The sequence below is a fragment of the Saccharopolyspora sp. NPDC003752 genome, from assembly GCF_053605825.1.
Genome location: NZ_JBSGJZ010000041.1, coordinates 1 through 55928 on the forward strand (window position 1 = coordinate 1; position 55928 = coordinate 55928).

Below are 55928 nucleotides of genomic sequence, written 5' to 3' on the forward strand. Positions count from 1 at the left end.
AGCGAGCCGAAGTGCTCCACCAGCTGCCGCCGCACCGCCGTCGGCAGGCGCGGCATCATTGAAATCGAACCTTCGATTTCAATGGAAATTGCGGGACGTTCGCTGGCGGAAGGTGTCGGCTCGCAGGTCGTGAAGGCCGCCGGCAAGCTGAGGCCGGGCTTCGGACACGCCTCGGTGCCGCCTATCGTCTGGGCGGGAGCATCGTGTCGTGAGTGGTTTGGGTTGCTATGACGCCCCAAAACGCTCACGGGCCGGAGCCGTCGCAGCGAGGAGCTCGTAGGCAGTGTGCTCGGTGTCGAGGACTTCTCGGGTTCGGGTGTTCCGGTGCCAGGGTTCGCCTTCGGCGACCGCGTAGGCGTTGCGGAGCGCGAAGAGGGACCGCATCAGGCGGGAGCGGGCACCGTCCACAGTGGTCTCTTGGTCTGAAGCGGCGTTGAGGAGGGATTCCCGCGCCCGGCGGCATTCGACGAGAGCCGTGTCGAGGCGGCGGGTGGTCTGGCGGTTGATCAGCAGGAGGCTCACGGCCGCCGCGATCAGCGCGCCGAGCACCGTGGTGCCGATCCGCTCGGCGACAAGGGCGTTGTGCGCCGCCGGGTTGCCGAGCGAGCTGAGGCCGAGGGCCAGGGGAGTCACGAACATCAGGCCCAGCGCGTAGTTGGCCTGCACCACCAGTTCGGCGGCCAGCTGGCAGACCACCACCAGGACGAGGATCGCCATCGGACCCGGGTGGAAGCCGAACATCACCACGGCCGGCAGGGCCCCGGCGATGGTCCCGGTCGTGCGCTGGACCGTCCGGTGCCAGGTGCTCGTCGCGTTCGCCGACTGCAGCACCGCGCTGGCCGACACGATCGCCCAGTACTCGTGCCCGAGGCCCAACGCGCCGGTGATCAACCCGGCGAGCAGGCACGCAACGACCATCCGCCCGGCGCCGGGCAGGAACGGCCCGACCCGCCGCAGCCGCTGGGTGGTCCCCAGTTTCAATTGAAACTGCGAACCACGGGTCCTCGTCCGCGGTTTCAATTGAAACTGGGGTTCCGGGGGCCGGTGGGGTGCGGCCGGGACTCGGCCGCGGTGGATCTTCCGGGAGAGAGCCCGGAGTTCGTCGACGGCGTCAGCGGGGTGGTGGAGCAGGGTTTCCGCGTGGGCCAGGTGGGCGCGGATGCGGTCGAACGTGCCGCGGTGGGGCTTGCCGCGCAGCGTCGCCGACGCCCGGTGCACCGCGAGGTGCGCGCGGTGGCGGGTGGCGTGGTCCGGGGTTTCGAGGTGGTCCGCGACGGCCGCCAGGGCGCGGGCGGCGGCCACCCGGTGGGGCCCGGTCGGGTGCAGCAGGTTGCCGAGCAGGCTCAGCGCCACCGACAGCGCCGCGGATGCGGCGGTGACACCGATGTGCAGGCCGACGGTGGACCAGTCGTGCGAGGCGTACGCGGCCGCGCCGGCCGCGAAGACGAACATCAGGCCGCCGGGCGGGCCGAAGTCGAGCACGTCCGACGCCAGCTTCCCCAGCGCCGCGATCGCCGTGAGCACGAGGACCCCGGCCAGCGGGTGGTCCGTGGTGGCGGCGATCATCGTTGCCGCCGCCACGCTCGCGACCAAGCCCAGCGCGATCAGCGACAGCAGGCGCGCCCGGCGGGCCCACGTGTCCACCCGGCAGTACAGCGACGTGAAGGCGCCGAACGCGGCGAAGGGGACGAGGTCGATGCGGTCCAGGGCCACCAGCGCGACTATCGGCGTGGCGAACGACACGCCGATGCGCGCCGCGGGCACCACCACGCCGCCGACCGTCCAGTTGAACCGCAGCGCTTCGCGGGTGCGCAGGGTCCGGCGGAGGCGGGAGAGGGCGGCGCGGGAAAAGACGTTCACTAGTAAAATATTACCAGATGGTTTACTTGTGAAGGAGTTGCGTTGGGCGACGTGGTCGGACGGATCAGCGCGCAATGGCGCGAGCAGCGCCCGGACCTGGACGTGTCCCCGATCGACGTGATCGGCAGGGTGCGGCGGCTGGGTGCGCTGACCAACCAGCTCGACGAGTCCGCGTTCGCCGACTCCGGGCTGTCGCGGATGGAGTTCGAGGTGCTCAGCGCGCTGCGGCGGGCCGGCGGCGGGCTGCGCCCCAGTCAGCTCACCAGGGAGACGCTGTCCTCCGGCGCGGCCACCACCAAGCGGCTGGCCCGGCTGGAGACCGAGGGGCTGATCACCCGCACCTCGTCCCGGCGCGACCGGCGGGAGATCGACGTGCGGCTCACCGAACGCGGGCTGGAGCTGATCGACCGGCTGTTCCCGGCGCAGCTGGAACGCGAACGCGACCTGCTCGCGCCGTTGGCACCCGACGAACGGGAGAAACTGGGCGAGCTGCTCGCCAAGGTGCTGGAATCACTCGACGGAACCGCGCGATGACGCGCTGTCCTGCGGCGAGGCGAGTGCGGGCAGCTGATCTCGTTGGGTTAGAGTTCTTCGGTTCATCACGGGTGTTTCCCGCGACCTGGCGAACTCGGAGTGATCGTTCGATCACGAAGCGGTGGTCGACGTCGGTCGCCTGATCGAGAGGACCCAGTTGGCCACGGTGCAGTTCGAGTCCGGCCGTGCTGTCCTGAACCTCGGCGGCCTGCCGGACCGGCTTCGCGGAATCGTCGTGAACCACTCCCGCGCCGTCATCGCGGTCTCGGTGCCGCTGCTGATCGCGTCGTTCGCGCTGCTGGTGCTGATGCGGCGGGCCGGGCTGGACCAGGGTTCCGGCATCGACTACCAGGTGTACCGCTGGGCGGTGCACACCTGGCTGGCCGGTGGCGACATCATGAACACCGCCCCGACCGTCAGCATCGGCCGGGTGCTGCCCTGGGTCTACCCGCCGTTCGCGCTGCTGCCGCTGCTGCCGTTCGCGCTGCTGCCGTTCGTCGCCGGGCTGGTCGCGCTCTACGTCGTGGACCTGCTCGCCATCGGCGCGGCGCTGTACCTGGTCACCCGCCACATGTGGCCGGTGGTCGGCAAGCGCGGCGCGCTCGCGGTGGCGATGGCGCTGCTGCCGTGGACGTTGTTCCTGGAGCCGGTGTACGCCTCGTTCGGGCTGGGTCAGATCAACATCGCGCTGATGGGACTGGTCATCGTCGACTGCCTGGCGCCCAACCCGCGCTGGCCGCGCGGCGTGCTGATCGGCATCGCCGCGGCGATCAAGCTCACGCCCGCCGCCTTCCTGCTGTTCTTCCTGTTCCGCAAGGACTTCCGGGCCGTCGGCGTCGCGGTGGCGACGGCCGTGCTCGGCACGCTGGCGGGCTTCGCGCTGAACTACCGGGCCGCCGTGGAGTACTGGTTCGGCAAGGGCCCGGCGCACGGCGTCAGCGGCTCCGCCTTCCACACCAACCAGTCGATCATGGGCGGGTTGGCCCGGTTGGAACTGGCTCCGGTGGCGCAGAACGGGATGTGGCTGGTGCTGGCGCTGGCCTGCACGGCCGTCGTGGCCTACGCGATTCGCCGGACCGAGCCGGCGCTCGCCGTGGTCGCCAACGGCCTGCTCGCGCTGCTGGTGTCGCCCACGTCGTGGTCGGATCACTGGGTCTGGTGCGCGCCGGGGCTGCTGGTGCTGCTCGGCTACGCCGTTCGGCTGCGCAGCCCGGGCTGGCTGCTCGCCGCCGGGGTGACCCTGGCGACCGTTCTCGTCGCGTCGTTCCGGATGCTGCCCACGGGCCCGCCGTGGACGCCGTTGCAGCACGTGTTCGGCAATCCCTATCTGCTGCTCGGATTTGCGCTGCTTGCGCTTCTCGGTCGTTTTGCCCGGAATCAACCGCGGCCGACTGCGCCGGAAGAACCACTCGCTGCGGCCGCGTTGCGGAGTTGAGCCGGGCGTCCCGGCTCGACAGTGGACGGTCTGCGATGGCGAACTCGTTGCCAATCGGGTGAGTTCGCCGTGCTGCACCCGGGGTATCCGGGCGAACACGGAAAATGCTTGTTCTGAACCGAATCCGAACTCGTAGTCCGGCGATTCGGTGGTGCGCAAGAAGATCGTGAACAATGCCACTCGGGGCGTGGAACAGTCGCGTATGGACATTGTCGTGGTGCAGAATTCCCGAGCCCGCCGGGTTTGCGACAACGGTGTCCCAATGGCTGGGAGCTCCGCAATCTTCGTTTAACTTCGCGTTACTCAGCGGTAGCTTTCCGGCTGCTCGCTATGTAGAGTGCCTCAAACTGACCAAGAGTGCAACGGCGCATCCTTTTGTCAGTGCCCCCAAAGGCTCTTGCGGGATCGCAGTGGGTGAGTCATGCCCTGCTGCGACCTGCGGCCTGACGACGGGAGGTCTGATGCCCCAATCCCACCATGCAAGAAAATTGGCGCAGCGCAGCGCCGCTTCCCAGGGTCTTTATGACCCGGCCAACGAACACGACGCTTGCGGTGTCGCATTCGTCGCCGACCTGCGCGGTCGGCGCAATCACGACCTGGTGACCAAAGCGCTGACGGCGCTGCGCAACCTGGAGCACCGCGGTGCCAAGGGTGCCGACCCGGACACCGGGGACGGCGTCGGGCTGCTGACCCAGATCCCGGACGAGTTCTTCCGCGCCGTCGTACCGTTCGACCTGCCCGAACGCGGCGGTTACGCGGCGGGTACCGCGTTCCTGCCCGCGGACCCCGACGAAGCGGCGCGGGCCGCGGCGGACATCGAGCGGATCGTGGCCGAGGAAGGCCTGCGGCTGCTGGGCTGGCGCGAACTCCCGGTGGAGCCCAGCTGCGCCGGCAGTTCGGCGCGCGAGACCATGCCGAGCTTCCGCCAGCTCTTCGTCGGCCACGGCACCGATGCCGCGCACGACGAGACGGCGCTGGAGTTCGAGCGGCGCGCGTTCTGCGTCCGCAAGCGGGCCGAGCACGAAGCCGACGTGTACTTCCCGAGCCTGTCGGCGCGCACCATCGTCTACAAGGGGATGCTGACCGAAGCGCAGCTCGGCGCGTTCTACCCCGACCTGCACGACGAGCGGTTCGCCAGCGCGATCGGCCTGGTGCACAGCCGCTTCTCCACCAACACGTTCCCGTCCTGGCCGCTGGCGCACCCGTACCGGTTCATCGCGCACAACGGCGAGATCAACACGGTCAAGGGCAACCGCAACTGGATGCGGACCCGCGAGAGCATGCTGGCCACCGATCTGATCCCCGGTGACCTGCAGCGGCTGTTCCCGATCGCGACGCCGGGCGCCAGCGACTCGGCGACCTTCGACGAGGTGCTGGAACTGCTGCACCTGGGCGGCCGGTCGCTGCCGCACGCGGTGCTGATGATGATCCCCGAGGCGTGGGAGAACCACGCCGAGATGGACCCGGCCCGCCGCGCGTTCTACGAGTTCCACAACTACCTGATGGAACCCTGGGACGGCCCCGCGCTGGTGGCGTTCACCGACGGCACCCAGATCGGCGCGGTCCTCGACCGCAACGGGCTGCGGCCCGGGCGCTACTGGGTCACCGAGGACGGGCTCGTGGTGCTGGCCAGCGAGGTCGGCGTGCTGGAGGTCGACGCGGACAAGGTCGTCCGCAAGGGTCGCCTGCAGCCGGGCCGGATGTTCCTCGTCGACACCGGCGAGGGCCGCATCATCGACGACGACGAGATCAAGGGCGAGCTCGCCGCCGAATTCCCGTACCAGGAGTGGCTGGACGAGGGCGTGGTGCGCCTGGCGGACCTGCCGGAGCGCGAGCGCGAGCTGCCCTCGCACGACTCGCTGGTGCGCCGGCAGCAGGTCTTCGGCTACACGCAGGAAGAGCTGGGCGTCCTGCTCAAGCCGATGGCCGCCACCGGTGCCGAGCCGATCGGCTCGATGGGCAACGACGTGCCCTTCGCCGCGTTCTCCGAGCGGCCGCGGCAGCTGTTCGACTACTTCACCCAGCTGTTCGCTCAGGTCACCAACCCGCCGCTGGACGCGATCCGGGAAGAACTGGTCACCTCGCTGAGCACCCACGTCGGGCCCGAGCACAACCTGCTCGACCACGACCCGCGGGCCTGCCACAACCTGGCGCTGCCGTTCCCGGTGCTGGACAACGACGAGCTCGCCAAGATCGTGCACGTCGACGACGACGGCGACCACCCGGGCCTCAAGCCCGCGGTGATCGATGCGACGTTCCGCGTCGCCGGTGGCGGCGAGGCGCTGCGCACGCGCCTCGACGAGATCTGCGACGAGGTCTCGGCCGCGGTGGCGAGCGGGGCGCACGTGCTGGTGCTTTCGGACCGCTCGGCCGACGTCGAGCGCGCGCCGATCCCGTCGCTGCTGACGACCGGTGCCGTGCACCACCACCTGGTGCGCGAGAAGAAGCGCACCCAGGTGGGCCTGATCGTCGAAGCCGGCGACGTCCGGGAAGTGCACCATGTCGCTCTTCTCATCGGTTACGGCGCCGCTGCCGTTAACCCGTATGTGGCGATGGCCACCGTCGAAGATCTGGTGCGCGGTGGCGTGATCAAGGGCGTCGACGCCAAGCAGGCCACCGCGAACCTCATCAAGGCGCTGGGCAAGGGCGTCCGCAAGACCATGTCCAAGATGGGAGTGTCCACTGTGGCCTCCTACACGGGCGCACAGATCTTCGAGGCCATCGGCCTCGGCGACGAGGTCGTGCGGCAGTGCTTCACCGGCACCACCTCGCGGCTCGGCGGCGTCGGGTTCGACGTGCTGGCCGAGGAGGTCGCCGACCGGCACCGGCGGGCGTACCCCGCCGACGACGTCGCGGCACCGCACCGGACCCTGCAGACCGGCGGTGAGTACCAGTGGCGGCGCGAAGGCGAGCCGCATCTGTTCAACCCGCAGACGGTGTTCAAGCTCCAGCACTCCACGCGCAGCGGTCGCTACGAGGTGTTCAAGGAGTACACCCGGGCCGTCGACGACCAGTCGCAGGAGCTGATGACCCTGCGCGGGCTGTTCAAGTTCCGCGACGGCGTGCGCAAGCCGGTGCCGATCGACGAGGTCGAGCCGGTGTCGTCGATCGTCAAGCGGTTCGCCACCGGCGCCATCTCCTACGGGTCGATCTCGCAGGAGATGCACGAGGTGCTGGCCATCGCGATGAACCGGTTGGGCGGCAAGTCCAACACCGGTGAGGGCGGCGAGGACGCCGATCGGTTCACCCCGGACGCAGGCGGCGATTCGCGGCGCTCGGCGATCAAGCAGGTCGCCAGCGGCCGGTTCGGCGTGACCAGCGAGTACCTGGTCAACTCCGACGACATCCAGATCAAGATGGCGCAGGGCGCGAAGCCCGGCGAGGGCGGGCAGCTGCCCGGCCACAAGGTGTACCCGTGGATCGCCAAGACCCGGCACTCCACGCCCGGCGTGGGCCTCATCTCGCCGCCGCCGCACCACGACATCTACTCGATCGAGGACCTGGCGCAGCTGATCCACGACCTGAAGAACGCCAACCCCAGGGCGCGGATCCACGTCAAGCTGGTGTCCGAGGTCGGCGTCGGCACGGTCGCCGCGGGTGTGTCCAAGGCGCACGCCGACGTGGTGCTGATCTCCGGCCACGACGGCGGGACCGGCGCCTCGCCGCTGTCGTCGATCAAGCACGCCGGCGGTCCCTGGGAGCTCGGGCTGGCCGAGACGCAGCAGACGCTGCTGGCCAACGACCTGCGCGACCGGATCGTGGTGCAGACCGACGGCCAGCTCAAGACCGGGCGCGACGTGGTGATCGCGGCCCTGCTCGGGGCCGAGGAGTACGGGTTCGCCACTGCGCCGCTGGTGGTCTCCGGCTGCATCATGATGCGGGTCTGCCACCTCGACACCTGCCCGGTGGGCGTGGCGACGCAGAACCCGCAGCTGCGCGAGAAGTTCACCGGCAAGGCCGAATACGTGGTGAACTTCTTCGAGTTCATCGCGCAGGAGGTGCGGGAATACCTGGCGGAGCTGGGATTCCGGTCGCTGGCCGAGGCGATCGGGCACGCCGACCTGATCGACACCTCCGATGCCGTGCGGCACTGGAAGACCCAGGGCCTCGACCTCACGCCGATCACGCACGTGCCGGAACTGCCGCGCGGCGCGGCGCGGCACCAGACCACCGAGCAGGACCACGGTCTGGAGAAGGCGCTGGACAACACGCTGATCCAGCTGTGCGAAGGGGCGCTGAAGGAAGGCAATCCGGTGCGGCTGGACATGCCGGTGCGCAACGTCAACCGCACGGTCGGCACCATGCTCGGCTCCGAGCTGACGCGGCGGTGGGGCGGCGAGGGCCTGCCGGACGACACCATCGACGTGACGTTCAGCGGCTCGGCCGGGCAGTCCTTCGGCGCGTTCGTGCCGCGCGGCATCACCCTGCGGCTGCTGGGCGACGCCAACGACTACGTCGGAAAGGGCTTGTCCGGTGGGCGGATCGTCGTTCGCCCGGACGCGTCCGCGCCGTTCGCGGCCGAGCAGAACATCATCGCGGGCAACGTGCTGCTCTACGGCGCGACCAGCGGTGAGCTGTTCGTGCGCGGCGTCGTCGGCGAGCGGTTCTGCGTGCGCAACTCCGGTGCCGTGGCCGTCGTCGAAGGCGTCGGCGACCACGGTTGCGAGTACATGACCGGTGGTCGCGTGGTGATCCTCGGCGAGACGGGGCGCAACTTCGCGGCCGGCATGTCCGGCGGCGTCGCGTACCTGCTGGACCTGGACGCCAGGCGGATCAACCCCGAGATGGTCGACCTGGACCCGCTGGACGACGCCGACCGCGAGTTCCTGCACGACCGGGTTCGGCGGCACTACGAGCAGACCGAGTCGGCGGTGGCGCGCGAGCTGCTGGCCGACTGGGACGCCGCCGTCGAGCGCTTCGGCAAGGTCATGCCGAGGGACTTCAAGCGGGTGCTCGCGGCCCGGACCGCCGCCGAACGCGACGGGCGCGACGTCAACGAGGCGATCATGGAGGCCGCACATGGCTGATCCCAAGGGATTCATGACGACGCCGCGGGAAACGCCGCGGCGTCGCCCGGTGGACGTGCGCATCAAGGACTGGCGCGAGGTCTACCTGGAGTTCGAACAGCCCAAGCTGCAGAAGCAGGCTGGCCGCTGCATGGACTGCGGGATCCCGTTCTGCCACCAGGGTTGCCCGCTGGGCAACCTGATCCCGGAGTGGAACGACCTGGTGTGGCGGGACGACTGGCAGGAGGCCGCGGAGCGGCTGCACGCCACGAACAACTTCCCGGAGTTCACCGGGACGTTGTGCCCCGCGCCGTGCGAGGCGGCTTGCGTGGTCGGCATCAACTCCGACCCGGTCAGCATCAAGCAGGTCGAGATCACCATCATCGACAAGGCGTGGGAAGCCGGTCACGTCCGCCCGCAGCTGCCCCGCGCGGGCACGGGCAAGAACGTCGCCGTGGTCGGCTCCGGGCCCGCCGGGCTCGCCGCGGCGCAGCAGCTGACCCGCGTGGGCCACAGCGTCGTGGTCTACGAGCGGGCGGACCGCATCGGCGGGCTGCTGCGCTACGGCATCCCGGAGTTCAAGATGGAGAAGCAGCGGCTGGACCGGCGGCTGGGCCAGATGCGGGCCGAGGGCACCGAATTCCGCACCGGCGTGAACGTCGGCGTGGACGTGACGGTCGAGCAGCTGCGCGACGACTACGACGCCGTGGTCCTCGCGGGCGGTGCGACGCAGGCGCGCGATCTGCCGGCGCCGGGGCGCGAGCTGGACGGCGTGCACCAGGCGATGGAGTACCTGCCACTGGCCAACAAGGTGCAGGAGGGTGACCTCGCGCGCTCGCCGATCCACGCCGAGGGCAAGCACGTGGTCGTCATCGGTGGCGGTGACACGGGCGCGGACTGCGTCGGCACGGCGCACCGGCAGGGCGCGGCTTCGGTGACGCAGCTGGAGATCATGCCGATGCCGCCGGAATCGCGTTCCGAGGCGCACCCGTGGCCGACCTACCCGATGATCTACCGGGTGTCCTCGGCGCACGAGGAGGGCGGCGAGCGCCTGTACTCGGTCAACACCCAGGAGTTCCTGGGCGACGACCAAGGCCGCGTGCGGGCGCTGCGGTTGGTGGAGGTGCGGCGCACCGACACCGGCTTCGAGCCGGTCGAGGGCACGGAGCGGGAGCTGCCCGCGCAGCTGGTGCTGCTCGCGATGGGCTTCGTCGGCCCGGAGCGAGCGGGTCTGCTGGAGGATCTGGGCGTATCGCTGGACGCCCGCGGCAACGTCGCCCGGGACGAGAATTTCATGTCCAGTGTGGACGGAGTCTTCTCGGCGGGGGACATGGGCCGCGGCCAGTCCCTGATCGTCTGGGCGATCGCCGAGGGCCGCTCCGCGGCGGCGGGAGTCGACCGCTACCTGGCGGGTCGCAAGATCCTGCCGTCGCCGATCGCTCCCACCGATCGTCCGATGGTGTGATCGAAGCCGATTCACCGCGAGCCGCGGCGAGGCCCTCCCGGCCTCGCCGCGGCTCGGTCCCACCGTAATTTCCATTGAAATCGATGAGACGATTTCCATTGAACTTGCGGGAGTTGTCCACAGCCGTCGGTGTGTCGTGGCGCGACACGCCGACGGTCCGCAACTTCCATTGAAATCGAAGGTTCGATTTCCATTGAAGTTGCGGGGCGACCGGGCCCGTTCGGGTCGGAAGGGCCGCCGGGTCGGGCGACCGCTTCGTGTCGACTGGGAAACCCGGGTGCTGTCAGGCGAAGGCGTCGACGCCGGTGAGCTCGGCGGAGAGCGCCCACAGCCGGGCCGCCTGGTCCGGGTCGGTCGCGTAGTCGCGCACGCCGGTCCAGCCCTCGGTGCTGTCGGTGGGTTCGGCGATGTCGCAGTCCTCGCAGTAGGCGCCGCCCATCCCGGCCAACCGGGGGGAGGTCGCCGCCCAGACCTGCGTCGCCGCGCCCTGCTCCGGCGTCTTGAAGTCGCTGTTCACCAGGTTGCCCGCCGCGTCGATCCAGCCCGCCGCGACCATCTCCTCCTTGGGCAGGTGGCGCACCAGCGGCGTGAGGATGGCGCCGGGGTGCAGCGAGAACGCGCGCACGCCGCGATCCCGGCCGAGCGCGTCGAGGTGGGTGGCGAACAGCGCGTTCGCGGTCTTCGACTGGCCGTAGGCCAGGAACCTGTCGTAGCCGCGCTCGAAGTGCGGGTCGTCCCACCGGATCCCGGAGAACTGGTGGCCCGCCGAAGACACCGAGACGACGCGCGCACCCGGCGCGATCGCCGGCCACAGCAGGTTGATCAGCGCGAAGTGGCCCAGGTGGTTCACCGCGAACTGCATCTCCCAGCCCGGACCGACCCGGGTCTCCGGGCAGGCCATGGTCCCGGCGCTGTTGATGACCAGGTCGATGCGGCGGCCGGCGGCGAGGAACCGGTCGGCGAAGCCGCGGACGCTGTCCAGGTCGGCGAGGTCCAGCCCGGCCACCTCGACATCCCCGAGGGCTTCCCGCGCCTCGGCCACCCGGCGGGCGGGGACGACGACGTGCGCCCCGGCGTCGGTGAGCGCGCGGGTGGTCGCCAGACCGATGCCGGAGTAGCCGCCCGTGACGATCGCGAGCTTGCCGGTGAGGTCGATCCCGCGCAGGACTTCGGCGGCGGTGCTGCGGGCGCCGAACCCGGATCCGATCTGGCCCTGCGGTGTTGCGGTTGCTGTCATGCGGCGGACGCTATGAGCTAGAGCCCGCTCTAGGTCAAATCAGTAGGCTCGCGGCATGACCCACAGCGCCTCGGAGCTCAGCATCGGACAGGTCGTGGAACGCACCGGGCTGAGCGTGCACGCCCTGCGCTTCTACGAACGCGAGGGCCTGCTGATCGGCCCGGTGCGGCGCAATTCCAGCGGCCGCCGCGTCTACCGCCGGCTGGATGTCGAGTGGCTGGTCAACTGCACCAAGTTCCGCGCCTCCGGGATGCCGCTGGCCACCATCCGGCACTTCGCCGAGCTGGTCCGCAGCGGACCCGGCAACGAGGACGAGCGGCTCGCGCTGCTGCGCGAGCACCAGCGGCAGGTCGTCGACCGGATCAACGAGCTCACCGACTGCCTCGCCCTGATCGACCACAAGGTCGCGGTCTACGAGGAGCACGTGTCCAACGGCACCGCGAGCGGCCTGTGGAACCTGCCGGAATCCGCCGATCAGGCGGGCTGACGCGGACTTCGCGGTGCTGGAGTGGGCGGACCGTGGCACTTTTTGTTGTCGCCTGACAACAAAACGCCGGTACGCGAGTACACATTGGATCGTGAATCGAACTCCCTTCTGACGTGGTGGATTTTCGCCGCCGGAGGCGGTGTGCGCCGGAAAGCAAGCGCGTTCACCGATCTGGACGAAGCCTTGGCCCGAAGGTGTTGCAGATGATCAACGGGCCTCGGGAGCCCGGGCGCGCTGCCAGAATCGAGGGCATGTCGCAGTCCAGGGGAAACAGGACGCCGTTCGACGAGATCTACGACCAGCCCGACCCGCGTGCCTACTTCCGCAGCCTCGGCCGGTACGGCTACCGGACACCGCACCACGCCCAACCGGTGTTCCGCCGCCTCCTGGCGGAACGGGCGAAGTCCGGTCGGGTGACGGTGCTGGACCTGTGCTGCTCCTACGGCATCAACGCCGCGCTGCTCAACCACGACCTGACCTTCGACGACCTCCACGCCCACTACACCTCGCCGGACGTGGCCGAGCTGCGGACCGCGGAACTGATCGAGCGCGACAAGGACTTCTACGCCGCTCGCCGCCGCGCGGACGCAGTCCCGGTGGTGGGCCTGGACATCGCCGCGCCCGCGATCGACTACGCGGTGGCCGCCGGCCTGCTCGACGCCGGTTTCACCGAGAACCTGGAGGCCTCGTCCGCGTCTCCGGCGTTCTTGCGGACCGCCGCTCCGGCGAACCTGATCACCGTGACCGGCGGCGTCAGCTTCCTCTCCGCCCGGACCTTCCACCAACTGCTGCACGCGGCGGCCGAACCGGTGTGGGTGGCCGCGTTCGTCCTGCGCACCGGGACCTATCGGCCGATCGCCGACGCCCTCGCCGAACACGGGCTCGTCACCGAGGTCGACGCCGACCGCACCTTCGTGCAACGCCGGTTCACCGACCCGGAAGAGCAGCACTACGCCATCGCGGCCGTCGAGGCCACCGGAGCCGACCCCGCCGGGAAGGAAACCGGGGGCAGCTACCACGCCGTCCTGCACCTGTCCCGTCCGCCGCAACACCTGACCACGCCTTACGGCCGCATCGTCGCGCCCTGAACCGCCGCCGCAGCGTTGCGCGGCGGCGGTTCAGCGCTCAGGCGGTCTTCAACGCTCCGGTGTTGTGGGCGATCCGTCCGCCGACCACCGTCGCGCCCACCGTGAGCTCGCCGATGCGTTCCGGCGCCACGCCCAGCAGGTCGTCGCTGAGGACCGTGAAGTCGGCGAGCATGCCCCGGGCGAGGGTGCCCTTGACGTGTTCCTCGTGGACGGCGTGGGCCGAGCCGATCGTGTAGGCGCGCAGGGCCTCGTGCGCCGTCACGGCCTCGTCCGGGCCGATCGGCGCGCCCGAGGCGGTTCGCCGGTTCACCATGTCGTGGATGCTCAGCAGCGGATCGGGGGCGACCACCGGCGCATCCGTGGAACCCGGCAGCACCACGCCCGCGTCCAGGAACGAGCGCATCCGGTAGGCGAGCTGTCCCCGCTCGGGTCCGAGGGCCGCCAGCATGCCGTCGCCGATCTCCGACAGGAACCGGCCCTGCGGCACCGGGATCAGCCCGAGCTCGGCGATCCGGGCGACCTGCTCGGCGCTCGTCACCGCCGCGTGCTCGATCCGGTGCCGCACATCCGTGCGCGGGTGCAGCCGCTGCGCCTCCTCGTAGGAGTCGAGGACGACGTCGAGGGCGGCGTCGCCGATGGCGTGCGTGGCGACCTGCCAGCCGCAGCGGTGCGCCTCGACGATGTAGCGGCGGATCTGCTCCCGCTCGTACTGCAGCAGCCCGCTGTTGCCGGGGGAGTCGTGGTAGTCGCAGCACATCGCCGCGGACCGGCCGATCAGCGAACCGTCGGAGAGGATCTTCGTCGGCCCGATGCGCAGCCACTCGTCGCCGAACCCGGTGCGCAGGCCGAGGTCGAGGCCGTACCAGGTGTTGCCCGGCTCCAGTGCGCCGCAGTCGTGCAGCGCGGTGATGTAGGGCATGACCGTCATCCGGACGCCGAGCAGCCCCCGTTCCCGCGCGCGCATGTAGGCATCCAGGTCGGCGGGGCCGTTGCCGATGCCGTCGACGACGCCGATGCCCGGCTCCGTCGCGCTGGTCAGCCCGATCGCGAGCGCGGCCTCCGAGGCGGCGGCGATGTTGGCGACCCACTCCTCGGACGGCTCCGGCCGGAGCACGTGCTCGACCAGCTGCATCGCGGTCTCCTGGAGCAGCCCCACCGCGCGCCCGCCCGCGTCGCGCACGACGTGGCCGCCGGGCATGTCGGGCACGTCCGCGAGGTCGGTGAACCCGGCCCGCTTGAACGCCTCCGTGTTGGCCACGGCCATGTGGTGCGAGGTGTGCATCAGCCACACCGGGCGGCCCTGCGCGGCCCGGTCGAGCGCTTCGGCGGTCGGGTGGGCGCCGATCTTGTTCTGGTCGTAGCCCGAGCCCGTCACCCACGCGTCGGCCGGCAGCGTCGCCGCCCGCTCGGCCACCGCCCGGTAGAGCGCGTCGAGGCTCGGCGCGGCCTCGTAGGAGACGTCCAGTTCGCGCAGGCCCTTGCCGACCAGGCTGAGGTGGTGGTGCGCGTCGTTGAAGCCCGGCACGGCGTGCGCGCCGCCGACGTCGACCACCACGTCGGACGCGCAGCCCGCCGCCTCGTCGTCGAGCGCGGCGATCCGGCCGCCCAGGACGCCGACGGTGTGGGCCGCCGGACGGTCCGGGTCGAGGGTGGTGAACCGTCCATTGTGGAAGATCGCGTCGAGGCGCAAGATTGGTCAACTCCTTCTCTGGATGGGTCAGGCGATGGCCGGCGCGGGCTGTTCCCGGGCCGCTCGCCGCGCGCCGAAGCGGGCGAGACCGGCGACGCTCGCGGTCGTGATCAGCAGCAGGGCCACGTAGAACGCGGCCACCGGCCAGAAGGAACCGCCGCTGGAGGTCAGCAGGGCCTGGGCCGCGAACGGCGTCGTGCCGCCGATGAGCGTCGAGCAGAGCTGGTAGGCCAGCGAGATCCCGGTGTAGCGGATCCGGGAGGGGAAGGCGCGGGCGAGGAAGCCGGCCAGCACGGCGTAGTACCCGCAGCCGCTGACGATGGCGAGCGCGATGCCGGCGAAGACCAGCAGCGGCGGCGCGGTGTTGATCAGCAGGAACATCGGGACGGCGACGACGGCGTTGACCAGCAGCGAGCACACCATGAACCGGGCCTCGCCGACCCGCTCGGAGATCAGCGCGGCGATCGGCTGCCACAGGAACTGCACCACCGAGATCGCGAGCAGGACGTACAGCATCGTCTGCCGATTCATGTGCAGCTCGTTGGTGGTCCAGGAGAGCACGAACGTGTTGGTGAAGTAGGCGGTCGAGATGCCCATGATCGAGGCGCCGATGCCGAGCAGGACGGTCCGCCAGGCGGTGCGCAGCACCTCGGCGACCGGCAGTCGCACCACGTCGCCGCTGGACTTGACCCGCTCGAACTCGCCGGACTCCTCGACCTTCATGCGGATCAGCAGGCCGACCGCGACGAGGATCCCGGACAGCAGGAACGGCACGCGCCAGCCCCACGCGAGGAAGGCGGCGTCGTCCAGGGTGCCCGCGGCCAGGAAGACCAGCGTGGCCAGGATCGCCCCGGCCGGGGAGCCCTGCTGCACCAGCATCGCGAAGAAGGAACCCCGGCCCTTCGGCGCGTGCTCGGACGCCATCAGGACCGCGCCGCCCCACTCGCCGCCGACGGCGATGCCCTGGACGGCGCGCAGCAGCGCCAGCAGGAACGGGGCGGCGACGCCGATCTGCGCGTGGGTGGGCAGCACGCCGATCAGGAAGGTGGCGACGCCCATCAGCAGCAGCGTGGTGACCAGCGTGCCCTTGCGGCCCATGCGGTCGCCGAAGTGGCCGAAGATGATGCCGCCCAGCGGGCGGGCGAGGAAACCGACCCAGAAGGTCGCGAAGGAGGCGAGCACACCCGCGGCGGGCGAGACCTCGGGGAAGAACAGCTTCCCGAAGACCAGCGCGGACGCCGTTCCGTAGATGTAGAAGTCGTACCACTCGATCGTGGTGCCGACGAAGGAGGCGAGACCCGCGCGGCGGGCCTGGCCGGAGGCGCGGGCAACCCCGGTGGGGCGTGGGACGTTCATGGGGTCTCCGGCGGTAGCGGAGCCTTCGGTGCGGGTTCTCACCGGAGGAGCCGGGTGGGTGTGTTGGACAGCCCATAGTTTGAGTTCGGCCTCCGATGTCGTCTAATACTTGATTGCTAGCAATCCGATGCCTCGGAGGCATGATGGGAAGGAGGGCGACGTGGAGCTGCGGGTGCTGCGCTACTTCCTCGCCGTCGCCGAGTCCGAGTCGGTCACGGCCGCGGCCCGCATGGTGCACGTCGCGCAGCCGTCCCTGTCCCGCCAACTCAGCGCCCTGGAGCGGGACCTGGGGGTTTCGCTGTTCACGCGCCGCCCCGGGTCGCTGACGCTCAACGCCGCCGGCCGCCGCTTCCGCCCGGTCGCCCAGGACCTGGTGCGCCGCGCCGAGCAGGCCGCCGAGACGATGGCCGCCATGGGCGAGGGGGAGGAGGCGGCGCTCACCGTGGTCGCCGCACCCGCCACGGTCGCGTCCCTGCTGGCCCCGTTCATGGCGGGCGGCGGCGCGGCGGGGCCCACGCTCCGCGACGCGATCCAGGAGGAGCCGAGCCGGGTCTTCGAGACGCTGATGCGCAGCGACGCCGACATCGGGATCTCGACGTTCCCGGCCCCCGCCTCGCTGGAGTCGGCTTTCCTGGGCCGCACCCCGGTGCTGGCCCAGGTCCCCGCCGAGCACCCGCTGGGCGGGCGCACCACGATCGACCTCGCCGAGCTGGTCGCCGAGCCGCTGATCGTGATGACCCGGTCGAACGTGGCCCGGCTGGTCGTCGACGAAGCCATCAGCCGGGAGGGCCTGACGCCGACCGGTGTCGTGGAGACCGGGTCCTCGGCCTTCGCCCAGGCCCTCGCCGCGGCGGGCCGGGGGATCTGCCTGGTCACCGACGAAGCCCGCTTCGGCCTGCGGGACCTGATCGTGCGCACCGGCGAAGGCCCGCTGACGGTGCCCCTCCACGCGGGCTGGGACGCCGCCCACTACGCGCGGCCTTCCATCCAGGCCCTGGTCGACGGCTTGCGCGTCTACTGCGTGGAGCGCACGCGGCGGTTCCCAGGACTGCGGCCCTGAGCCAAGCGTCCCTTGTGGACGTTCATCGCGAGGTGGTGGCCTTCGCGCGTCGGGATCCGCCCACCACGATCAGGGTGAGGACGGCGAGCGCCGCGCCGAACCACAGCACGCTCGTGGTGCCGACGCCGTCGACGGCCAGGCCGCCGACGAGCGAGCCGAGCGCGATGGACAGGTTGAACGTCGAGACGTACAGCGAGGATGCGGCCTCGGTGGTCTCCGGCGCGGCCTTGAGGATCCAGGTCTGGAAGGTGACCGGCAGCGCGCCGTAGCCCGCGCCCCACAGCACCAGGACGGCGGCCGCGGTGACGGCGGTGTTGTCGACGACCGCGAGGACGACCATGGCCAGGGCGAGGATCGCGGCGATGCCCGCGGCGGTCTGCCGCATCAGCCTGGCGATGAGTGCGCCGGCGACGAAGTTGCCGCAGATCCCGGCGAGGCCGAACGCCAGCAGCAGCACGCCGATCAGCGCGCCGTCGACGCCGTCGGCCTGGAGGATCGGCCGGATGAACGTGTAGGCCAGGAAGTGGCCGGTGACGCCGAGGAACGTGATGGCGATGCCGGCCCGCACGCCCGCATTGCCCAGGAAGACCCGTGGCAGATCGGCGAATCCGATGGTCCGCCGGGCCGGCACCTTCGGCATCAGCAGGGCGATGCAGACCAGGGAGACGAGGCCGAGGACGCCCACGGCCGCGAACGCGTTGCGCCAGCCGGTGAGGTCGCCGAGGAACGTGCCGATGGGAACGCCGAAGACGGACGCGGTTTCGACCCCGCCGAAGATGACCGCGGTCGCCCGTGGCGCGTGCCGCTCCGGCACCAGGCGCAGCGCGATTCCGCCGGAGACGGACCAGAAGCCGCCGACGCTGAGGCCGATCAGGAAGCGGGCGATCAGGACCGTGGTGAAGCCGGTCGCGAAGGCGGAGGCGAGGTTGGCGGCGCCGACCAGGCCGATCAGGACCGCCAGCACGACGCGGCGGTCGAGCCGGCCGGTCGCGACCGTGACCAGCGGCGCGGAGGCGGTGGCGACGAGGCCGGGAACGGTCAGCATCAGGCCCGCGGTGCCCTCCGACACGTCCAGCTCGGAACCGACCGGGGTCAGCAGGCCCACCGGCAGCAGCTCGGAGGTCATCAGGGAGAAGATGCCCAGCGCCACGGCCAGCACGGCGAGCCAGCCCCTGGCGGTCGACCGGCCGGTCGCGGACACCGGATCCTCGCAGGTCGTCACGACTCCAGAAACCTTCCCCGGCCGAAGCGAGTTGCCACACCACGACCCTAGGGGCGACGACGACCCCGCGTCTGGTGCATTCCCGGAAGGAGAACCCGGGCCAATTCGCCGGATCACCTGCTCGGCGCGGGTTCCGGAGTTCGCGCCCGCAGGTGATCGCGCGAACCGCTCGCGCCTGCCCGGGTCGTTGCCGGTGCAAGGGAATTGGGCTCCGGATCTTGTGGTGCGGCCGTTCGGCGGGGCAGACTCCTGCGTCATGGTGAAGTCGACGCGCATAGCGCTGCTTTCCGTTGTCGTAGCGGTCCTTTCGATCCTGTGGTTCGTCGCGCCTTCGCAGGCCGCGCCGCCCGGTCGGGTCGACCCGCGGCCCAGCACGGAGGAGCTCGCCCGGGAGCTGCAGGAGCTCCAGTGGCGCAGCCGCGGCGCGATCCGGGTGAACGCGATCGGCGAGTCCAACCAGGGCAGGCCGGTGTGGAGCGCGCGGGTCGGCGACGGGCCGTTGCGCATCCTCTACGTCACGCAGCAGCACGGTGACGAGCCGCTCGGCACGCCCGCCGCGCTGGAATTCCTGCGCGACGTCGGCGTCGGCCGGAGCGACTACCAGCGCTGGTTGCGGTCGCAGGTGACCGTCGACATCGTGGTGCGGGCGAATCCCGATGGACACGAGCAGAACTGGCGCTACAACTACGCGCCCGACGCCGACCCCGAGTACGGCGAGGCGGGCAAGGGCTACGACATCAACCGCTACCACGACCCCGCGGTCGCGCCCGAGGACAACCCGGCCACCGAGGCAGGCCTGATCCAGCGGCACTACGCGGAGTTCCAGCCGCAGATCGTGGTCGACTACCACATGCAGGGCCGCTACGTCGACGGCTCGGGGCGCGAGATCACCGCGTCGCTGCTGTGGCCGACGACGCCGGGTGTCGAAGCGGACGACATCGCGCTGGCCAAGCAGATCTCGGTGGTGGCGCAGCGCTCGATGACCGAGGGCGGCGCGAACGTGTCGCAGTACCCGGGCGGCGACTACCAGGGCATCGCCCGCAACGCCTACGGGCTGCGCGGCAGCGGGAGCGTGCTCATCGAGCTGAGCGACATGGGTGCGGAGCACGAGCAGGCTCAGATCGACTCGGCGCGGCGGTCGATGCTGGCCATCGCGCACAGCGCGGCCGACGGCTCGCTGGCGAACGTCGATCCGGCCGAGGCCGACGCGATCCCGCCGCGCGGGACGCCGCTGCCGCAGGCCGCGGCGAGCGGCGCGCACGCCGACTGATTCGATGAGGGAGCGCACGGCCTGCGGTTGCGCAGGGCGTGCGCTCTTTCGTTTCCGGGTGCAGGTGCGCTAGCGGTTCGCCTGCACGCCGAAGGATTTCAGTACGGTGTCCACATAGGACTTGGTGTCCTCGGGTGCGGCGGCGCTGTTCAGCGCGGCCGCACCCGAGGTAGACCGCGTACGCGGCGGCGGCGAGGTGCCGGGCCTGGTCGGCGAGGCGTGACCGAAGCCGGCCGGATCGCCGCCGGCTGAACCTGCCTCGTGGCGGATCTTCGGGCATGGGCGGCGGATCCGGCTGGATGGCGATTTCGCGCGAAATCGCCATCCAGCCCGCACGCGGAGCGGTGATTTCGCGCGAAATCACCGCCCTTGCGTTCCGGGGGTCGCGCATTGCGCGGGCCTGCGTCCCGTTTGGAAGGGCTCCTGGTCCCGTGCCGGGGTGCGGATCGGCCTGGTCAGCCCGGCGTCAGCGCGGTGGTCAGGTCGTCCAGGTCGTCGAATCGCCCGTCGAAGGTGTCGGAGCTGGTCGGTGGATCTCCTCCCGGCCGGTGGACGTAGGCGGTCCGCATGCCGGTCGACTGGGCCGCGCGGAGGTCCCAGGCGTGGGCGGCCACCATGAGCACGCGTTCCGGTGGGCAGCCGGCGGTGTCGATCGCGAGCCGGTAGACCTCCGGCGCAGGCTTGTAGGCCAGGGCGGCCTCGCCGGGCAACGCCTGGTGCCAGCGCAACCCCGCATGCGCGCTCAGCCGCATCAATGCGGTGCGGCTGGCGTTGGAGAGCCCGAGCAAGGCGAAATGCTCCGCGAGCCGATCAAGACCGGCGATGGTGTCGCCCCAGGGCGGCAGCCGCTGGCCCGCCGTAGCCAGCCGGGCGATCGCCGCCGGGTCGGTGAGTCCGGCGCGGTCGGCCACCAACCGCGCGGCCTCTCCGTCGATGATCTCGGAGTTGGCGTATGCGCGATGTCCTTGTGCGATGCGTTGCTGTTCGCGCTCGACGTGCTCCAGCCACGAGGCGAGCAGCTCGTCGACCGCCGCATCGTCGGACGCGGGCACCGCTTCGCGAATCGCCGCTCGCAGTCCGCTGGGTTCGTCGACCAGTGTTCCGAGGACGTCGAAGACGACGACCTCGACGTCGCGGATCTCTGCCACGCGATCTCCTCCTGGGGCCCTGGCGTCACCGGTTTGACAGGTGACGATATTGCCCCCAGGTTCGTCACCGGTCAAGATGGTGACGTGGATTTCGCATTCGTGAGCGGCAACGCGGCCCTCGACCTGACCGGCACCGTGGGGTCTCGCCGGGACGAGCCCGTCGATGCCCTGGCCGCGCCCGCGGACCTGGAGCGGTGGGTGGCCGAATGCGCCGAGCTCCCGGACCGGGTCACCGCCGACTTCGCAACCTTCGAGTTCGCGCTGTCCCTGCGCGAAGCGATCTACCGGCTCGCCCTCGATCGCGTGCTCGACCGGCCCTTCGACCCGGACAGCCTGCAAATCGTCAACGGCGCGGCCGCCGCACCGCTGCCCGCGATCAAGCTCAGCGACGCGGGGCTGCACAGCTCGGGAGATCTCCGCGCGGTGCTGGCTCACATAGCCAGGAGCGGTATCGCCGTGCTCGGCGATCCCCACGCCTGTCTCAAGGAATGCGGCCGCAGCGACTGCACCCGCATCTACCTCGACCGCTCGCGCGGCGCCCGTCGCACCTGGTGCGGGATGGACGAGTGCGGCAACCGCGTCAAGGCCGCGGCCTACCGGGCTCGCCGACGGGCCAAGGCCTGAACGATCGCTGTCGTCAGTCCGCCACGACGATGGCCAGCGCCGGGCACAGCATCGCGGCCTGCTGGACGTCCTCGGCGAGTCCGGCGGGCGGATTCGCGTTGAGCAGCAACACGACGCCGTCCTCGTCGCGCTGGTCGAAGACCTCTTCCGCGGCCAGCACGCACTGACCGGACGAGACGCACTTGTCCTGATCGATGGTCACCTTCATCGGAACTCCTCGGGGTCGGGCGGTCACCAGGTGACTGGCAGGCGGTAGACGCCGTAGACGGAACCGTCGTGCTTGAACGGGATCTGCGCCAGGTCCTCGGCCAGCCGTAGGGTGGGGATGCGCCGGTAGAGCGTGCTGTAGACGACCTGCAGCTCCATCCGCGCCAGCGGCTGCCCGAGGCACTGGTGCACGCCGAAGCCGAAGGCCACGTGGTGGCGGGCGTCCCGGGTGAGGTCCAGCCGGTCGGGGTCGGGGAACGCCTCGGGATCGCGGTTGCCGATGTCGTTGGCCATGATCAGGCCCTCACCGGCGCGGATGACGTGACCGTCGATCTCGATGTCCTCCAGCGCCACCCGGCGCCGCCCGTTGTGCGTGATGTGCAGGTAGCGCAGCAGTTCCTCGACCGCGCCGGCGACCAGCTTCGGGTCGTCGGTGTCGCGCAGCAGCGCCAGCTGTTCCGGGTGCTCCAGCAGGGCGAGCGTGCCGAGGGCGATCATGTTCGCGGTGGTCTCGTGCCCGGCGATCAGCAGCAGCACGCCCATCCGCGCCGCTTCGCCCCGGGCCAGTTCCCCGGCCGCGACCCGCTCGGTCAGCCGGGACAGCAGGTCGTCGCCGGGGTTCGCGAGCTTCGCGCCGACGAGGTCGTCCAGGTAACCGGCCAGCCGGCCCATCGCGGCGGTGCGGTCGTCGGGGCTCGCGTCCCGCTTGATGATGGTCTTGCTGTTCTCCTGGAAGAAGTCGTGATCGGAGTAGGGCACGCCGAGCAGTTCGCAGATCACCAGCGAGGGCACCGGCAGCGCGAACGCCTCGACCAGGTCCACCGGGTTCGGGCCGGCGAGCAGCTCGTCGATCAGGTCGTCCACGATCTTCTGCACGGCCGGGCGCATCGCGGCCACCCGCTTGACGGTGAACGGCGCGGTCACCATCCGCCGCAGCCTGGCGTGCTCGGGATCGTCCATCAGGATGAAGCTGACGCCGGAACCGCCCGGCCTGATCGGCGCCGAGCTGGGGTAGCCGGGGCGGGTGATGTCGGCGCTGACCCGCGGATCGGCCAGCAGCGTCCGCTGCTCCGCGTAGCGGGTCACCAGCCACGGGGTGCTGCCGTCCCACAGCCGGACCTTCGCGAGCGGCCCCGCCTCCTGCCGGGACCGCAGGTCCGGCGGCGGGTCGAACGGGCAGCCCGCCGCCCGGGCCATCGGGAACTCCGGGACCTCCGCCGATTCCTCGCGAACTGGGATCATCGCTTGCCTTCCTGCGTCGTCGTCAGATGGCTGGTGCGGAAAGCGCCTCGACGACCTCGCCGCGGCGCAACCGGGTCTGCTTGGGCATGTTCCAGCCGAGCACGCCGACGGCCTCGCCATCGCGGCGGTACATCGCGACGAACCGCCCGTCCGCCGGGTCTCCGTCCACGATGGTCGCTTCGGCGGCGGCCGTGGGCAGGCCGTGGACCTGGATCTTGGTGTCGTACTGGTCTGTCCAGAAGTGCGGCACGGGGGAGTAGGGCTGGTCCTCGCCGAGGATGTTGGCCGCGACGGCGTTCGCCTGCATGGTGGCGTTGGTCCGGTTCTCCAGCCGCAGCGAGACGCCGAGCGCGTCGTGCTGCCAGCGAGCCACGTCCCCGGCTCCGTAGATCCCTTCCGCCGCGCGGCAGCGGGAGTCGCAGACGAGCCCGTTGTCCAGCTGCAGCCCGCTTTCCGCGAGCCATTCCGTCGCCGGCGCGGCGCCGAGCGCCACCACGACGACGTCGGCGGGCAGTTCGTCGCCGGTGTCCAGGCGCACGCCGGTGACCCTGCCGTCCCGCCCGGTCAGCCCGTCGACGGCCGTGCCCAGCCGCAGCCGGACGCCGCGCTCGGCGTGCAGTTCGCCGAGCAGCCCGCCGACCAGGGTGCCGAACTGGCTCGCCATCGGCACCGGCTGCGGGCCGACCAGCGTCACGTCCGCGCCCATTCCCCTTGCCGTGGCGGCGATTTCGGTGCCGAGGACGCCATCCCCGACCACGACGACCCGCGTCGCGCTCAGCAGGGCGGACCGCAGCGCCAGGGAGTCGTCGAGGGTGCGCAGCACGTGGACGCCGGTCAGGCCGTCCTGGCCGGGCAGCGTGCGGGGCCGCAGCCCCGTCGCCACGACGATGGTTCCGGCGGTCAGGGTTCGGCCGGAGACGGTGCGGACGGTGCGGGTCGCCGGATCCAGGCCGACCGCCGGGTCGCCGAGGACGATGTCGGCGTCCAGTTCGGCCAGCTTCTCCGGCGACCGCAGCCGCACCCGCTCGGCCTCCCAGGTCCCGGCGAGGACCTGCTTGGACAGCGGCGGGCGGTCGTAGGGCAGGTGGGGCTCGGCGCCCAGGAGGGTCAGGGAATCGCGATATCCCTTGCGGCGCAACGCGTCTGCGGTGGCGATGCCGGCGGCGGACGCGCCGACCACCAGCACGCCTGCGGGGGCGCTCACGCGTTCTCGCCCAGCTCGATCGCCGCCGCCGGGCACACGCCGGCCGCTTCGCGGACCGCGGCGTGCAGCGGCTCGGCCGGTGCCGCGTCGAGCAGGATCACGACCCCGTCGTCCTCCCGCTGGTCGAACACCTCGGGGGCGAGCAGCACGCATTGCCCTGCGCCGCAACACCTGTCCTCGTCGACGGTCACCTTCACGAACATCCTCCTCGGGCGGATTTCGGCTGGTCCGAACGGAAATCAACGCGTGACCGGTGCCAGCCACATCCCGACGATAGCGTCGATCAAGCCGCTCGCGGCGTCCTGCCAGTTGTTCCGCGGTGTGGCGGTGCCCTCCGCGAGAGCGCGTTCGCGCTCGGCGCACATGTGCACCATGAGCTGGCGGGCCATGTCGCCGCGCTCCAGCCGCACGTCGACCGGCAGGTCGGGCAGGCACCGGTTGAGGCCGTCGAGGACCGTCAGCAGCGACGGCGCGGTGAGGGACTCGTCGATCATGATCTCGCGCAGCGCGGGATCGGTCATGACCTGCGCCCCGAACCGGGCGAACCAGGTGGGGCTGCCGAGGGCGGCCAGGTGCTCGGTGACCGGGCGGACCAGGCAGGCCACCCAGTCCCGCACGTCGGTGGAGCCGCCGGCCTCGGCGACCATGGTCAGGCGCAGCCGCTCGATCTGCTCGGAGTGCCGGCGCGCGATCGCCCGCACCAGGTCGGCCTTGGTGCCGAAGTGGTAGCCGACCGCGGTGTTGTTGCCCTGCCCCGCGGCCTCGCTGACCTGGCGGTTGGACACGGCGAAGACCCCGTGCTCGGCGAAAAGCCGTTCCGCCGCCGCCAAGATCTGCTCCCGCGTCGCGTTGACCCGCTCCGCCCGGGCAGTCTTCCCGGCCATCGTCACCACCGCACCGGAAGTTCGCGGAGGCCGCCGACGGCGAGGCCCTCGACCCGGTTGAGGTCCTCCGGCGCCACGGCGAGCTCCAGCGTGGGGAGGCGTCGGAGCAGCACGTCGAGCACGGCCTGCAGCTCGGTGCGGGCCAACGCCTGGCCCAGGCAGGAGTGCGCCCCGGCGCCGAAGGCCAGGTGCGGGTTCGGGCTGCGGCCGAGGTCCATCTCGTCGGCGCCGTCGAACGCTGTGGCGTCGCGGTTGGCCGCGGCCATGCTGCACACCACGGTCGTGCCCGCGGACAGCCGGATGTCGGCGACCTCGGCGTCCTCGCCGATGTAGCGCGGCATGCCGAAGCCGGGGTTGGCGTCGAACCGCAGCGCCTCCTCCACCGCGGTGCGCACCAGGGAGCGGTCCGCGAGCAGCCGTTCCCACCGCGTGCGGTCGGCGAGCAGCATCGCCACCATCTTGCCGATCATGTTCGCCGTGGTCTCGTGCCCGGCGACCAGCAGGCCCATGCCGGTGCCCACCAGTTCCGCGTCGCTGAGCCGGCGGCCCTCGGCGTCGGCGCCCACGATGAGTTCGCTGAGCAGGTCGTCGCCCGGCGCCGCGCGCTTGGCGGCGATGTGGGCGGCCATGTACTCGACGAACTCGGCCTGCGCCGCGTCGATCTCCGCCTGCTCGTAGCGGGTCAGGTTGAGCAGCGTGTCGGACCAGTGCGCGAACTCGTCCCGGTCGCTGTCCGGTACGCCGAGCATCGTGCAGATGACCCACACCGGCAGCGGGAAGCCGAGGCTCGCCTTGAGGTCCGCGTGGTCGCCGCGCGCCACCATGTCGTCGATGAGCCGCTCGGCCATCGCCTCGATCTCGGGCCGCAGCGCGGTCATCCGCCGCGCGGTGAACCACTTGCCGACCATCCGCCGCCACCGCTGGTGCGCGTCGCCGGACTGGGGGAGCGCGGTCGCCAGGGAGCTGTTGAACACGCCGCCCGACTCGTTGGCCGAGATCCGGGCCGCGCCTTCGGCGCTGAGCTGCCGGGTGAACCGCGGGTCGGAGAGCACCCGCTTGACGTCGTCGTAGCGGGTGAGCAGCGAAGCCTCGTCGCCGCTGGGCAGCGACACCCGGGCCACCGGGCACTCCTTCCGCAGCTGCGCCCACGCCGCGGGCGGTTCCAGCGCCGCCGCGCTGGGAATCGGGTAGTCCAGCACCTGTTCGCCCTCGCCGGTCATGCGGGCTCCCTCCCGGTCGGTCTGCGACCAGTTAACCGATCCCGCTACTTTAAGTCAATCAATTGATTTAAAGTAGCCGACCGGCAACGCCGATCACCCCGACGGAGGCCCCGCCATGCCCCACGCCCCAGTCCGAGCCGCCGACGCCGTGGTCTCGGGCCCGCCGCGCGCGAACACCGTCGTGGCGGTGCTGGCCTTCGGCGGGATCGTGGTCTCGCTGATGCAGACCCTGGTCATCCCGCTGGTCCCCGTGCTCCCCGCGCTGCTGGGCGCGTCCGCGTCCGATGCCGCGTGGGCGATCACCGCGACGCTGCTCGCCGGGGCCGTCGCGACCCCGGTCGTGGGCCGGCTGGGGGACATGTACGGCAAGCGGCGCATGCTGCTGATCAGCCTGGTGCTGCTGGTGGCCGGCTCGGCGGTCTGCGGCCTCAGCGACTCGCTGACGCCGATGGTCGTCGGGCGGATCCTGCAGGGGCTGGCGGCGGGCGTCATCCCGCTGGGGATCAGCATCATGCGCGACGTCCTCCCGGCGGAACGGCTCGGCTCGGCCACCGCGACGATGAGCGCCTCGCTGGGCGTCGGCGGCGCGTTCGGCCTGCCCGCGGCCGCCTTCCTGGCCGAACGCACCGACTGGCACGTGCTCTTCTGGACGTCGGCGGGCCTGGGTGCCGTCGCGACCGCGCTGGTGCTGGCATTCGTGCCGGAATCCGGCGTGCGCAGCGGCGGGCGCTTCGACCTCGTGGGCGCGGTCGGGCTGTCGGCCGGGCTGATCTGCCTGCTGCTGGCGATCTCCAAGGGCGCGGAGTGGGGCTGGACCGCCACCCGGGCCGGAGGATTGCTCGGCGCGTCGGCGGTGCTGTTCCTGCTGTGGGGTTTCTGGGAGCTGCGCGTCGCCCGGCCGCTGGTGGACCTGCGCACCACCGCGCGCCGCCAGGTGCTGCTCACCAACATCGCGTCCGCCGTGTTCGGGTTCGCCATGTTCGCGATGTCCCTGGTGCTGCCGCAGCTCCTGCAGCTGCCCGCGGTCACCGGCTACGGCCTGGCGCAGACGATGTTCGTCGTGGGGCTGGCGATGGGTCCGTCGGGCCTGGTGATGATGGCCATGGCGCCGCTGTCCGCGCGCATTTCGAAGGCCCGGGGACCGAAGACGACGCTGATGCTGGGCGCCGTCGTGGTGGCGTGCGGCTACGGCCTGGGCATCGTGCTGATGTCCGCGGTCTGGCAGCTCGTGCTCGTCTCCAGCGTGATCGGCGCCGGCATCGGGCTCGCCTACGGGGCGATGCCCGCGCTCATCATGGCGGCGGTGCCCGTGGCGGAGACCGCGGCCGCCAACAGCCTCAACACCCTGATGCGCGCCATCGGCACCTCGGTCTCCAGCGCGGTGGCGGGCGCCGTGCTCGCGCAGCTGACCACGACGTTCGGCGAGCTGACCGTGCCGTCCGAGGCAGGTTTCCAGGCGATCATGGCGATGGCCGCCGCCGCGGCCCTCCTCGCGCTCGCGATCGCAGCCTTCCTGCCCCGGCACGCCGCTCAGCGCGGCTGGTAGAGGGCGCTGCCCTTGATGTACTCGTCGTAGGGGATCGTCCAGTCCGGGATGTCGCCGTCGGCCGGGGTCAGCGGCCGGTCGGAGCCGACGATCTCCACCGGGTCGCCGATCTGCACGAAGTCGAAGTACCACTCGCCGTTGGCCGGCGACAGGTTGATGCACCCGTGCGAGACGTTGGCGACCCCCTGCTGCCCGACCGTCGCGGCGTTGACGTGCACGAACTCGCCGTTGTTGGAGATGCGCACGGCGTGCGGGAGGACCTCGTCGTAGTAGCCGGGCTGGCCCTTCTGCGGACCGCCCCAGGTGTCCGAGCGCATCCGCGTCGAGGTGTGCTTCTCGAAGGCCACGTGGACGCCGGACTGGGTCGGGTAGACGCTCCTGCCGTAGGAGGCCGGGAGCTCCCGGATGGGCTTGCCGTCCTGGAAGACGGTGAACGTGTGGGTGTTGACGTCGCCGATCGCGCGCTGGTCGCGCCCGATGAGGAAGCTGGTCTCGGTGTCGTCGGTGCCCATCACGCCGCCGCCGGTGTCCACGCCGTACAGCTGCGCGCGCACCCGGACGATGGTGCCGGACTTCCAGAACTCCTTGGGGCGCCAGTTGACCTGCTCGTCGCTCATCCAGTGGAACGAGCCCTCGGTCGGCACCGACGGCTCGACCGACAGGCGGCGCTCGACGGCGGCCCGGTCGGTCACCGGCCGGCTGAAGTAGATCGACACCGGCATGGCGACGCCGACGGTGTCGCCGTCGGTGGGCCGGGTCCGCTCGACGGTGACGGTGTCCACGGGCTTGACCGTGCTGAAGGTCGAGTTCAGCGGCGCCGACGGCTTCCGCTCGACGTCTTCGGCCAAGGCGTGCACCCGGTAGGTGGTGCCGAACTCCAGCGGCGTCGTCGTGCTCCACCAGCGGCCGCCGTCGCGCAGCGAACCGGGGATCGTCCTTCCCCCGTCCGTGGTAACGGTGACCGAGGTGAGCGTGCCCGCGTGCGCGGTGACGACCAGCGGCTCGCTGGGCGCGACCTGCGCGGCGCGGTCCGGCACCGAGGCCGTCACGGACGCGGCCGAAGGCTTCGGCGGAGCCGTGCACGAGGCCATCGCGCAGGCGAGCACCCCTCCGACGACGACCCGCCACGCTGTTGCTACCCGCATCCCCGGCCCCCGTCCCTTGCCGATGTGCCCGACATCGAAACCACTGTCCGGGGCGGGGCCGAACATCTCAACACGATCATGCGTCCGCGCCGCGCCGGCTACCTGCCGGGAAGCCGCCGGACGGATGAGCTGATCAAGCCGGAATTGATAACACGAAGCCACGGATCTTTCGTGGTGGTACGAACCGCCGCAGCCACCGGAGCTCCGGGAGGTGGGCTGGTATGGGTCCACATTGGTCAGGTGTGCGTCTCGTGCTCGTGGTCTTGGCCCGTGCGCACTTTGTGTCGCTATAGCAGCACAAAGTGCGCACGGTCGGTGCGGTGCCGGCGTCAGCACTTGGTGGATGACGATCCGCTGGCCCGCTGTTCGCACCCGCCGCTGACCACGATCCGGGTCGACCTGGCGGCCGAAGCCCGGCGGCTGACCGACGCCGTGCTGTCGGAGCTGGGGCGTTCCGCGCGAGCCGCGTCGCCGGCGGAGGGGCCGTTCGTGGACCTGGTGGTGCGGGATTCCACCTGACCGGGACGGCGCGATCGGTGCCGATGGCACGGGGCCCCGGCGGTGCGATTCACCGCCGGGGCCCCGGTCGCGATCAGGAGATCACGCGATGACGCTGTCGATCCAGCCGCGGAAGTGGCCGACGCTGGTGTAGACGTCGGGCGACTCGCCGCAGACGTGGCCGACACCGCGGCTGTCCACGCCGACGACCCGCCAGCGCTTGCCTTCCCTGACCAGCAGCGGCGAACCGGAGTCGCCGCCGCAGGGGCCGCGAACGCCCTCGGGGTTGTCCGCGCAGACGTCGCCGTCGTGGATGCCCCAGGAGGTGTCGCCGTCCGGGCCCGCCACGCACTTCGGCGTGTCGGACGGGATGATCGACGTGTCGAGCTGCTGGAGCTGCGTCGGCAGCTTGGTCGGGTCACCGGCGTCGTCGTTGGAGACGTAGCCCCAGCCGATCTCGCGGACCGCGGTGCCCGGCTCGGTGATCTCGTCGGCCATCGGCGCCGGCGCGTCGGCGATCGGCCCGTCGAGGTGCAGGAGCGCGATGTCCTTGCCCAGCTCGCGGTCCTCGTACGAGTGGTACTCGGGGTGCACCACGATGTCCTGGAGCTTGGCGATGGTCCCGCCGGAGGTCCGGTCGTTGGAGCCGACGCGCACGTGCAGCAGCGCCGGGTCCATCACGACGTAGGCGCCGCCGTTCGGGTCGGGCGAGGTGACGCAGTGCGCCGCCGTCACGACCCACTCCGGGCTGATCAGCGCGCCGCCGCAGCGGTGCGAGTTCGGGTCCCCGTTGCGTTCGTACTCTAATGACGTCATGAACGAGTAGGTCTGGTCCGCGGGTGTGCCGCCGATGATCGAGGGCGTCACGTCGCCGGTTGGTTCGTCGGCCTGCGCCGTCCCGAAGCTCGTGAACGTGCCCGCGGCGGCGACCGCGGCGGCCAGCGCCGCGGTGCGCTTCAGCGACCCCGGCAGGTTCTTGGTCATCTGCTGTTGTCCTCCGATTTCCCCGCACGAAGATCACGTGCGATGTTGATCAAGGTAGCCCAGCCGGGCGTGCGGGGGAGCGGATTCTGCAAGATCGAATTCCGGATCGAATTCCGGTGGCGGAGCTCAGGGTCGGCGGCCCATCAGGCGCAGCATCCGCTGCTGGCGGGTCTCGTCGGCGGGAGCCGCCGCGGCCGCCGCGAAGTAGCTGTGCGTGCTGCCCGGGTCGAGCGGCCCCTCGGCGACGCCGGTGTAGAGCCACTCGAAGTTGTCGTCGACCCACTCGACCAGCGACGGGTCCAGTTCCTCCGGGCCGCCGGTGGCGCGGGCGAGGTCCCAGCTGTGCACGACGGTGTCGGCGATGAGCAGGCCGAGCAGTTTGCGGCCGTCGACCGGTCCGAACGGGTAGTCCACGACCCGGTCCAGCGCCCCGGGCTCGCCGAAGGCGGCGAGGCAGTTCGCCGCGGCGGCGTCGAACGATCCGGCAGGGTCGTCGCCGAGCGCGTCCTGCTCGCGGATCACCAGGAACTGGGCGCTGTCGCCGCCGTGCAGCAGCAGCCGGTAGATCGCGTTCGCCTGCACCAGGTGGCTCACCAGCGCGCGCACGTCCCATTCGGCGCAGGGGGTCGGATCGGCCCACTGGCCGGGCTCGATCGACCGCACCCGGCGTGCGAAGTCCGCGTTGGTGCGGCGGAGGTGGGCGAACGGCACGTCGTCGGAAGCACGCATGAGTCGATCATGGTGGCGCCGCCGGCCCGTGTCCGGCGGGAATCGGCCCCGGTACTTCCAGAGTCCTGTGTGGACTACGAGGGTCGTCCCGGCACAGCAGTAGCTCCCGCCTCGATGAAGACGGGAGCTACCGGAAATGCTGGACTGGTCTATCGGGTTGGATGTGGTTGCTGGTTGGAAGAGGTGTCAGGACGTCAAAGCCGGCTCAGCGCCAGCCGCCCCAACGGCCCCAGCCGCCCCAGCCACCCCAGCGGCCCCAGCCGCCCCAACCACCCCAGCCCCAGCCCCAACCCCAGCCCCAGCCCCAGCCCCAGCCGTGGCCCCAGCCCCAGCCGTGACGGTTGCTGAAGATTGTGCTGATCTGCATGGTGATCCCTCGTTAAGTGCCGCACCGGGCCTTTCCGGGGAGTGCGAAAAGCCCACCGGAACTCCCGGTGCTTTTCCTGTCGACCCCGGCGACGTGAGTACGTCGTCGGATTCACCGGCTTTTTGCCGGTACTACTCACGGTATTGCCGGTAAATCGCCGGTAAAGAGGGTCTTTCGCCCCGAGTTCGATCCGTAGCCGATCAGTCACTCTGCGCATGCGGGTCGTGTCGGCGATCACCTGGAGTGCACAGTGGACGGACCGTCAGGAGTGGACCGGCGAGCCGGCGGCAGGTTCGGCGACGGGAACCGAGGGGCGCGCGGTGACCACGACCGGGCCGCCGCAGTTCCAGCATTCCGGCTCGTTCTCGGGCGCGGAACGGCCGGCGACGTCGCAGCCGGGGCACAGCCAGGCGGTCAGGATGATGTGACCGCGGGGATCGTGTCGGGGACGCATGGGCAGCCACCACTCTGATCGTGTCGGGTGCCGCCTGCATGCTGTGACCGCTCCGACGGATGCTCACTCTGTTGGGCGGAAATTATTGGGTAGGCGGGCACGCGCAGTCAACAGTGCCGCGCGCCACGCCGAAGCAGACCGGAGCCGCGTCGCCGCAGATCATGCCGCCCTTGACAGCGCACGGCACCGGGAGTCTCCTCGGTTCTGGGCCGCTGGTTCGCGATTTTCCGGCCGGCGGTCGCAGCGGGATCGCATCGGTCTCAGGTCTTCGGGGGAAGGGCCGGCCATGGCGACTTACGAGTACGACTGCCCTCGGTGCGGTCGCTTCGAGACGCACCAGCCGATGGGGACGGCCTCGGCTTCGCACCAGTGCCTCCACTGCGGGCGACCGGCCCGCAGGATCTTCTCCGCACCGCACCTCGCCACCGTGCCCGCGCGGCTCGCCGCCGCGCTCGACCGGGCGGAGCGGAGCGGCGCGGAACCGGAGGTGGTCACCGAGGTGCCCCGCCGGAAGCCGCCCGAGCCGCATCCGTCGCTGTCCCGGCTCCCGCGCCCCTGACCGGGCCCAGGCGCCAGCGGAGGTGTCATCGGTGGCATACGTGGGATTGCTGTACGTCGGCGCCGTGCTGTTCCTCAACGGCGTCATGCTGTTGGGCAAGGCCGACCCGAAGGCGATCGGCGTGTTCAACCTCTTCGTCGGGGCGCTCCAGGTGATCACCCCGACGATCCTGATCGCGGTGAACCTCGGGGACCCGGTCACGGTCCTCAGCGCGTCGGGCATCTACCTGTTCGGCTTCACCTACCTGTACGTGGGGATCGGGCTGCTCGGTGACTTCGACACGAGCGGCGTCGGCTGGTTCTCGCTGTTCGTCGCCATCATGGCGCTCGGCTACTCGTTCGCGAACTTCCGGCTGCTCGGGGACAGCCCGTTCGGCGTGATCTGGCTGTACTGGTCGTTCCTGTGGCTGCTGTTCTTCCTGTTGCTGGGCCTCAAGATGGAGCGGCTCACCCGCTACACCGGCTGGGTCGCCGCGATCGAGGGCTGGGTGACCGCCGCGATCCCGTCGTTCCTGATCATGACCGGTTACTGGCGGAACCCGAACGCCATCGCGACGGCGCTGGTGATCTTCGGCGTCGTCGTCTTCGTCGCGCTGTGGTTGTTCACCACCGGCGTGTGGTCGGTCCGGGGCGTCCGGACGTTGTCCGCGCCCCACCGTCCGGCACATCAGTGAGGAGGATTTCCCATGCCAGAAGTGGTTTTCAGCGTCGACCAGTCGAAGTCGATGCGGGAGCAGGCGGTGCCGGGGCACAACCGCTGGCACCCGGACGTCCCGTCGGCCGTGATGGTCCGGCCCGGCCAGGAGTTCCGCGTCGAATGCCGGGAGTGGACCGACGCGCAGCTCGGCAACAACGACTCCGCCAACGACGTCCGGGACGTCGACCTGAACCAGACGCACATGCTCAGCGGCCCCATCGGCGTCGAGGGTGCCGAACCCGGCGACCTGCTGATCGTCGACATCCTGGACCTCGGGCCGGTGCCGCAGGAGACCGGCGAGGCCCCGGGGCAGGGCTGGGGCTACACGGGCGTGTTCGCCAAGGTCAACGGCGGCGGCTTCCTGACCGACTACTTCCCGGACGCCTACAAGGCGATCTGGGACTTCCACGGGCAGCAGTGCACCTCGCGGCACCTGCCGGGCATCCGCTACACCGGCATCACCCACCCCGGCCTGATGGGCACCGCGCCATCGGCCGATCTGCTGGCCAAGTGGAACCGGCGGGAGCAGGCGCTCATCGACACCGACCCGGACCGCGTGCCACCGCTGGCCCTGCCGCCGACCGAGCCCGGGGCGCTGGCCGGTCAGGCGGACGGCAGCGAGGCGCAGCGGATCGCCCGAGAGGGCGCCCGGACGGTTCCGGCCCGGGAGAACGGAGGAAACCAGGACATCAAGAACTTCACCCGCGGGTCGCGGGTCTTCTACCCGGTCTTCGTCGAGGGCGCGAAGCTGTCCATGGGCGACCTGCACTTCAGCCAGGGCGACGGCGAGATCACCTTCTGCGGTGCGATCGAGATGGGCGGCTTCATCGACCTGCACGTCGACCTGATCAAGGGCGGCATGGACAAGTTCGGCATCACCACCAACCCGGTGTTCATGCCGGGCAACGTCGAACCGCGGTACTCGGAGTTCCTGTCGTTCTCCGGGGTTTCGGTGGACCACGACACGGACACCAACCACTACATGGACGCCACCGTCGCCTACCGGCGCGCCTGCCTCAACGGCGTCGAGTACCTCAAGAAGTGGGGCTACACCGGCGAACAGGCGTACCTGCTGCTCGGTTCGGCGCCCGTCGAGGGGCGGATCAGCGGCATCGTCGACATCCCCAACGCCTGCTGCACGCTCTACGTCCCGGCGGCGATCTTCGACTTCGACGTGCGGCCCACCGCGGCCGGGCCCGCGCGCGAGGATCGCGGCCAGTGCGCCGTCACGTCCTGAGCACCGGTGCGGCCTCGCGGGGCCGCACCGGTTCCGGGAGGGCTCCCGGCCGGCCGTGGAATGCTGCGGGTGCGTTCGAGGAAGCGGAGGTGGCATGCGCGAGAACCTGCAGGTGGCCGGGGGGAGTCCGCTCGCGGCCGGGCACGGCAGCCTGGCGTTCGGGGTGCCCGGGTCGGCACCGGGCACGATCTTCGCGTTGTCGGTCACCGGGGGCATCACGGTCCGGCCGCGGGAGGGGCGGACGATCGTGTTCGGCCGCAACCGGCCGGAGGTGCACGTCTGCGTCGGGGAGAACGACCGGCGGATCAGCCGCCACCACGGGCTGCTGACCCACCACCTGGACCACTGGTGGGTGCACAACACGGGTCGCCTCCCGGTCCGGTTCCCCGGCTCCCGGCTGCTGTTCGCCGACGACGAGCCGGTCCCGCTCACCACCGGGTACACGCCGCTGTTCCTGAGCGGCTCGAGCGGTCGAGAGCACCTGCTGGAGCTGTACGTGGCGGGGCCGGACGGGCAGCCGCCCGCGTCGAAGCACAGCGACCCGACGCAGCCACCGAGGACGTGGAAGCTCTCGCCGACCGAGAAGCTCCTCCTGGTCGTCCTGGGTCAGCGCTACCTGATGCACGAGGCCTACCCGCAGCCGCTGTCCTGGCGGCAGGCCGCCGAGCACCTCGCCGAGCTGCAACCGGATGCCGGGTGGACGGCGAAGCGGGTGGAGCACGACGTCGTCGACGTCCGCACCAGGCTGTCGAAGGGCGGCGTGCCCGGGCTGACCCGCGACGAGGTCGGCGAGCCGGTCGGGAACACCTTGAACCACAACCTCATCCGCGAACTGATGGAGAGCACAACGCTGGTGCCGCCGGACCTCCGGGTCCTCGACGCATGACCCGCAGGGCCCGTCTCCACGCTCGTCGTGCGCGGCGGTGCGGGTGGCGGCCCGCCGCGCGAGTTCCAGCCACCGCCCGGACTCAGTCCTCCGCAATTTCCATTGAAATCGAAGGTTCGATTTCAATGGAAATTGCGGACCTCCGATGCGCGCCGCATCTCGGGGAGGGTCAGGCGGGGAGGCTTGCGGCGGCCGGTTCGGCGAGGGCGGTGGCCAGCCGGCAGAGCTCTTCGGTGGGTTGCGGGCCCATCACGACGACGAGCAGCCGCTCGACCAGCCGGCCGTCCTCGCCGCGGTACTCGCGGTGGACGATGCCGACCTGGCACGACTCCTCGCCGTAGCCCTCGGGCTCGACGAACGCCTGGTGGCCACCGAAGCGGACGGGCCGCCCGTCTTCGGCGGTGGGCGGCTGGTGCCGGTCGAAGATGAGCCGGAGCGTGGCCGGTCCGGTGGTGCTGTTCCACCGGCAGCTCCAGCCGCCGAAGCCCGGCTCCGGGCGGATCGCGTCGACACCGGGGAAGCGGGCGAGCGCGTCGCCGTCGAGGAGGCCGCAGGCGTCGACGTTGATCAGCGAAGCGGGATTCGGCGCGGGCCGGCGCGGAACCTCGCCCCGGCCGAGCACCCCGGCCGCGGTCGTGGCCGCCGCCTCGGCCATGCCGCACAGATCAGACCTGCCCTCGCCGAGCTGGTCCGCGGTGATCACGATCCGGGTTCGCTGGTCGGGCATCGGCAGGATCCGGGCGCATTCGTCGCTTTCCTGCGGCTCCCGCACGATGTCCAGCGCGCCGATCTTCTCGATCCGGCCTTCCGGCGGCCCGTCGGCGGCGGAGAGCAGCACCTCGACGTCCACCTCGCCGTCGCCGGAATCCACGATGACGTCGCACCGGTTGAAGTTGCCGTACTCGGCGTTCAGGTCGGTTTCGCCGAACCGGGCGAGCGCCACCGGGTCGAGCAGAGCGCAGGGGTCGGCCGTGCGGGGCTCGCCGATCGGTGACACCGTCGTCGGCGCACCGGCCCGGTCCGCCGCAGGGAGATCCGCCGACGTGGACGGAAAACCGGTCGCCACCACGGCACCGGCCGCCAGCACGCCGACGACGGCCGCGGACACCGCGACCACGCGACCGCGCCGCCGCTTCTCGACCGGCACGTCGGTGGCGAGGTTCTCCAGCATCGTCCTGGCTTCCGCCGCGCTCGGCCGCTTCGCCGGATTGACCCGCAACAGCTGGGCGAGCACCGGGGTGAGCGGCCCGGCCTGGGTGGGCGCGGCGACCTTGCCCGCCGCAGCCTGCCGCAGCAGCACGAACGGATTGCCGGATTCGCCGAACGGCGTCACGCCCTCGATCGCGGCGAACAGGGTGGCGCCGAGCGAGAAGACGTCCGAGGCCGCGGTGGGGTCCGCGCCGTTGGCCACCTCGGGGGCGACGAAACCCGGTGTGCCGGAGAGCAGGCCGGTCTCGGTGAGGGTCACGTCGGCGTGCACGGCGCGCGAGATGCCGAAGTCGCCGAGCTTGGCGATGTCGTCGGCGGTGACGAGCACGTTCCCGGGCTTGATGTCGCGGTGCAGGATTCCTGTGGCGTGCACCGCGGCCAGGCCGGCGGCCAGCTGCGCCCCGAGCCTGGCCACCCGCGCGGGCGGCAGCACGCGGTGGTGGGCCAGGTCCGGCGCGGGGAGGTATTCCATGACCAGCAGCCATTCGCCGCCCTCGTCCACCACGTCGTGCAACGTGACGACGTTCGGGTGGTTCACCTTCGCCAGGATCTTGCCCTCGGTGCGCAGCCGCCGGATCCGCTCGGCGCCGCGCTCGCTGTCCCGCGAGACGGCGTGCTTGATCGCGACGTCCCGGCCCAGTTCCTCGTCGACGGCGCGCCAGACCGTCCCGCCGCCGCCGGAACCGATCTGCTCCGCCAACCGATACCGGCCGCTGATCAACTGACCGATCCGCACCGCCACTCCGATCCACGAGCCGCGCCAGCCTCGGACGAGGTGGCGCAAACCCTATTGCACGGCGAACCGCGGGCGGGTCCGGTCCGGGAAAATCGCGAACGCGTCACCAGCCGCGCAGGTCGACGGGCCAGGTGTCGACGACCTCGTCGCCGTCGACGACGTGGATGCGCTCGTGCAGCGCGATGGTCGGGTCGACGTGCGCGGGCAGCACCCGGACCCGGTCGCCGATCCGGGCCGGGGTTTCCGGGGTGAAGGTCAGGTGCTCGTCGGAGCAGAAGTGCACGCGCGCGCCCGGAATCGCGGGATTGCCGTGGTCCATGCCGAGCGCCTTGAGCCCGACGTCGGCCACGACCCACTTCGGGGACGCCGAGATGACGGTGCCGAGGACGGTCAGGGCCTGCCGGAACGGCAGGCCGAGCTCGGCGTATGCGGTGTCCATCAGGGCGTAGGAGCCGGCCTGGATCTCGGTGGCCCAGGTGTTCACCGCGTACGTCCCGGTGCCGCCCGCGCTGACGAGATCGCCGCCGACATCCTCGTGCGCGGCCAGCAGCAGCGCCATGCTCTCGGCCGCGCGCTCGGCGCGTTCCGCCGGATCCTTGCGGAGCATGAGATGGCCCTCGTACCCCATTACCCCGCGAACGGAAAGTCCTTTGCTGCGGGCGAGATCGGCGAGCTCGCCCGCAGCGGAGGGATCGATGCCGCAGCGCGGCAGGCCGACGTTGACGTCGACGACCACCTCGCGGACGCCGCCGGACGCGGCGGCTTCGACGGTTTCCGGCGAGTCCACGGCAAGCGTCACCCGGGCGCCGCCGCGCACCACCGCGCCGAGGCGCCGGGTGTCGAGAACTTCGTTGGCCAGCAACAGGTCTTCGCCGAGCCCGGCGACGGCCATGCCCTCGACCTCGCGCACGGTGGCGCAGGTGAAGCCGCGATGCCCGATGTCCGCCTGGCGCTGGGCGAGCGCGGTCGTCTTGTGCGCCTTGACGTGCGGGCGAAGCCGGGCCCCGGGCAGCGCCTCGGCCATCGTCCGCAGGTTGGCGTCGAGCAGCGCGGCGTCGACGACGAGCGCAGGGGTCTGCAGGTCCAAGAGGTGCAACGTCGTCTCCCCCGCCGGTACCGGTCTTCCCGCCCGGATCATACGGTTCCGCCGACGGCGTTCCCCGTCATCGGGACGAGGCGGGCCAAGCAGTGCAACGCGGAGGCTGTTCCCGACCGAGGTCCGCGCGACGGCGGTCGGGCTGTGCACCGGGATCAGCCGGATCGGCGCGGCCGTGGGCAACTTCGCGACGCCGTGGGCGCTGGCCAACCTCGGCATCGGCGCGACGATGTGGATCGCCACCGGCATCGCACTGGTCGGCGCCGTGATCGGGGTGTTCATGGCGCCGGAGACCAAGGGCGTGGAGCTCGGCGTCGCCGGGGTGCTGCAGCGCTGACGCAGCCGATGTCCGGATCGGGCAAGGGCATGTCCGCGAGCGGGAAGACCGGGTGCTGCCGGGGGCGGTTCACTGCCGGGGTAACCCAGCGCCGACCGCGGAGGAACGGACATGCCCGACGAACCCACCTCGGAGTTCTGGAAGGACCTCAAGCCGATCGAGAACTCGGTCAAGCCCGACGCGCAGCCCGAGGTGTACCTGTCGCAGGTCGCCACCGATGACGACCGCTACTACGCGCCGTTCTCCGAGACCGTGGGATCGCGGCCGCTGTGGATCAACGTGAAGGACAACTCGTGGTCGGACGTCCTGCGCGCCAAGCGGGCGGGCCTGGTCAACCGCCACTACCACCCGCACGAGGTGTTCGCCTACACGATCTCCGGGAAGTGGGGCTACCTGGAGCGCCCGTGGACGGCCTCGGCCGGTGACTTCGTCTACGAGGCGCCGGGGGAGGGGCACACGCTCGTCGCCTACGAGAGCGAGGAGCCGATGAAGGCGCTGTTCATCGTCAAGGGCCCGCTGATCTGGCTCGACGAGAACGGCGACACCGCCGGCTACTTCGACGTGCACGACTACATCGACCTGGTGCGCAAGCACTACGACGCCGTGGGCATCGGGGCGGACTACGTCAACTCGCTGTTCCGCTGACGGGGCCCGCGATGAACCCGGCCCGCCGCTACGAGAACCTGCTGCTGCTGATCCTGTTCCTGTCGTTCGGTTTCGTCTTCTTCGACCGGCAGGCGCTGTCCTTCCTCGCCCCGATGATCGGCGAGGGCTTCCCGTTGTCGAACACCCAGCTCGGCATCCTCTCCGGGGTGCTGGCGCTGACCTGGGCGCTGTCCGGGATGGTGGTGGGGCGGCTGACCGACCGCATCGGCCGCCGGAAGACGGTGCTGATCGTCGCGATCCTGCTGTTCTCCGCGTTCTCCGCCGCGTCGGGGCTGATGACCGGGTTCGCCGGGCTGCTCGTCGCCCGGGCGCTGATGGGCATCGCCGAGGGCGCGGTGCTGCCGATGGCGCAGTCGTTGATGGTAGAAGCGTCGCAGGAACACCGGCGGGGCCTGAACATGGGTCTGGTGCAGGGATCCTCGGCGGGCCTGCTCGGCGGCATCCTGGCCCCGGTCGTGGTGGTGTGGGTGGCCGAGGAGTTCGGCTGGCGCACGGCGTTCCTGCTCACGATCGTGCCCGGGCTCCTGCTGGCGGCGTGGGTCGCCAAGGCGGTGCGCGAGATGCCGCCCGGCGCGCGTCCCGTCGCCGCACCCGCCGAGCGCGGCCCGCGGGTGCCGCTGCGGCAGGTGCTCGGGGAGCGCAACATCGTGCTGTGCATGGTGATCGCGGCCTGCTACCTGACCTGGTTCGTCGTGATCATCACCTTCGCCCCGACCTACCTGGCCGACGGGAAGGGGTTCCCGCCCGGCACCATGAGCGCGGTGATGGCCTGCTTCGGCGTCGCCTGGGTGCTGTGGGGCTTCGTCACGCCGGCCGTGTCCGACCGGATCGGGCGGCGGCCCACGATGATCGCGTTCACGGCGGTGGCGGTGCTCTGCCCGATCGCCGTGGTGAACGTGGCGAGCCCGCTCGCGCTCGGTGCGGTCGTCATCGTCAGCTACACCGGCCTCGGCTGCTTCACGCTGTTCATGGCGACGATCCCGGCCGAGACGGTGCCCACCGGGGCGCTGGCGACGGCGCTGGGGCTGGTCATGGGCGTCGGCGAGCTGTGCGGCGGGTTCCTCGGGCCGCTGGTCGCCGGGTGGGCGTCGGACACCTGGGGCCTGCAGGCCGCGATGTTCATCGCCGCGGGAGCTGCTGCGGTCGTGGTGGTCCTGTCGTTCTTCCTGCGGGAAACGGCGCCGCTGGTGCTGCGCCGCAAGGAGGTGGTGGCCGCATGAGAGCGGCGGTTTTCCACGGGCCGGGCGACATCCGGGTGTCCGATGTGGATGCTCGACCGCCGGGCGCGGAGGAGGTGACCATCGAGGTGGCCTACTGCGGGATCTGCGGGAGCGACCGCCACGAGTACGTCGACGGCCCGCACGCGATCCCGGTGGGCGCGCCCCACCCCGAATCCGGCGTGACGGCGCCGCTGGTCATGGGCCACGAGTTCTGCGGGACCGTGACCGAGCTCGGGCGCGGCGTCGGCGGCCTGGCGGTCGGCGATCGGGTCGCGGTCGAACCGAACTACCGGTGCGGGAAGTGCGCCCGGTGCCGGGCGGGCGAGTACAACATCTGCGCGCACTTCGGCTTCGCCGGCCTGATGGGCCACGGCGGGCTCGCCGAGCGCGCCACGATCCCGGCGTACATGGCGCACGTGCTGCCGCCGGAGGTGAGCCTGGAGCAGGCCGCGGTGTTCGAACCGGCATCGGTCGCGCTGCACGCGCTGCGGCGGTCGGCGGCGACTCCCGCCGACGCGATCGCCGTCGTCGGGCTGGGCCCGATCGGCCTGCTCATCACGCTGCTCGCCCGGCAGCACGGCCTGTCGCGGATCGTCGGCGTCGACCCGAACCCGGCCCGGCGGGAGCTGGCCGCCGAGCTGGGCGCGTCCGAGGTCGCCGCCGGTTTCGCGGGCGAACCGGTGGACATCGCCTTCGAGGCGGTCGGCATCCAGTCCACATTGGACGCATGTCTGGCCGCGACCAGGCCCGGCGGGCGGGTCCTGTTCGCCGGGCTGGGCGGGGAACTCCGGTTCGACGCGCTGGACCTGGTGAACAACGAGCGGTCGCTGATCGCCGCGGTCGGCTACCGGGACACCTTCCCGGAGCTGATCCGGCTGGCCGCCGGCGGCGTGGACTTCACGCGGATCGTCACCGCGACGATCCCGCTGGAAGACGTCGTCGAGCGCGGCTTCCGGGCGGGCGCGGAGCAGGTCAAGGTGGTGGTGCGGCCGTGACGGTGGTCTCGCCCGCGGCGGGTACGTCACCGGCGCGGTGCTGCCGGTCGACGGCGGCTATCTCGCCGCTTGAGCGGCGCCCGCGCGGGGGCAGGTCGTACTTTGTAAGCGGCGGTAGCCGCTTGCGGTGCGGGACTCGGCTTGCACCGCCGCGGGTTCACGGTGCCCACTCCCCTGGAGTTCTCCCTGCGAGGACAGCCCCGACGTGGTGAATTGGTCATTCATGATGTCGGGGATCCCACAGCGAGGGGGCAGCGGTGATTCCCGCAGGGGGGGCCGCCACTCGCACCGCTGCGCGGACCAATTTCAAAATATTCGCTAACCTGCGCCCGCTGGGGGCTGACGAGCGGAGGCCGCAATGACGCGTACCGTGTCGCTGATCTCGCGAGTGTCCACCGACGCCGTCGCGCCCGCGGACCGGGTCGGTTTCTGGGAGGACCACAACCGGCGCGCCCTGGTGGGGCTGACCTGCTCGCCGTACTCCGAGCGGGGCCTGCTGGCGACCCAGACCAACGTGCGCTTCGGTGAGTTGCGGCTCGCGGACATCGAGGGCAACGAGCACGTGATCGAGCGGACCCCGGCGGCCTGCCGGGCGCTGCCGAAGGATTCGGTGTTCGCCAGCCTCGTGCTCGCCGGGGAAGCCGTTTTCTACCACGGTCAGGGCTGCCTCGCGCTGCGGGCGGGCGACCTCGCGCTCTACGACACGCGGCGCTCCTACCTCTTCGGGTTCGCCGCGCCGATGCGTCAGCTCCTGGTGGACGTCCCGCGCGAGGTGTTCACCACCCGCTGCCTGCCGGAAGGTGTTGCCAGGCCGAGGCGTTTCGGATCCGGCACGCCGCGCACCGCCGCCCTGCTGGACACCCTGCGCGCGCTGCTGACGAGGGTGGCGAAGCAGCGCACCGGCGACGCGGCCGGGAGCGACGACGCGGTGCTCGACCTGCTCCGCGCGCTGGCCACCGACGGCGCGGCACCAGCGCCGCTGGTGGTGGCGAAGGATTTCGCGGAGCGGAACCTGCCGGACCCGGGCCTGACGCCGGGCCGGATAGCGGCGGCGGCCGGGATGTCGGTGCGCCACCTGGGACGGCTGTTCGCCGCGGAAGGCGATTCCCCGGCGCGCTACCTGCAACGCCGGAGGCTCGAAAGAGCGCGCCGCGAACTGGCGGACCCGGCGGCCCGCCACCGAACGATCGCGGACATCGCGCACCGCTGGGGATTCGCCAGCCACGCGCACTTCACCAGGGTCTTCCAGACCGAATTCGGCCATCCCCCAAGCGAAACCCGTCCCACCTGACGCCGGACTCAGGTGTGGAGGTGGGCCGGGTGGCCCGTCATCCGCTCGACTTCGTCTTCCGCCGTTCTCAGCAGGCGGCGGGCCAGGTCGAACAGCGCTCGCGCCGCCGCTAGTTCGTCGCCGATCTCCGGCACGCTGCGGTCCTGCGGGTTTCGCCGTGCCGAGCCCTTGCCGTGGAGTTCCCCGGCCGCCGGTGCTCGCAGGCGCGCTTCGGCGTGCGTGTGGTCGATGTCCTCGTCGAAGTAGACGTCGACCGTCCAGTGCTTCGTCGCGGCCATTGCTGTTCGCCTCCAACACCGCAGCATCGTTGAGGCATCGCGCGGGTTGCCAGAGCCCATTGGCACCGCTTCGCGGGCCGTGCATCGCCGCCGTCGTCGCGGAACGGCGTGCCGGTTTTTCCCGGCCCGGTGGCCGGGGTGCGTCGTGTTGGGTTCACGTCGTTGCCGGGGTAACCCGGTGGCTTGCGGAATCCGAGCGGAGGAGGCTGCGATGAACGAGCGGGCATGGGAGCGCGCGGGGGCGGCGAGTGGTCTGGTGGCGGCGGTGTTGCTGCTGGCCAGCTTGTTCCTCAACCCGACCGCCCCGACCGGGGACGAGCCGGTCCTGACCTTCTTCTACGTCGCCGGGAACCGGGCCACGGTGGTGCTGGCCGCGTTGCTGGCGACGCTGGCGGCGGTGGTGTTCTTGTGGTTCGTCGGGCACCTGAGGCACCTGTTGCAGCGCGCCGAAGGCGGTGCGGAGGCGTTCTCGCCGGTGGTGTTCGCCGCCGGGGTGGTGCTGTCGGCGATGACGATGCTGAGCATGCTCCCGGTGACCGCGCTGGCGTCGATGAGCCGGGACATCTCGACCGCGAGCGGGTCGGCGGTGTTCGTGCTCTCCGAGCTGCACCGGCTCGCGCTCGGGCCGCTCGGGCTGCTGGTCGCGCTGTTCGCCGCGACCACCGGCGCCGCGATGGTGCGCCGCGAGGTGCTCGGGCCCTGGGTCGGCTGGTTCGGGTTCGCGGTGGCCGCGATCGGGCTGATCGCCGGGGTCACCGCCTTCTACGCGACCGGCCCGTTCGTCACGATCGCGGCCATGGTCACCGGCATCGTGTTCGCGGTGTGGATCGGTGACGCCGCGGTGCTGATGCTGTACCGGCCGGAGGTCGACCGCGTCGAGGTGCCGGGCACGGCGTTCGCGCACTGACCGCCGAACGCGTCAGCCGCCCGCCCGGGGCCGGGTGGGCGGCTCGTTCCTGGCCTGGCAGTGCGGGCAGTGCGCGGTCGCCTCCGCGACCGCGCGCATGTCGTGCTTGCGCCGGTACATGTCCCGGTCGGCTTCGTGCAGCAGCGCGTTCGGACGGGTCGCCGGGTCGGTCGTGGTGGCCAGCCCGACGCTGGCCCGGATCCGCAGGAGGCCGTGCGGCGTGTCGCATTCGGCCCGGAGGCGCCGGGCGACTCGGTCGCGGAACTCCGCGGCGGCCCGGGCATCGGGAACCCGGCTGACGACGGCGAATTCGTCGCCGCCGATCCGGCACACGGTGTCGGTCGGGCCCGCCGCGTTGAGCAGTTCGTCGGCGGCGGTCATGAGGAGCCGGTCGCCCGCGGAGTGCCCGTAGGTGTCGTTGACGGGCTTCAGCTCGTCGAGGTCGGCGACGAGCACGGCGACCACGCCGCCGTCCCGTTCGAGGTCCGCGAGGACGTGCGCCAGGCGGTCGTCGAGCAGGGCGCGGTTGGCCAGCCCGGTCAGCGGGTCGTGCAGCGCCAGGTGGGCGAGGTGGACGTCGGAGGAGCCGCGCTCGCCGAGCTCCTCGCACTGGCTGACCAGGTACGCGGGCTGGTCGTCGGCGCCGGGGACCACGCTGGTCCGGATCAGCACCCAGATCGGATGGCCGTTCTTGTGCCGGTAGCGCTTCTTCAGGCTGACCGTGTTCAGCCGGCCCTCCGCCAGGTCCGCCAGCGCAGCTGCCGAGTGCTCGTGGTCCTGCGCGTAGGTGACGTCGAAGATGCGCATTTCGAGCATTTCGCGCCTGCTGTACCCGAGCAGTCCGCACCACGCCTCGTTGACGTCGGTCCAGCGGCCGTCGTGGTCCAGCAGCGCCATGCCGGTGGGGGCGTTGGCGAACACGCGGCTCCACCGGGTTTCGATCTCCGGGCGGTCTTCGACCTCGTGGAACTGCGAGAGGAACAGCCCCGGCTCGCCGCCGCCGTCGTGGATCGGCGACGTGCATTGGAGCAGCCGCACGGTGCCGCCGTCGGAACGCCTGAATCGCCGTTCGGCCGTTCCTGCTCCGGTGGTGCTTCGCGGATCGGCCTCAGCTGCGGTGAAGTCGTCGAGCGGGTGCCCGGCGAGGCCGGTCCGGTCGTATCCGAGCGCGCGGCAGAGCGCGTCGTTGGCGTGCACGCAGCGGCCGCTCGCGTCGAGCAGCGCCATCGGGGTAGCGGCGCTGTCGAGCAGCGGCAGCCATTGCTCGGCCGGTTCGAGATCGGGGGTGGCTCGCATCAGGCTTCCGGGGAGGAGTTCTGCCGGTGTGCGGCTTCTGGACGGTAGCTGCGCGCATACCCGGCGAACTCGGGGGCACCTCCGCTCCCCGGGCCGCCGAGGGGGCGTCCGATGCCTGACGGCCCGGGGAACGGGGTGATTCGGTTGGCCTGTCGGGGACGAGCGGAACGGGACATACCGGCCTCGAACGTCGGGGGACGGGGACGATGCCGTCCACCTTGCGCGAGAATCGCGGACCCTGCGGCGTTGTAATTACCGACTTCCATACCTAAATTCACGCCCGAGCCGATGCGCACGCGCAGTCGCGGTTCTTTCAACCGCAAGACGGGCAACAGGGGCCCCGCCGGGAACTTCCGCCACCAACCGGACGGCCTGCGGATTTACGCTGGACGGGCTCGCACCGTCGAAACAGCCGGGCCGGTAATGGTTTTCCGAATGCTAGCGCATTTTCCGGCCCGGTGCCGAATTTCTCGTGGGGGTCGGCAATGCTGATCGAAGTGAGCGGAAAAAGGGTCATCGGCAGGAAATCCGGAAGAACGAGGCGTGTTCTGCTGGGCGTGCTGCTCGGCGTGCTCGCACTGGTGGCGACCGTCTGCACCAGTGCGTCGGCCGCCGCGGCACCGCCGGCGCCGGCCGGACCGGTGGGCGGCGGATCGCACCTGGTGATCGTCAAGATGGTCGACTTCCGGCTGTTGCAGCCGGCCTTCCTGCCGCCGGGGCGCTACACGTTCCGGGCCATCAACGAGGGGCGCGCGCCGCACGCCCTGCAGATCAGCGGACCCGGCGTCGCGAACGCGCGCACGCCGGTGGTGCAGGCGGGCCAGGCCGCCGACCTCACCGTGGATCTGCGTCGCGGGCTCTACGACTTCTGGTGCCCGGTCGGCAACCACCGGCAGATGGGGATGCAGCTGAACGTCTTCGTCGGATGAACCGGCCCGGCCCGGGTTCCGCGCGGCGGACCCGGGCCGGTCACCGTTGAGGAGCGGTGGTGGTGCGGGCGGCGGAACCTCACCGTCCGCCTGGACTGCGGGAGCCGTGACAGGCGTCGCGGCTGTCCTCGCCGGGGGAACTCCAGCGGAGTGGGCACCCGTGAACCCGCGGCGGTGCGAGCTGAGTCCCACACCGCATGCGGCTGACGACGCATCCTGAAAGAACCGCTAAGTGCGCGAATCCGCTAGCGCGGCGCTGGAGAGGACCCGGCGGAGTTCCCGGCGCGAACCGATGGCGAGCTTGGTGAACACCTTGCGCAGGTGCCATTCCACGGTGCGCGGGCTGAGGAACAGCTGGGCGCCGATCTCCGGGTTGGTGTGACCATCGCGGGCCAGCCGGGCGATCTGCGCCTCCTGGGCCGTGAGCACGACCAGCGTCTGCGGCGTGGCCCGGTGCACGGTTTCACCGGTGGCCAGGAGTTCCCGGCGGGCGCGTTCGGCGAACGCCTCGGTTCCGATGCGGCCGAACATCTCGTGCGCGGTGCGCAGCTGTTCGCGCGCCTCCAAGCGCCGGTTCTCCCGGCGCAGCCATTCGCCGTGCAGCAGGTGGGTCCTGGCGAGGTGCACGGCGGCTCGGCTGCGGGCCAGCCGCTCGACGGCCTCGCGGTAGAGCTCCTCGGCCGCCTCACCCGTGCTCAGCAACGCCAGCGACCGAGCCTCGATCCCGGCGGCCCAGTTCGTTCCGCAAGCTCTCGTTCGCTCGTGGAGCCGCCGGAAAGCGTCCTCGGCGACCTCGCGCCGGCCGCTTCGCACGCCCGCCTCGACCAGTTCGCCCAGCGCCCACCAGTAGACGCTCAGCTGGTCGTTCCGGCAGGCCCGCTCGGCGGCGGCGACCGCCGTCTCGTACTTGCCGAGGCCGTTGCCCAGCACCGCGGTCGCGTAGTCGGCCATCGTGATCGCCCGCCCCTCGCCCCGGGCGTCCGCATCCCGCGCGCTGGTCTCGATCAGCTCCAGCGCCTGGGCTTCGCGGCCGCGGGTCGCGGCGAGCGTCATCGCGGCGTACCGGTGCGGCGCGTTGCCGGACGTCTGGGCGATCGCATCGGCCTCGTCGAGCATCTCCGACGCCACGTCGAGCTCGCCGGCGTGCACGTGCTCCCCGGCGCGGTAGCTGAGCGCGGTGGCGAGCGTGGTGAGCGCGCCCGTGTCGCGCGCCCGGCGGAGGCCGCGGGCGGCGAGCTCGCGCCACGCCTCGTCGTCGCCCAGGTCGGTCGCGACGCGGCAGGCCAGCCCGATCCAGCGGGCGTCGTCGGCCCCCGTGCCGCTGCGGCGGAACGCCCGCACCGCGCGCTGGAGCGTCGGAACGCCGGAGGCGAAGCCGCCGGTGAACCGCGCGGCCAGCCCGTCCAGCAGGAGGTCTATCGGCCGCTGCGGTGCGCGCCGGGCGGCTTCGGTCGCCCGCAGCGCCTCGTTGAAGTTGCCGACGCGACCCGTGAAGATCGCTGCTTCGAGCGCTTCGAGGTACGTTTCGCGCGACAGCGCGACGTCGAGCGGTTCGAGGCGTTCGGCGGCTCGCAGCAGCAGCGGCGGGGCGTCGCGGCCCCGGTTCACGGCGAGCGCGATCTCGGCGTGCAACAGGTCGGCCCTGGCGTGCTGGAGCTCGTCGAGCGGTGCTGCTTCGGCGATGGCCAGCAGTCCCAGCGAAGCATCGGGCGCGCCGGCATCCAGCTTCTGCTGGGCGGCCGCCAGGGCGCGCGCACCCCGGCGCGCCGGATCGGGCGTCAGCTCGGTCGCTTTCGCGAGGAATGCGGCCGCCGCCGCGATCCCGCCCCGGCAATGCGCCCGGTCGGCCGACTGTTCCAGTTCGCCGGCCACCACCTCGTCCGGGCCGTGGGCCGCGCGAGCGCGGTGCCAGGCGCGCCGATCGGGATCCACCTCCGGGTCGGTGGCCTCGCCCAGCGCGCGGTGCACCCGCTGGCGCTCGTCCGGCGACGCCGTCCGGTAGACCACGGAGCGCACCACCGGATGCCGGAACCGCACACGGCCGCCGATCTCGATCAACCCGGCGGCCTCGGCCGGGCCGGCCGCGCCGGCCGGCAGCCCGAGCCCGGCGACGGCCCGCCAGAGCAGGCCGGCGTCGCCCGACGGGTCGGCCGCGGCGGTCAGCAGCAACCGCTGGGTATCGCCGGGCACCGCCCGGATCCGGCGGGTGAAGCACTGTTCGAGGCAGCCGGAAACGGGCCCGGGGTTGGGCAGCCCGAACCCGCCGGCGAGCTCGGCCGGGGTGAACACGCGCGGCAACTCCAGCAGCGCCAGCGGGTTTCCGCGGGTCTCCGCGATGATCCGGTCCCGCACCTGCTCGTCGAGCCGGCCGTGCATCACCGAGGCCAGCAGCTGGGCGGCGTCAGCGGAACCGAGGCCGCTGACGGAGAGCTCCGGGAGGTCGGCCAGGTCGTGGTCGTCGTTGGGCTCGCGCACGGCGAACACCACCGCGACCGGCTCGGCCAGCAGGCGGCGCGCCGCGAACGACATGGCCTGCACCGAGGCCCGGTCGAGCCACTGCGCGTCGTCGACGAGGCAGACCAGCGGCCGCTCCGCGGCGGCTTCCGAAAGCAGCGTCAGGACGGCCAGGCCCACCATGAAGCGATCCGGGGCGCCGCCCTCGTGCAGGCCGAACGCGACGCGCAGCGCGTCCCGCTGCGGCTCCGGGAGCCGGTCCAGGCGGTCGAGCATCGGCGCGCACAACTGGTGCAGACCGGCGAAGGCGAGTTCCATTTCGGACTCCACGCCCACGACGTGGGCGAGGCGACAACCCGACGCGCGCTCTCGGACGTAATCCAGCAACGCCGTCTTGCCGGCACCGGGCTCGCCGCGGAGCACCAGCGCGGAACTCTGCCCAGTCCGGACTCTCGCCAACAGGCGATCCAGCAACTCGCACTCGCGGTTCCGGCCACGCAGCCCGGCCCCAGCACGGCCGGAGATAGCCATATTCCGATGGTAGGGGCGGCGACCCCTCGATTGGCAACTCCGCCGGGCACCCGCGGAAAAGCGGGTGCGGCCAGGGAGCGGGCCCGGGTGTTCCACTGGCGCATTCGGTGCGCCGGCGGAGAAAACTCTTTGGTGTCCGGGGGTTTCGAAGCCGCGAGCACGGCGGAGAAGTACGGGCAAGGGACTAAAGTAACTGAACCAGGGGAAATCTCCATGCGCACAGCGGTTGGGGCGTTGGCCGGGCTGGCTTTGGTCGCGCCTTTGGCACTGGGAATCGCCGATGTCGGAACGGCTGCCGCGAGCGGCGCGTCGAGCGTCGCGGCCGCGGCGCAACCGGCCTCGACAGCGGGGCACTTCCACGCCGAGAAGGACAAGGACAAGGACAAGAAGAGCAAGGGGGGCAACACCAGGGGCGAGACCGACAGCAGTGAGGGGAGCACCAGCAGCACCAGCAGTCGGAGCAGCAGCTCAGGCACCTCCGGGCAGAACACGCTCCCGGTCGCGGTCACCAGGTGACCCTGGCTACTCACAGTTCCACCGGTGTCCGCGTTTCGGCGCACCACCAGCAGGGCCGAACGCAGGGATCACGGCACTCGGTCCGGGCCGCCCGGCCGAACAGGTGCGCTGCCGAGGGGAAGCGCATTCGGCCGGGCGTGCCGCGGGGCGGTGTCACCCGGATCCGAGCAGTTGCTCCGTGATGGCTGCGAGGCAGGCCGCTTCGGCGGGGGAGAACAGGTCGTTCCGGATGCCGATCCTGGCGTGCGTGCCGAACGCGCTGAGCGGCTCGGCGGGCGGGGCGTCGAGGAGCCCGACGATCGGTGGCACCACTTCGGTCGCCGGTTTCGCCGTGGCCTTCTGCTGTTCGACGAACCGGGCCGTCGGCGCGTCGAACTCGCCCGCGAAGCTCGTCGACGTCGGTCCCGGCTGGAACAGCACGTACCGCACGGGCCCGTCGCCGTGGCGCCGCGCGAAGTCGACGCCGAGCAGGTCGTTGTAGCGCCCCGTCGCGAACATCGCCCGCACGCCGTCGTAGTTCTCGTTCTGCAGATCGGCCCAGTCGATCGGGATGTCCTGGCCGGGGCCGGCGACGTTGACGATGACCGGGCGGTCGCCCTTCGCCAGCGCGCCGATCATGCCGTGGCTCAACAGGAACCGGCTCAGGTAGAAGAGCGCGAAGTTGTGCTCGAACCCTTCCGGCGTCACCTTCCGGCGCGTCTGGAAGAAGCGCGCGCACAGCACGAGCCCGTCGATCTCCGGGTGTTCTTCGGTCAGTTCGCGGATGATCCGCCGGTTCTCGGCCACGGAGCCGAGATCAGCCCGCGCGAACGAGGCGGTTCCGGGTGAATCGGCTGCCTCGCGGAGCAGGCGGTCGCCCTTGCGCGGATCGGTGCCGATCACCACGGCGTGGTCGCCGCGGGAGAACAGCGCGCGCGCCACGGCGGCACCGATTCCGCCCGTGCCGCCGGTGATCACGAATGTCCTGGTCAAGGTCGTCTCCAGTGGATGGGTTGGTCACGCGTGTCCGGCGACGGGTGCGGTTTCGGTCATCGGGGCGGCCGGTGCGGGGCGCCCGGGCAGGATCCTGGCCGCGGCGGAGATGGCCACGCCGGCGCCCACCAGCCACCAGAAGGTCGTGCGGAACGCCGCCTCCGGCGGCGCGGAGACCGTCGCGCTCTGCAGCACCAGGGTCAGCAGCGTGATCCCGAGGGCGCCGCCGATCTGGTGCACGATGAACAGCGCTCCGGTCGCGCGGGAGGCCGCGGCGGGCGGCACGGTCCGGTAGACCGAACCCATGGTCGCGGACGCGACGACGCCGAGCCCGAACCCGACGACGATCAGCCCGAGCGTGGCGACGACGCCGTTGAATCCCAGCGCGTAGGGCAGGAATCCCGGGACGAGGAGCAGGCCGCCGGCCGTGGCCGGCAGGCGGGCCCCGGTCCGGTCGGAGAGCCTCCCGGCCGTCGGTTGCGCGACGACGGCGCCGAGCCCGAACGGGGCGAGCAGCAGGCCCGCCGCCATCACGCCCTGCCCGCCGACCTGCTGGAAGTGCAGCGGGAGCAGGAAGACCGTCCCGAACATGATCGCGCCGATCAGGAAAAGCACGGACACGCTGGCTGCGAAGCCGCCGCTGCGGAACAGCCGCAGGTCGATCAGCGGTTCGCGCCGGGTGGTCAGCGCGTGGGCGGCGTAGCCGGCGAAGAGCAGGGCGCCGAGGGCACCGGCGATCAGCACCGGGGCCGTGACGCCCTCGACGGCGTTCGCCAGCGAGTACATCAGCGCGGCGAAGCCGGGCGGCAGCAGCAGCACGCCGAGGACGTCCAGGCGCTTGGCCGCTTCGCCGGTGGTCGCGTCGTCGGCCGGCATCAGGCGAACGGCGAGCACGATCGCCAGGACCCCGACCGGGACCTTGACCAGGAAGATCCACTGCCAGGGCAGCGCCTGCAGCAGCAGGCCGCCGAGGACGGGGCCGATCACCGGTCCCATCGTCATCGGGGCCGCGGCGAGGCCGAGCACCCGGCCGACGCGCTGCTGACCGGCCGCGCGGGCGAGCGTGGCGAGCATGACCGGTTCGAGCAGGCCGCCGCCGAAGCCGGTCAGCAGCCGCGTCGCGATCAGGCTCGGCGCGTCCCAGGCCAGGCAGGAGGCGACCGATCCGAGCACGAAGACCGACAGCCCGGCGAGCCACGTGCGGCGGGCGCCGAACCGGTCGATCGCCCAGCCGGACAGCGGCGCGGTGACCGAGACGGCGAGCAGGTAGGCGGTGGTCACCCACTGGATCGCGGCCAGCGTCGAGCCGAATTCGCGGACCAGCGTGTCGATTCCGACGCCGGTCATGGTCGTGTCCAGCAGGGCGAGGAACGCGCCGAGGGTCATGGTGACCAGCAACTTGCGGAGCGCGGAATCCAGTGGTTCTGAGCGAGCAGCCATGTCCGTTCCCAAGTGGTATCTAAAATTGAACTTGAGAGTTCAATTTAGCGATCAAGTGAGTACATGTGCAATGGGGGTGGCTGCGATCCGGGCGCGGGTTCCCGCGAGGCGGGACGGGGCGGCTCAGCCGGCTTCCAGTTGACTTTGCCGCCCGGCCGACGAGACTGGTGACGTGGTCAAGACGCTGCACCCGCAGAACTACGGCGACGCCTACGACGTCGGTGATTACTTCCGCAAGGGCGTGCCGGTGGTGATGGACCTGACGAGCCTGCCCAAGGCGGAAGCGGTGCGGCTCGTCGACTTCGCCGCGGGCATGGTCGTCGGGCGCGGCGGCTCCATGGACCGGGTCGCGCCGCGGGTCTTCCTGCTGACCCCGCCGGGAGTCTCGGCCGAGGACACCCAACCGGAACCGGCAAGAGCCCCGTCCTGACGCGGCCGGAGCGGGAAAACCCGTGAGCGATTCGGGGCATCGGGGCACCCCAAAGCACTCACGGGGCCCAGGGCTCACCACTCATGATCTCGACGCGCAGAGCTGTTCGTGTCGGTCCGACTCAGGGGTTCTTTTAGGATGCGGCGTCAGCCGCATGCGGTGCGGGACTCAGCTCGCACCGCCGCGGGTTCTCAGCGTTCGTCTGGCGAGGACAGCCGCGACGCCGTGTATTGGTCATACATAAGTCACGGCTCCCGCAGTCCAGGCGGACGCTGAGGTTCCGCCACCCGCACCGCCACACAAGCCATTCTGCAACCAATCCTTATACCGTTGTGGCGTCTCGACTTCGCTCGCATCGACTACTCGAATCGACGCATGGACAGCGGACAGTGGCGGGATCTCCTCGCTCTCGGGCGGTCGGTCGAACTCGCCGGTGCCGTGCCGTCGATTGGGCGCCGTGCCGTCGAGTACGTGGCCACGTACGAGCGAGTGGTCGCTCCGATCGTCGAGTCGACGCTGGGCCGTTCGGGCCCTCGCCGGTACCTGGACAGTTCGATGTGCGAGGTGTGCGCCAAGCTGTGCTTCCTGGTCTCCGGCTACGCGGCCATCGCGGATGTGCCCTTTCGCGCGGATCTCGCAGTGCTCGGCGGCGCGGCCGCCAGGGTGTACGACGACCTCGTCGACGAGTACGGCGGCGGCGACGATCTGTTCGAGCGGCTTTCGACGCTGTTCGGCGGCGGCGCGTTCGCACCGGCCAACGCCATCGAACGGCTGTTGTTCGCCCTGTACCTGGAGTTGGAACGGCGGCTCGGCCGGAGTCGCGACGATCCCATCAACTTCGCGCTGGCCGCATTGCACGAAGCGCAGGTCAGGTCGCAGCGCCAGCGTGACTCCACGATCCCGTCGTCGGTCCTGGCGGAGATCACGCGGGCCAAGGGCGGACACGCGATGGTGGTGATATTCGCGTTGCAGCGGCCGGCGATGGGAATCCGGGAACTGGAACTCGTGCGGGAACTGGGCGGGACACTGCAATTCCTCGACGACTACGTGGACGTCGCGGCCGACCGGAAGATCGGGATCACCACTTCGGCGACGAGAGGAGAGCTGTCACTCGCCCACATTTGTCGACGGCTGCGACGGCTGCGTCCCGCGCTGTGCGACTTCTACGGCCGGTCCCAACCGCTTTGCGGTGTCATCTACGCCGGTTTGTGGGGATCTTTCCTACGACGCCGTTGGCCGAGCCGGCTCGCTGCGGGGACTCCGGCGAGAATGCTGGTATTCCTGGCTCGAAAATGGGTGCGGGTACGACGAACCGGGGCTGACAGGTGACGTCGACCGGAGGGTGGTGGATCTCGTGCACGGCAGCGTCTTCTCCGAGCAGGGTCCGCCGCGCCCGGACCTGCCCGTGCCGCTGCCGCCGACCGGTGGGGTCGCGGCGGCTATGCGGTTGCGCGGGCCTGCGTTACGAAATGCTGCCCTCAGGCATGGCTGTTGGGTGGACCGGTCGCGCGGCCAGCCGAGCCTGCAACACCGCGTGCCGAAACTGGTAGTGCGGACCGACCTGACGCAGTACGCCGAGTCGATGAGCGTCCGCGAGGAAGGACATGAGCCGCAGCGGCGTTCGGCCGCGCAGCGCCAGCCAGAGCCGGGCGACGAGGAAAGCGCCGCAAGCACTCGTGGACTGCATGACGAGACCGAGCCCGCAGGCACCGATCAATCCGCCGACCGCCGCGCCGACCAGGCCGACGAGCGCGGGGTCGTCGATCGGGATGATCAGTCCTCGGTCGGCCGCGCCGAAAACGCCGCCCATCAACGCCCCGACCAGGGCTCCGACCACGGCACCGAGCCCCGCTGCGTAGAGCACCGCGAGTTCGTCGTCGCGCAGCGTCCGGGCCGGGGTGACGGCCTCGCGCGACTCGGTCGGCTCGGTGAACCGGCGGACCAGGCCGAATGCGAGCCCGAAGACCAACCCGATCACCACCCCGAAACCAGCGCCCCAGAGCACACCGACGACGATCCCGCCGACCAGCGCGCCGATCACACCGAACCCGAGGTCGCGAGCGAGTTCGCGCCGGCGCAGTGGCCGCGGTACGAACCGCCGAGGGTTCTCCGCGCGGACGAAGCTCAGCCCGACCCCGCAGATCACACCGACCGCGAGCCCGAGCAGTGCTCCGAAGCCAGGGCGGCCGAACAGACCGAAGAACAACCAGCCCAACAACGTGCACGACGAGCCGCCGGTCAACGCGCCTGCGCTGGGCCACACCGGTTTCGGCACCAGCTCGTGGAGGCGCCACCAGGCGATCTCTCGTCCGCCGCTGCGGGCGAGGAAAACCAGCCACCGCTCTGCTTTCGCTGGATCCCAACGTCGCGCCGGGTGCGCGGGATTCGACAACGGAGAGGGCGGCCGCGTCGTGAAAGCGTGTTGGGTGAACACATCCAGCAGGCGTTCTTCGATTTGGCGCGCGTCGGGAAGTGCGAGCAGTTCCGCAGGATCGGTGCCGGGATGGGCGTACGCGGTTCGGGCCAGGAAGAGCATCAGCGGGGTACGCAGTGCCTCGACGATCGGCTCGTCGCGCCCCTCGGTGAGTTCGGCCAATACGGGATCCCAGCGATCGATGCCGGCATCGGGTGCTGCTTCGAGCAGGTAGCCGGCAGCGGTCTCAGCGGCTATCGGCAACAGCTGCGCTACCAACGCATCGCGCACGATCCCGGTCGTGTTCGCCGAGTGGAACTCGTCGCTGCGGCAGGTCAGCACAACCGGCTCGGCGTTGCGCGCGTCCAACTCGATGGCCCGCAACGCGGTGGCCCGGTCACCGGCGGCCATTTCGTCAAGACCGTCGAGCACCGGCAGGATTCGGTGCTGTGCGAGCAGATCCCGCACGGCAGTGGCGCCAAAGCGCGCCTCGTTGCCGAGGAACGGGTAGTCGTCGAGGATGTTGCGGATCAGCCAGGCGTGCAGGTTCTCCGACGGATCCCACGAGGAGATCTGGAGCGGCACGGGTACCTGGGGCGGAGCGGGCCGGCGCAGCAGTTCCAGGGTCAGCAACAGGCACAAGGCCGTCTTCCCGGCGCCCGGCTCGCCGATCACTACGAGGCGGCGCGGATCGTCGGCGTAGGAAGCGATGAGCTGAGCCAGGTCTCCCGCATCCACGCCGCCCCTGGCCTGCCATCGGATCGGCAGGGATCCCGCATCCTCGAGCAGTCGCTGGTCGGCCTCGGCCTCCCGCTGCGTGCGCACTTCCCAGGCCAACGCCTCGGCGGCGCGGTCCACCTGTTCCGGAGTGC

The 55928-nt window shown here is 71.1% G+C and carries 51 protein-coding genes (1 of these 51 running past the window's edge); 26 read left to right on the forward strand and 25 right to left on the reverse strand.

The window, feature by feature from the left end:
- The coding region (locus ACWEV3_RS35330) for a hypothetical protein (protein WP_452618062.1) at positions 1 to 231 on the forward strand (231 nt) is incomplete at its 5' end.
- Here the strand turns inward: ACWEV3_RS35330 and ACWEV3_RS35335 are convergent.
- A complete protein-coding gene (locus tag ACWEV3_RS35335) occupies positions 226 to 1860 on the reverse strand; it encodes an FUSC family protein (protein ID WP_452618063.1) in 1635 nt (544 codons plus the stop codon). The two genes, ACWEV3_RS35330 and ACWEV3_RS35335, sit on opposite strands and share 6 nt — an antisense overlap.
- A gap of 51 nt (positions 1861 to 1911) precedes the next feature.
- Here ACWEV3_RS35335 and ACWEV3_RS35340 point away from each other — a divergent pair, with 51 nt between their 5' ends.
- The 4 genes from ACWEV3_RS35340 to ACWEV3_RS35355 all read left to right on the forward strand — a co-directional run bounded on the left by ACWEV3_RS35340 (position 1912) and on the right by ACWEV3_RS35355 (position 10300).
- Entirely contained in the window at positions 1912 to 2394 is a 483-nt protein-coding gene (locus ACWEV3_RS35340; RefSeq protein ID WP_235883544.1) for a MarR family winged helix-turn-helix transcriptional regulator, read from the forward strand.
- A 166-nt stretch (positions 2395 to 2560) separates the two neighbouring features.
- Positions 2561 to 3829 (forward strand): glycosyltransferase family 87 protein, encoded by a 1269-nt coding sequence (locus ACWEV3_RS35345; RefSeq protein WP_452618124.1) that lies wholly within the window; start codon positions 2561 to 2563, stop codon positions 3827 to 3829.
- Between the two features lie 461 nt (positions 3830 to 4290).
- Complete coding sequence (gene gltB, locus ACWEV3_RS35350) at positions 4291 to 8856, forward strand: glutamate synthase large subunit (RefSeq protein WP_452618064.1); 4566 nt, start codon at positions 4291 to 4293, stop codon at positions 8854 to 8856.
- Positions 8849 to 10300, forward strand: a complete 1452-nt coding sequence (locus tag ACWEV3_RS35355) for a glutamate synthase subunit beta (RefSeq protein WP_452618065.1) — start codon at positions 8849 to 8851, stop codon at positions 10298 to 10300. The genes gltB and ACWEV3_RS35355 overlap by 8 nt, the downstream gene beginning before the upstream one ends.
- A gap of 283 nt (positions 10301 to 10583) precedes the next feature.
- On the opposite strand, the gene ACWEV3_RS35360 is transcribed toward ACWEV3_RS35355, so the two are convergent.
- The gene (locus tag ACWEV3_RS35360; protein ID WP_452618066.1) at positions 10584 to 11537 is read right to left on the reverse strand and encodes an SDR family NAD(P)-dependent oxidoreductase; all 954 of its coding nucleotides are present in this window, start codon (positions 11535 to 11537) and stop codon (positions 10584 to 10586) included.
- A gap of 55 nt (positions 11538 to 11592) precedes the next feature.
- On the opposite strand from ACWEV3_RS35360, the gene ACWEV3_RS35365 reads away from it, so the two are divergent.
- The gene (locus ACWEV3_RS35365) at positions 11593 to 12024 is read left to right on the forward strand and encodes a MerR family transcriptional regulator (RefSeq protein WP_132484982.1); all 432 of its coding nucleotides are present in this window, start codon (positions 11593 to 11595) and stop codon (positions 12022 to 12024) included.
- A gap of 251 nt (positions 12025 to 12275) precedes the next feature.
- Entirely contained in the window at positions 12276 to 13112 is an 837-nt protein-coding gene (locus tag ACWEV3_RS35370) for a class I SAM-dependent methyltransferase (RefSeq protein WP_452618067.1), read from the forward strand.
- A gap of 37 nt (positions 13113 to 13149) precedes the next feature.
- On the opposite strand, the gene ACWEV3_RS35375 is transcribed toward ACWEV3_RS35370, so the two are convergent.
- A complete protein-coding gene (locus ACWEV3_RS35375) occupies positions 13150 to 14802 on the reverse strand; it encodes an amidohydrolase (RefSeq protein WP_452618068.1) in 1653 nt (550 codons plus the stop codon).
- A 27-nt stretch (positions 14803 to 14829) separates the two neighbouring features.
- Entirely contained in the window at positions 14830 to 16158 is a 1329-nt protein-coding gene (locus ACWEV3_RS35380; protein ID WP_452618069.1) for an MFS transporter, read from the reverse strand.
- A gap of 160 nt (positions 16159 to 16318) precedes the next feature.
- Between ACWEV3_RS35380 and ACWEV3_RS35385 the strand changes: the two genes are divergently transcribed.
- Positions 16319 to 17218 carry a LysR family transcriptional regulator gene (locus tag ACWEV3_RS35385; RefSeq protein WP_452618070.1) on the forward strand — a complete coding sequence of 300 codons (900 nt, stop codon included), beginning with the start codon at positions 16319 to 16321 and terminating at the stop codon, positions 17216 to 17218.
- A gap of 22 nt (positions 17219 to 17240) precedes the next feature.
- Here ACWEV3_RS35385 and ACWEV3_RS35390 read toward each other — a convergent pair whose 3' ends face one another.
- Positions 17241 to 18440, reverse strand: coding sequence for an MFS transporter (locus tag ACWEV3_RS35390; RefSeq protein ID WP_452618071.1), 1200 nt, complete (start codon positions 18438 to 18440; stop codon positions 17241 to 17243).
- Positions 18441 to 18696: 256 nt separating this feature from the next.
- Here ACWEV3_RS35390 and ACWEV3_RS35395 point away from each other — a divergent pair, with 256 nt between their 5' ends.
- Positions 18697 to 19710 (forward strand): M14 family zinc carboxypeptidase, encoded by a 1014-nt coding sequence (locus ACWEV3_RS35395; RefSeq protein WP_452618072.1) that lies wholly within the window; start codon positions 18697 to 18699, stop codon positions 19708 to 19710.
- Positions 19711 to 20165: 455 nt separating this feature from the next.
- Here the strand turns inward: ACWEV3_RS35395 and ACWEV3_RS35400 are convergent, their stop codons facing one another.
- On the reverse strand, positions 20166 to 20858 hold the full coding sequence (locus ACWEV3_RS35400; RefSeq protein WP_452618073.1) for a haloacid dehalogenase type II: 693 nt from the start codon (positions 20856 to 20858) through the stop codon (positions 20166 to 20168).
- Between the two features lie 84 nt (positions 20859 to 20942).
- Here ACWEV3_RS35400 and ACWEV3_RS35405 point away from each other — a divergent pair, with 84 nt between their 5' ends.
- Positions 20943 to 21482, forward strand: a complete 540-nt coding sequence (locus tag ACWEV3_RS35405) for a CGNR zinc finger domain-containing protein (RefSeq protein ID WP_452618074.1) — start codon at positions 20943 to 20945, stop codon at positions 21480 to 21482.
- A 13-nt stretch (positions 21483 to 21495) separates the two neighbouring features.
- Here ACWEV3_RS35405 and ACWEV3_RS35410 read toward each other — a convergent pair whose 3' ends face one another.
- The 6 genes from ACWEV3_RS35410 to ACWEV3_RS35435 are packed head-to-tail and all read right to left on the reverse strand — an operon-like array spanning position 21496 to position 26239.
- Positions 21496 to 21690, reverse strand: a complete 195-nt coding sequence (locus ACWEV3_RS35410; protein WP_452618075.1) for a ferredoxin — start codon at positions 21688 to 21690, stop codon at positions 21496 to 21498.
- A 23-nt stretch (positions 21691 to 21713) separates the two neighbouring features.
- Positions 21714 to 22931 carry a cytochrome P450 gene (locus tag ACWEV3_RS35415; RefSeq protein ID WP_452618076.1) on the reverse strand — a complete coding sequence of 406 codons (1218 nt, stop codon included), beginning with the start codon at positions 22929 to 22931 and terminating at the stop codon, positions 21714 to 21716.
- Between the two features lie 22 nt (positions 22932 to 22953).
- Positions 22954 to 24135, reverse strand: a complete 1182-nt coding sequence (locus tag ACWEV3_RS35420) for an NAD(P)/FAD-dependent oxidoreductase (protein WP_452618077.1) — start codon at positions 24133 to 24135, stop codon at positions 22954 to 22956.
- A complete protein-coding gene (locus ACWEV3_RS35425) occupies positions 24132 to 24332 on the reverse strand; it encodes a ferredoxin (protein ID WP_452618078.1) in 201 nt (66 codons plus the stop codon). Before ACWEV3_RS35425 ends, ACWEV3_RS35420 begins: the two co-directional genes overlap by 4 nt.
- Before the next feature lie 42 nt (positions 24333 to 24374).
- Positions 24375 to 25019: a TetR/AcrR family transcriptional regulator gene (locus tag ACWEV3_RS35430; RefSeq protein WP_452618079.1), complete on the reverse strand. Its 645-nt coding sequence runs from the start codon at positions 25017 to 25019 to the stop codon at positions 24375 to 24377.
- 2 nt (positions 25020 to 25021) lie between these two features.
- Positions 25022 to 26239 (reverse strand): cytochrome P450, encoded by a 1218-nt coding sequence (locus ACWEV3_RS35435; RefSeq protein WP_452618080.1) that lies wholly within the window; start codon positions 26237 to 26239, stop codon positions 25022 to 25024.
- Positions 26240 to 26354: 115 nt separating this feature from the next.
- Between ACWEV3_RS35435 and ACWEV3_RS35440 the strand changes: the two genes are divergently transcribed.
- Positions 26355 to 27785: an MFS transporter gene (locus ACWEV3_RS35440; protein ID WP_452618081.1), complete on the forward strand. Its 1431-nt coding sequence runs from the start codon at positions 26355 to 26357 to the stop codon at positions 27783 to 27785.
- Here ACWEV3_RS35440 and ACWEV3_RS35445 read toward each other — a convergent pair.
- The gene (locus ACWEV3_RS35445; RefSeq protein WP_452618082.1) at positions 27770 to 28996 is read right to left on the reverse strand and encodes a L,D-transpeptidase; all 1227 of its coding nucleotides are present in this window, start codon (positions 28994 to 28996) and stop codon (positions 27770 to 27772) included. The genes ACWEV3_RS35440 and ACWEV3_RS35445 overlap by 16 nt on opposite strands.
- A gap of 270 nt (positions 28997 to 29266) precedes the next feature.
- Between ACWEV3_RS35445 and ACWEV3_RS35450 the strand changes: the two genes are divergently transcribed.
- Positions 29267 to 29449: a substrate-binding domain-containing protein gene (locus ACWEV3_RS35450; RefSeq protein ID WP_452618083.1), complete on the forward strand. Its 183-nt coding sequence runs from the start codon at positions 29267 to 29269 to the stop codon at positions 29447 to 29449.
- Positions 29450 to 29530: 81 nt separating this feature from the next.
- On the opposite strand, the gene ACWEV3_RS35455 is transcribed toward ACWEV3_RS35450, so the two are convergent.
- The 4 genes from ACWEV3_RS35455 to ACWEV3_RS35470 form a co-directional block, all read right to left on the reverse strand.
- Complete coding sequence (locus ACWEV3_RS35455; RefSeq protein WP_452618084.1) at positions 29531 to 30412, reverse strand: S1 family peptidase; 882 nt, start codon at positions 30410 to 30412, stop codon at positions 29531 to 29533.
- Between the two features lie 126 nt (positions 30413 to 30538).
- Positions 30539 to 31141: a TIGR03086 family metal-binding protein gene (locus ACWEV3_RS35460; RefSeq protein ID WP_452618085.1), complete on the reverse strand. Its 603-nt coding sequence runs from the start codon at positions 31139 to 31141 to the stop codon at positions 30539 to 30541.
- A 205-nt stretch (positions 31142 to 31346) separates the two neighbouring features.
- On the reverse strand, positions 31347 to 31508 hold the full coding sequence (locus tag ACWEV3_RS35465; protein WP_452618086.1) for a hypothetical protein: 162 nt from the start codon (positions 31506 to 31508) through the stop codon (positions 31347 to 31349).
- Between the two features lie 262 nt (positions 31509 to 31770).
- Entirely contained in the window at positions 31771 to 31962 is a 192-nt protein-coding gene (locus ACWEV3_RS35470) for a hypothetical protein (protein ID WP_452618087.1), read from the reverse strand.
- 286 nt (positions 31963 to 32248) lie between these two features.
- On the opposite strand from ACWEV3_RS35470, the gene ACWEV3_RS35475 reads away from it, so the two are divergent.
- From ACWEV3_RS35475 to ACWEV3_RS35490, 4 genes are all read left to right on the forward strand, one after another.
- Entirely contained in the window at positions 32249 to 32521 is a 273-nt protein-coding gene (locus ACWEV3_RS35475; RefSeq protein WP_452618088.1) for an FmdB family zinc ribbon protein, read from the forward strand.
- A 31-nt stretch (positions 32522 to 32552) separates the two neighbouring features.
- On the forward strand, positions 32553 to 33194 hold the full coding sequence (locus ACWEV3_RS35480; RefSeq protein ID WP_452618089.1) for an AmiS/UreI family transporter: 642 nt from the start codon (positions 32553 to 32555) through the stop codon (positions 33192 to 33194).
- Between the two features lie 12 nt (positions 33195 to 33206).
- On the forward strand, positions 33207 to 34454 hold the full coding sequence (gene fmdA / locus ACWEV3_RS35485; protein WP_452618090.1) for a formamidase: 1248 nt from the start codon (positions 33207 to 33209) through the stop codon (positions 34452 to 34454).
- Between the two features lie 94 nt (positions 34455 to 34548).
- Positions 34549 to 35340, forward strand: coding sequence for an FHA domain-containing protein (locus ACWEV3_RS35490; RefSeq protein WP_452618091.1), 792 nt, complete (start codon positions 34549 to 34551; stop codon positions 35338 to 35340).
- Between the two features lie 169 nt (positions 35341 to 35509).
- Here the strand turns inward: ACWEV3_RS35490 and ACWEV3_RS35495 are convergent, their stop codons facing one another.
- Positions 35510 to 37285, reverse strand: coding sequence for a protein kinase domain-containing protein (locus ACWEV3_RS35495; protein ID WP_452618092.1), 1776 nt, complete (start codon positions 37283 to 37285; stop codon positions 35510 to 35512).
- Positions 37286 to 37388: 103 nt separating this feature from the next.
- Positions 37389 to 38381, reverse strand: a complete 993-nt coding sequence (locus ACWEV3_RS35500; RefSeq protein ID WP_452618093.1) for an alanine racemase — start codon at positions 38379 to 38381, stop codon at positions 37389 to 37391.
- Here ACWEV3_RS35500 and ACWEV3_RS35505 point away from each other — a divergent pair.
- From ACWEV3_RS35505 to ACWEV3_RS35525, 5 genes are all read left to right on the forward strand, one after another.
- Entirely contained in the window at positions 38320 to 38718 is a 399-nt protein-coding gene (locus tag ACWEV3_RS35505) for an MFS transporter (protein WP_452618094.1), read from the forward strand. The two genes, ACWEV3_RS35500 and ACWEV3_RS35505, sit on opposite strands and share 62 nt — an antisense overlap.
- A 111-nt stretch (positions 38719 to 38829) precedes the next feature.
- Positions 38830 to 39363, forward strand: coding sequence for a 2,4'-dihydroxyacetophenone dioxygenase family protein (locus ACWEV3_RS35510; RefSeq protein WP_452618095.1), 534 nt, complete (start codon positions 38830 to 38832; stop codon positions 39361 to 39363).
- An 11-nt stretch (positions 39364 to 39374) separates the two neighbouring features.
- Entirely contained in the window at positions 39375 to 40604 is a 1230-nt protein-coding gene (locus ACWEV3_RS35515) for an MFS transporter (protein WP_452618096.1), read from the forward strand.
- Complete coding sequence (locus ACWEV3_RS35520; RefSeq protein WP_452618097.1) at positions 40601 to 41599, forward strand: 2,3-butanediol dehydrogenase; 999 nt, start codon at positions 40601 to 40603, stop codon at positions 41597 to 41599. Before ACWEV3_RS35515 ends, ACWEV3_RS35520 begins: the two co-directional genes overlap by 4 nt.
- A 358-nt stretch (positions 41600 to 41957) precedes the next feature.
- The gene (locus ACWEV3_RS35525) at positions 41958 to 42890 is read left to right on the forward strand and encodes a helix-turn-helix domain-containing protein (protein ID WP_452618098.1); all 933 of its coding nucleotides are present in this window, start codon (positions 41958 to 41960) and stop codon (positions 42888 to 42890) included.
- An 8-nt stretch (positions 42891 to 42898) separates the two neighbouring features.
- Here the strand turns inward: ACWEV3_RS35525 and ACWEV3_RS35530 are convergent, their stop codons facing one another.
- Positions 42899 to 43168, reverse strand: a complete 270-nt coding sequence (locus ACWEV3_RS35530) for a DUF1876 domain-containing protein (RefSeq protein ID WP_452618099.1) — start codon at positions 43166 to 43168, stop codon at positions 42899 to 42901.
- A gap of 211 nt (positions 43169 to 43379) precedes the next feature.
- On the opposite strand from ACWEV3_RS35530, the gene ACWEV3_RS35535 reads away from it, so the two are divergent.
- The gene (locus ACWEV3_RS35535) at positions 43380 to 44075 is read left to right on the forward strand and encodes a hypothetical protein (protein WP_452618100.1); all 696 of its coding nucleotides are present in this window, start codon (positions 43380 to 43382) and stop codon (positions 44073 to 44075) included.
- 12 nt (positions 44076 to 44087) lie between these two features.
- Here ACWEV3_RS35535 and ACWEV3_RS35540 read toward each other — a convergent pair whose 3' ends face one another.
- On the reverse strand, positions 44088 to 45371 hold the full coding sequence (locus tag ACWEV3_RS35540; protein WP_452618101.1) for a diguanylate cyclase domain-containing protein: 1284 nt from the start codon (positions 45369 to 45371) through the stop codon (positions 44088 to 44090).
- Between the two features lie 485 nt (positions 45372 to 45856).
- Between ACWEV3_RS35540 and ACWEV3_RS35545 the strand changes: the two genes are divergently transcribed.
- A complete protein-coding gene (locus ACWEV3_RS35545) occupies positions 45857 to 46300 on the forward strand; it encodes a hypothetical protein (RefSeq protein WP_452618102.1) in 444 nt (147 codons plus the stop codon).
- Between the two features lie 228 nt (positions 46301 to 46528).
- Here the strand turns inward: ACWEV3_RS35545 and ACWEV3_RS35550 are convergent, their stop codons facing one another.
- Positions 46529 to 49285, reverse strand: coding sequence for a helix-turn-helix transcriptional regulator (locus ACWEV3_RS35550; protein WP_452618103.1), 2757 nt, complete (start codon positions 49283 to 49285; stop codon positions 46529 to 46531).
- A gap of 213 nt (positions 49286 to 49498) precedes the next feature.
- On the opposite strand from ACWEV3_RS35550, the gene ACWEV3_RS35555 reads away from it, so the two are divergent.
- Positions 49499 to 49801: a hypothetical protein gene (locus tag ACWEV3_RS35555; protein WP_452618104.1), complete on the forward strand. Its 303-nt coding sequence runs from the start codon at positions 49499 to 49501 to the stop codon at positions 49799 to 49801.
- Between the two features lie 153 nt (positions 49802 to 49954).
- Here the strand turns inward: ACWEV3_RS35555 and ACWEV3_RS35560 are convergent, their stop codons facing one another.
- Positions 49955 to 50773 (reverse strand): SDR family NAD(P)-dependent oxidoreductase, encoded by an 819-nt coding sequence (locus ACWEV3_RS35560; RefSeq protein WP_452618105.1) that lies wholly within the window; start codon positions 50771 to 50773, stop codon positions 49955 to 49957.
- Between the two features lie 24 nt (positions 50774 to 50797).
- The gene (locus ACWEV3_RS35565; RefSeq protein ID WP_452618106.1) at positions 50798 to 52213 is read right to left on the reverse strand and encodes a DHA2 family efflux MFS transporter permease subunit; all 1416 of its coding nucleotides are present in this window, start codon (positions 52211 to 52213) and stop codon (positions 50798 to 50800) included.
- Positions 52214 to 52385: 172 nt separating this feature from the next.
- On the opposite strand from ACWEV3_RS35565, the gene ACWEV3_RS35570 reads away from it, so the two are divergent.
- Positions 52386 to 52643 (forward strand): cell division protein SepF, encoded by a 258-nt coding sequence (locus ACWEV3_RS35570; RefSeq protein ID WP_452618107.1) that lies wholly within the window; start codon positions 52386 to 52388, stop codon positions 52641 to 52643.
- A gap of 375 nt (positions 52644 to 53018) precedes the next feature.
- The gene (locus ACWEV3_RS35575) at positions 53019 to 53972 is read left to right on the forward strand and encodes a class 1 isoprenoid biosynthesis enzyme (RefSeq protein WP_452618108.1); all 954 of its coding nucleotides are present in this window, start codon (positions 53019 to 53021) and stop codon (positions 53970 to 53972) included.
- Positions 53973 to 54105: 133 nt separating this feature from the next.
- On the opposite strand, the gene ACWEV3_RS35580 is transcribed toward ACWEV3_RS35575, so the two are convergent.
- A protein-coding gene (locus ACWEV3_RS35580) for a hypothetical protein (protein ID WP_452618109.1) crosses the window boundary here: on the reverse strand, positions 54106 to 55928 show its 3' portion. 247 nt of this gene lie beyond the right edge of the window; the window shows 1823 of its 2070 coding nt (coding positions 248-2070); the start codon falls outside the window, past its right edge — the gene reads right to left on this strand; it ends in the stop codon at positions 54106 to 54108.

What these genes read in the sequence shown, in the direction of transcription:
- gltB (WP_452618064.1), top strand. Translation starts at nt 4,291, where the DNA reads ATGCCCCAATCCCACCATGCAAGAAAATTGGCGCAGCGCAGCGCCGCT.
- ACWEV3_RS35355 (WP_452618065.1), top strand. Translation starts at nt 8,849, where the DNA reads ATGGCTGATCCCAAGGGATTCATGACGACGCCGCGGGAAACGCCGCGG.
- ACWEV3_RS35360 (WP_452618066.1), bottom strand. Translation starts at nt 11,537, where the DNA reads ATGACAGCAACCGCAACACCGCAGGGCCAGATCGGATCCGGGTTCGGC.
- ACWEV3_RS35365 (WP_132484982.1), top strand. Translation starts at nt 11,593, where the DNA reads ATGACCCACAGCGCCTCGGAGCTCAGCATCGGACAGGTCGTGGAACGC.
- ACWEV3_RS35370 (WP_452618067.1), top strand. Translation starts at nt 12,276, where the DNA reads ATGTCGCAGTCCAGGGGAAACAGGACGCCGTTCGACGAGATCTACGAC.
- ACWEV3_RS35380 (WP_452618069.1), bottom strand. Translation starts at nt 16,158, where the DNA reads ATGAACGTCCCACGCCCCACCGGGGTTGCCCGCGCCTCCGGCCAGGCC.
- ACWEV3_RS35395 (WP_452618072.1), top strand. Translation starts at nt 18,697, where the DNA reads ATGGTGAAGTCGACGCGCATAGCGCTGCTTTCCGTTGTCGTAGCGGTC.
- ACWEV3_RS35410 (WP_452618075.1), bottom strand. Translation starts at nt 21,690, where the DNA reads ATGAAGGTGACCATCGATCAGGACAAGTGCGTCTCGTCCGGTCAGTGC.
- ACWEV3_RS35415 (WP_452618076.1), bottom strand. Translation starts at nt 22,931, where the DNA reads ATGATCCCAGTTCGCGAGGAATCGGCGGAGGTCCCGGAGTTCCCGATG.
- ACWEV3_RS35430 (WP_452618079.1), bottom strand. Translation starts at nt 25,019, where the DNA reads ATGGCCGGGAAGACTGCCCGGGCGGAGCGGGTCAACGCGACGCGGGAG.
- ACWEV3_RS35435 (WP_452618080.1), bottom strand. Translation starts at nt 26,239, where the DNA reads ATGACCGGCGAGGGCGAACAGGTGCTGGACTACCCGATTCCCAGCGCG.
- ACWEV3_RS35440 (WP_452618081.1), top strand. Translation starts at nt 26,355, where the DNA reads ATGCCCCACGCCCCAGTCCGAGCCGCCGACGCCGTGGTCTCGGGCCCG.
- ACWEV3_RS35445 (WP_452618082.1), bottom strand. Translation starts at nt 28,996, where the DNA reads ATGTTCGGCCCCGCCCCGGACAGTGGTTTCGATGTCGGGCACATCGGC.
- ACWEV3_RS35455 (WP_452618084.1), bottom strand. Translation starts at nt 30,412, where the DNA reads ATGACCAAGAACCTGCCGGGGTCGCTGAAGCGCACCGCGGCGCTGGCC.
- ACWEV3_RS35460 (WP_452618085.1), bottom strand. Translation starts at nt 31,141, where the DNA reads ATGCGTGCTTCCGACGACGTGCCGTTCGCCCACCTCCGCCGCACCAAC.
- ACWEV3_RS35465 (WP_452618086.1), bottom strand. Translation starts at nt 31,508, where the DNA reads ATGCAGATCAGCACAATCTTCAGCAACCGTCACGGCTGGGGCTGGGGC.
- ACWEV3_RS35470 (WP_452618087.1), bottom strand. Translation starts at nt 31,962, where the DNA reads ATGCGTCCCCGACACGATCCCCGCGGTCACATCATCCTGACCGCCTGG.
- ACWEV3_RS35475 (WP_452618088.1), top strand. Translation starts at nt 32,249, where the DNA reads ATGGCGACTTACGAGTACGACTGCCCTCGGTGCGGTCGCTTCGAGACG.
- fmdA (WP_452618090.1), top strand. Translation starts at nt 33,207, where the DNA reads ATGCCAGAAGTGGTTTTCAGCGTCGACCAGTCGAAGTCGATGCGGGAG.
- ACWEV3_RS35490 (WP_452618091.1), top strand. Translation starts at nt 34,549, where the DNA reads ATGCGCGAGAACCTGCAGGTGGCCGGGGGGAGTCCGCTCGCGGCCGGG.
- ACWEV3_RS35510 (WP_452618095.1), top strand. Translation starts at nt 38,830, where the DNA reads ATGCCCGACGAACCCACCTCGGAGTTCTGGAAGGACCTCAAGCCGATC.
- ACWEV3_RS35515 (WP_452618096.1), top strand. Translation starts at nt 39,375, where the DNA reads ATGAACCCGGCCCGCCGCTACGAGAACCTGCTGCTGCTGATCCTGTTC.
- ACWEV3_RS35520 (WP_452618097.1), top strand. Translation starts at nt 40,601, where the DNA reads ATGAGAGCGGCGGTTTTCCACGGGCCGGGCGACATCCGGGTGTCCGAT.
- ACWEV3_RS35525 (WP_452618098.1), top strand. Translation starts at nt 41,958, where the DNA reads ATGACGCGTACCGTGTCGCTGATCTCGCGAGTGTCCACCGACGCCGTC.
- ACWEV3_RS35530 (WP_452618099.1), bottom strand. Translation starts at nt 43,168, where the DNA reads ATGGCCGCGACGAAGCACTGGACGGTCGACGTCTACTTCGACGAGGAC.
- ACWEV3_RS35535 (WP_452618100.1), top strand. Translation starts at nt 43,380, where the DNA reads ATGAACGAGCGGGCATGGGAGCGCGCGGGGGCGGCGAGTGGTCTGGTG.
- ACWEV3_RS35540 (WP_452618101.1), bottom strand. Translation starts at nt 45,371, where the DNA reads ATGCGAGCCACCCCCGATCTCGAACCGGCCGAGCAATGGCTGCCGCTG.
- ACWEV3_RS35545 (WP_452618102.1), top strand. Translation starts at nt 45,857, where the DNA reads ATGCTGATCGAAGTGAGCGGAAAAAGGGTCATCGGCAGGAAATCCGGA.
- ACWEV3_RS35550 (WP_452618103.1), bottom strand. Translation starts at nt 49,285, where the DNA reads ATGGCTATCTCCGGCCGTGCTGGGGCCGGGCTGCGTGGCCGGAACCGC.
- ACWEV3_RS35555 (WP_452618104.1), top strand. Translation starts at nt 49,499, where the DNA reads ATGCGCACAGCGGTTGGGGCGTTGGCCGGGCTGGCTTTGGTCGCGCCT.
- ACWEV3_RS35565 (WP_452618106.1), bottom strand. Translation starts at nt 52,213, where the DNA reads ATGGCTGCTCGCTCAGAACCACTGGATTCCGCGCTCCGCAAGTTGCTG.
- ACWEV3_RS35575 (WP_452618108.1), top strand. Translation starts at nt 53,019, where the DNA reads ATGGACAGCGGACAGTGGCGGGATCTCCTCGCTCTCGGGCGGTCGGTC.